The sequence below is a fragment of the Streptomyces sp. NPDC033270 genome, assembly GCF_055576575.1.
The window spans coordinates 2,141-57,542 of record NZ_JBVIRA010000016.1 but is presented as its reverse complement, the minus strand read 5'-3'; the positions used below and the strand labels follow the sequence as shown (position 1 = coordinate 57,542).

At 71.2% G+C, this 55,402-nt stretch carries 52 protein-coding genes (1 of these 52 only partly in view); 25 read left to right on the top strand and 27 right to left on the bottom strand.

Going from position 1 to position 55,402, the window contains the following annotated elements:
• The 3 genes from ppdK to ACZ5XZ_RS22330 form a co-directional block, all read right to left on the bottom strand.
• Positions 1–1,780, bottom strand: partial view of a pyruvate, phosphate dikinase gene (gene ppdK / locus ACZ5XZ_RS22340; RefSeq protein ID WP_468980900.1) — the 5' portion only. 1,001 nt of this gene lie to the left of the window's left edge; the window shows 1,780 of its 2,781 coding nt (coding positions 1–1,780); the start codon lies at positions 1,778–1,780; its stop codon lies beyond the left edge, outside the window.
• Positions 1,781–2,060: 280 nt separating this feature from the next.
• On the bottom strand, positions 2,061–2,795 hold the full coding sequence (locus ACZ5XZ_RS22335; protein WP_468980633.1) for a type 1 glutamine amidotransferase: 735 nt from the start codon (positions 2,793–2,795) through the stop codon (positions 2,061–2,063).
• A gap of 79 nt (positions 2,796–2,874) precedes the next feature.
• On the bottom strand, positions 2,875–4,416 hold the full coding sequence (locus ACZ5XZ_RS22330; RefSeq protein ID WP_468980631.1) for an MFS transporter: 1,542 nt from the start codon (positions 4,414–4,416) through the stop codon (positions 2,875–2,877).
• 102 nt (positions 4,417–4,518) lie between these two features.
• Here ACZ5XZ_RS22330 and ACZ5XZ_RS22325 point away from each other — a divergent pair, with 102 nt between their 5' ends.
• Entirely contained in the window at positions 4,519–5,442 is a 924-nt protein-coding gene (locus ACZ5XZ_RS22325; protein WP_468980629.1) for a helix-turn-helix transcriptional regulator, read from the top strand.
• A 94-nt stretch (positions 5,443–5,536) separates the two neighbouring features.
• On the opposite strand, the gene ACZ5XZ_RS22320 is transcribed toward ACZ5XZ_RS22325, so the two are convergent.
• Entirely contained in the window at positions 5,537–6,190 is a 654-nt protein-coding gene (locus ACZ5XZ_RS22320) for a MarR family winged helix-turn-helix transcriptional regulator (protein WP_468980626.1), read from the bottom strand.
• 357 nt (positions 6,191–6,547) lie between these two features.
• Positions 6,548–7,675, bottom strand: a complete 1,128-nt coding sequence (gene dusB / locus ACZ5XZ_RS22315; RefSeq protein ID WP_468980624.1) for a tRNA dihydrouridine synthase DusB — start codon at positions 7,673–7,675, stop codon at positions 6,548–6,550.
• A 153-nt stretch (positions 7,676–7,828) separates the two neighbouring features.
• Between dusB and ACZ5XZ_RS22310 the strand changes: the two genes are divergently transcribed.
• Positions 7,829–9,283 (top strand): MFS transporter, encoded by a 1,455-nt coding sequence (locus ACZ5XZ_RS22310; protein WP_468980621.1) that lies wholly within the window; start codon positions 7,829–7,831, stop codon positions 9,281–9,283.
• Positions 9,284–9,530: 247 nt separating this feature from the next.
• Here ACZ5XZ_RS22310 and ACZ5XZ_RS22305 read toward each other — a convergent pair whose 3' ends face one another.
• Positions 9,531–10,451 carry a helix-turn-helix transcriptional regulator gene (locus tag ACZ5XZ_RS22305; RefSeq protein ID WP_468980620.1) on the bottom strand — a complete coding sequence of 307 codons (921 nt, stop codon included), beginning with the start codon at positions 10,449–10,451 and terminating at the stop codon, positions 9,531–9,533.
• A gap of 101 nt (positions 10,452–10,552) precedes the next feature.
• Between ACZ5XZ_RS22305 and ACZ5XZ_RS22300 the strand changes: the two genes are divergently transcribed.
• The 3 genes from ACZ5XZ_RS22300 to ACZ5XZ_RS22290 all read left to right on the top strand — a co-directional run bounded on the left by ACZ5XZ_RS22300 (position 10,553) and on the right by ACZ5XZ_RS22290 (position 13,836).
• Entirely contained in the window at positions 10,553–12,004 is a 1,452-nt protein-coding gene (locus tag ACZ5XZ_RS22300; protein ID WP_468980618.1) for an MFS transporter, read from the top strand.
• A gap of 153 nt (positions 12,005–12,157) precedes the next feature.
• Positions 12,158–13,162, top strand: a complete 1,005-nt coding sequence (locus tag ACZ5XZ_RS22295; RefSeq protein ID WP_468980616.1) for an aldo/keto reductase — start codon at positions 12,158–12,160, stop codon at positions 13,160–13,162.
• 92 nt (positions 13,163–13,254) lie between these two features.
• The gene (locus ACZ5XZ_RS22290; RefSeq protein ID WP_384426948.1) at positions 13,255–13,836 is read left to right on the top strand and encodes a TetR/AcrR family transcriptional regulator; all 582 of its coding nucleotides are present in this window, start codon (positions 13,255–13,257) and stop codon (positions 13,834–13,836) included.
• A 166-nt stretch (positions 13,837–14,002) separates the two neighbouring features.
• Here ACZ5XZ_RS22290 and ACZ5XZ_RS22285 read toward each other — a convergent pair whose 3' ends face one another.
• From ACZ5XZ_RS22285 to ACZ5XZ_RS22275, 3 genes are all read right to left on the bottom strand, one after another.
• Positions 14,003–14,896, bottom strand: a complete 894-nt coding sequence (locus ACZ5XZ_RS22285) for a D-alanyl-D-alanine carboxypeptidase family protein (RefSeq protein ID WP_468980615.1) — start codon at positions 14,894–14,896, stop codon at positions 14,003–14,005.
• Positions 14,897–15,087: 191 nt separating this feature from the next.
• Positions 15,088–15,726 carry a response regulator gene (locus tag ACZ5XZ_RS22280; RefSeq protein WP_468980897.1) on the bottom strand — a complete coding sequence of 213 codons (639 nt, stop codon included), beginning with the start codon at positions 15,724–15,726 and terminating at the stop codon, positions 15,088–15,090.
• Between the two features lie 8 nt (positions 15,727–15,734).
• A complete protein-coding gene (locus ACZ5XZ_RS22275; protein ID WP_468980613.1) occupies positions 15,735–16,961 on the bottom strand; it encodes a sensor histidine kinase in 1,227 nt (408 codons plus the stop codon).
• A gap of 176 nt (positions 16,962–17,137) precedes the next feature.
• Here ACZ5XZ_RS22275 and ACZ5XZ_RS22270 point away from each other — a divergent pair, with 176 nt between their 5' ends.
• Positions 17,138–17,578, top strand: a complete 441-nt coding sequence (locus tag ACZ5XZ_RS22270; RefSeq protein WP_468980611.1) for a hypothetical protein — start codon at positions 17,138–17,140, stop codon at positions 17,576–17,578.
• A gap of 314 nt (positions 17,579–17,892) precedes the next feature.
• Here the strand turns inward: ACZ5XZ_RS22270 and ACZ5XZ_RS22265 are convergent, their stop codons facing one another.
• Positions 17,893–19,275, bottom strand: coding sequence for a glycine--tRNA ligase (locus ACZ5XZ_RS22265; RefSeq protein WP_384426939.1), 1,383 nt, complete (start codon positions 19,273–19,275; stop codon positions 17,893–17,895).
• 212 nt (positions 19,276–19,487) lie between these two features.
• Here ACZ5XZ_RS22265 and ACZ5XZ_RS22260 point away from each other — a divergent pair, with 212 nt between their 5' ends.
• The 4 genes from ACZ5XZ_RS22260 to ACZ5XZ_RS22245 all read left to right on the top strand — a co-directional run bounded on the left by ACZ5XZ_RS22260 (position 19,488) and on the right by ACZ5XZ_RS22245 (position 22,798).
• Positions 19,488–20,450, top strand: coding sequence for a metal ABC transporter substrate-binding protein (locus tag ACZ5XZ_RS22260; protein ID WP_468980610.1), 963 nt, complete (start codon positions 19,488–19,490; stop codon positions 20,448–20,450).
• Positions 20,451–20,491: 41 nt separating this feature from the next.
• Positions 20,492–21,271, top strand: a complete 780-nt coding sequence (locus tag ACZ5XZ_RS22255) for a metal ABC transporter ATP-binding protein (protein ID WP_468980607.1) — start codon at positions 20,492–20,494, stop codon at positions 21,269–21,271.
• Positions 21,272–21,284: 13 nt separating this feature from the next.
• Positions 21,285–22,184: a metal ABC transporter permease gene (locus ACZ5XZ_RS22250; protein ID WP_468980605.1), complete on the top strand. Its 900-nt coding sequence runs from the start codon at positions 21,285–21,287 to the stop codon at positions 22,182–22,184.
• Positions 22,185–22,369: 185 nt separating this feature from the next.
• Positions 22,370–22,798: a Fur family transcriptional regulator gene (locus ACZ5XZ_RS22245; protein WP_384426931.1), complete on the top strand. Its 429-nt coding sequence runs from the start codon at positions 22,370–22,372 to the stop codon at positions 22,796–22,798.
• 98 nt (positions 22,799–22,896) lie between these two features.
• Here the strand turns inward: ACZ5XZ_RS22245 and ACZ5XZ_RS22240 are convergent, their stop codons facing one another.
• The 4 genes from ACZ5XZ_RS22240 to ACZ5XZ_RS22225 form a co-directional block, all read right to left on the bottom strand.
• The gene (locus ACZ5XZ_RS22240) at positions 22,897–23,715 is read right to left on the bottom strand and encodes an isoprenyl transferase (RefSeq protein WP_468980603.1); all 819 of its coding nucleotides are present in this window, start codon (positions 23,713–23,715) and stop codon (positions 22,897–22,899) included.
• 100 nt (positions 23,716–23,815) lie between these two features.
• A complete protein-coding gene (recO, locus tag ACZ5XZ_RS22235; RefSeq protein WP_468980601.1) occupies positions 23,816–24,562 on the bottom strand; it encodes a DNA repair protein RecO in 747 nt (248 codons plus the stop codon).
• Positions 24,563–24,799: 237 nt separating this feature from the next.
• Positions 24,800–25,285: a cupin domain-containing protein gene (locus ACZ5XZ_RS22230; RefSeq protein ID WP_468980599.1), complete on the bottom strand. Its 486-nt coding sequence runs from the start codon at positions 25,283–25,285 to the stop codon at positions 24,800–24,802.
• A gap of 81 nt (positions 25,286–25,366) precedes the next feature.
• Positions 25,367–25,579 carry a hypothetical protein gene (locus tag ACZ5XZ_RS22225; protein WP_468980597.1) on the bottom strand — a complete coding sequence of 71 codons (213 nt, stop codon included), beginning with the start codon at positions 25,577–25,579 and terminating at the stop codon, positions 25,367–25,369.
• Positions 25,580–25,717: 138 nt separating this feature from the next.
• On the opposite strand from ACZ5XZ_RS22225, the gene ACZ5XZ_RS22220 reads away from it, so the two are divergent.
• The 8 genes from ACZ5XZ_RS22220 (at position 25,718) to ACZ5XZ_RS22185 (ending at position 32,381) form a co-directional block, all read left to right on the top strand.
• Positions 25,718–26,551, top strand: coding sequence for a helix-turn-helix domain-containing protein (locus ACZ5XZ_RS22220; protein ID WP_468980595.1), 834 nt, complete (start codon positions 25,718–25,720; stop codon positions 26,549–26,551).
• The gene (locus ACZ5XZ_RS22215; protein WP_468980594.1) at positions 26,533–26,748 is read left to right on the top strand and encodes a DUF397 domain-containing protein; all 216 of its coding nucleotides are present in this window, start codon (positions 26,533–26,535) and stop codon (positions 26,746–26,748) included. Before ACZ5XZ_RS22220 ends, ACZ5XZ_RS22215 begins: the two co-directional genes overlap by 19 nt.
• Positions 26,749–26,990: 242 nt before the next feature.
• The gene (locus tag ACZ5XZ_RS22210) at positions 26,991–28,427 is read left to right on the top strand and encodes a sensor histidine kinase (RefSeq protein WP_468980592.1); all 1,437 of its coding nucleotides are present in this window, start codon (positions 26,991–26,993) and stop codon (positions 28,425–28,427) included.
• Complete coding sequence (locus ACZ5XZ_RS22205) at positions 28,424–28,852, top strand: roadblock/LC7 domain-containing protein (RefSeq protein ID WP_384426917.1); 429 nt, start codon at positions 28,424–28,426, stop codon at positions 28,850–28,852. The genes ACZ5XZ_RS22210 and ACZ5XZ_RS22205 overlap by 4 nt, the downstream gene beginning before the upstream one ends.
• Positions 28,849–29,211 (top strand): DUF742 domain-containing protein, encoded by a 363-nt coding sequence (locus ACZ5XZ_RS22200; protein ID WP_384426915.1) that lies wholly within the window; start codon positions 28,849–28,851, stop codon positions 29,209–29,211. Before ACZ5XZ_RS22205 ends, ACZ5XZ_RS22200 begins: the two co-directional genes overlap by 4 nt.
• On the top strand, positions 29,186–29,812 hold the full coding sequence (locus ACZ5XZ_RS22195; RefSeq protein ID WP_468980590.1) for a GTP-binding protein: 627 nt from the start codon (positions 29,186–29,188) through the stop codon (positions 29,810–29,812). The genes ACZ5XZ_RS22200 and ACZ5XZ_RS22195 overlap by 26 nt, the downstream gene beginning before the upstream one ends.
• Entirely contained in the window at positions 29,809–31,227 is a 1,419-nt protein-coding gene (locus ACZ5XZ_RS22190) for a cytochrome P450 family protein (protein WP_468980588.1), read from the top strand. The genes ACZ5XZ_RS22195 and ACZ5XZ_RS22190 overlap by 4 nt, the downstream gene beginning before the upstream one ends.
• Positions 31,152–32,381 carry a cytochrome P450 family protein gene (locus ACZ5XZ_RS22185; RefSeq protein ID WP_468980585.1) on the top strand — a complete coding sequence of 410 codons (1,230 nt, stop codon included), beginning with the start codon at positions 31,152–31,154 and terminating at the stop codon, positions 32,379–32,381. The genes ACZ5XZ_RS22190 and ACZ5XZ_RS22185 overlap by 76 nt, the downstream gene beginning before the upstream one ends.
• Positions 32,382–32,577: 196 nt before the next feature.
• On the opposite strand, the gene ACZ5XZ_RS22180 is transcribed toward ACZ5XZ_RS22185, so the two are convergent.
• The 3 genes from ACZ5XZ_RS22180 to leuA all read right to left on the bottom strand — a co-directional run bounded on the left by ACZ5XZ_RS22180 (position 32,578) and on the right by leuA (position 36,463).
• Positions 32,578–33,285, bottom strand: coding sequence for a TerB family tellurite resistance protein (locus ACZ5XZ_RS22180; protein WP_468980894.1), 708 nt, complete (start codon positions 33,283–33,285; stop codon positions 32,578–32,580).
• A 172-nt stretch (positions 33,286–33,457) separates the two neighbouring features.
• Positions 33,458–34,498, bottom strand: coding sequence for an SGNH/GDSL hydrolase family protein (locus tag ACZ5XZ_RS22175; RefSeq protein WP_468980583.1), 1,041 nt, complete (start codon positions 34,496–34,498; stop codon positions 33,458–33,460).
• A 186-nt stretch (positions 34,499–34,684) separates the two neighbouring features.
• Positions 34,685–36,463, bottom strand: a complete 1,779-nt coding sequence (gene leuA, locus ACZ5XZ_RS22170) for a 2-isopropylmalate synthase (protein WP_468980582.1) — start codon at positions 36,461–36,463, stop codon at positions 34,685–34,687.
• Positions 36,464–36,761: 298 nt separating this feature from the next.
• On the opposite strand from leuA, the gene ACZ5XZ_RS22165 reads away from it, so the two are divergent.
• The 4 genes from ACZ5XZ_RS22165 to ACZ5XZ_RS22150 all read left to right on the top strand — a co-directional run bounded on the left by ACZ5XZ_RS22165 (position 36,762) and on the right by ACZ5XZ_RS22150 (position 41,005).
• A complete protein-coding gene (locus ACZ5XZ_RS22165; RefSeq protein WP_468980580.1) occupies positions 36,762–37,847 on the top strand; it encodes a M4 family metallopeptidase in 1,086 nt (361 codons plus the stop codon).
• Between the two features lie 121 nt (positions 37,848–37,968).
• Complete coding sequence (locus ACZ5XZ_RS22160; RefSeq protein WP_468980579.1) at positions 37,969–38,235, top strand: protealysin inhibitor emfourin; 267 nt, start codon at positions 37,969–37,971, stop codon at positions 38,233–38,235.
• Positions 38,236–38,363: 128 nt separating this feature from the next.
• A complete protein-coding gene (locus ACZ5XZ_RS22155) occupies positions 38,364–39,758 on the top strand; it encodes a GH1 family beta-glucosidase (RefSeq protein ID WP_468980578.1) in 1,395 nt (464 codons plus the stop codon).
• Positions 39,755–41,005: an MFS transporter gene (locus ACZ5XZ_RS22150; RefSeq protein WP_468980575.1), complete on the top strand. Its 1,251-nt coding sequence runs from the start codon at positions 39,755–39,757 to the stop codon at positions 41,003–41,005. Before ACZ5XZ_RS22155 ends, ACZ5XZ_RS22150 begins: the two co-directional genes overlap by 4 nt.
• Positions 41,006–41,024: 19 nt before the next feature.
• On the opposite strand, the gene era is transcribed toward ACZ5XZ_RS22150, so the two are convergent.
• The 3 genes from era to ACZ5XZ_RS22135 form a co-directional block, all read right to left on the bottom strand.
• The gene (era, locus tag ACZ5XZ_RS22145; protein WP_468980574.1) at positions 41,025–41,963 is read right to left on the bottom strand and encodes a GTPase Era; all 939 of its coding nucleotides are present in this window, start codon (positions 41,961–41,963) and stop codon (positions 41,025–41,027) included.
• Positions 41,964–42,104: 141 nt separating this feature from the next.
• Positions 42,105–42,470 carry a cytidine deaminase gene (locus tag ACZ5XZ_RS22140; protein ID WP_468980571.1) on the bottom strand — a complete coding sequence of 122 codons (366 nt, stop codon included), beginning with the start codon at positions 42,468–42,470 and terminating at the stop codon, positions 42,105–42,107.
• A 43-nt stretch (positions 42,471–42,513) separates the two neighbouring features.
• Positions 42,514–43,341, bottom strand: coding sequence for a helix-turn-helix transcriptional regulator (locus ACZ5XZ_RS22135; RefSeq protein ID WP_468980892.1), 828 nt, complete (start codon positions 43,339–43,341; stop codon positions 42,514–42,516).
• 153 nt (positions 43,342–43,494) lie between these two features.
• On the opposite strand from ACZ5XZ_RS22135, the gene ACZ5XZ_RS22130 reads away from it, so the two are divergent.
• Positions 43,495–44,997 carry an MFS transporter gene (locus ACZ5XZ_RS22130; RefSeq protein ID WP_468980570.1) on the top strand — a complete coding sequence of 501 codons (1,503 nt, stop codon included), beginning with the start codon at positions 43,495–43,497 and terminating at the stop codon, positions 44,995–44,997.
• A gap of 277 nt (positions 44,998–45,274) precedes the next feature.
• On the opposite strand, the gene ACZ5XZ_RS22125 is transcribed toward ACZ5XZ_RS22130, so the two are convergent.
• The 4 genes from ACZ5XZ_RS22125 to ACZ5XZ_RS22110 form a co-directional block, all read right to left on the bottom strand.
• Entirely contained in the window at positions 45,275–46,600 is a 1,326-nt protein-coding gene (locus ACZ5XZ_RS22125) for a hemolysin family protein (RefSeq protein WP_468980569.1), read from the bottom strand.
• An 11-nt stretch (positions 46,601–46,611) separates the two neighbouring features.
• Positions 46,612–47,109, bottom strand: coding sequence for an rRNA maturation RNase YbeY (ybeY, locus tag ACZ5XZ_RS22120; protein ID WP_128506079.1), 498 nt, complete (start codon positions 47,107–47,109; stop codon positions 46,612–46,614).
• Between the two features lie 43 nt (positions 47,110–47,152).
• The gene (locus ACZ5XZ_RS22115) at positions 47,153–48,157 is read right to left on the bottom strand and encodes a PhoH family protein (protein ID WP_468980567.1); all 1,005 of its coding nucleotides are present in this window, start codon (positions 48,155–48,157) and stop codon (positions 47,153–47,155) included.
• Between the two features lie 173 nt (positions 48,158–48,330).
• On the bottom strand, positions 48,331–49,476 hold the full coding sequence (locus ACZ5XZ_RS22110) for a carbohydrate kinase family protein (RefSeq protein WP_468980566.1): 1,146 nt from the start codon (positions 49,474–49,476) through the stop codon (positions 48,331–48,333).
• 66 nt (positions 49,477–49,542) lie between these two features.
• Here ACZ5XZ_RS22110 and ACZ5XZ_RS22105 point away from each other — a divergent pair, with 66 nt between their 5' ends.
• The gene (locus ACZ5XZ_RS22105; RefSeq protein ID WP_468980565.1) at positions 49,543–50,880 is read left to right on the top strand and encodes a 6-phospho-beta-glucosidase; all 1,338 of its coding nucleotides are present in this window, start codon (positions 49,543–49,545) and stop codon (positions 50,878–50,880) included.
• An 83-nt stretch (positions 50,881–50,963) separates the two neighbouring features.
• On the opposite strand, the gene ACZ5XZ_RS22100 is transcribed toward ACZ5XZ_RS22105, so the two are convergent.
• From ACZ5XZ_RS22100 to ACZ5XZ_RS22090, 3 genes are all read right to left on the bottom strand, one after another.
• Entirely contained in the window at positions 50,964–51,593 is a 630-nt protein-coding gene (locus ACZ5XZ_RS22100) for an MBL fold metallo-hydrolase (RefSeq protein WP_468980562.1), read from the bottom strand.
• Entirely contained in the window at positions 51,593–52,678 is a 1,086-nt protein-coding gene (locus tag ACZ5XZ_RS22095) for an S-(hydroxymethyl)mycothiol dehydrogenase (protein WP_468980560.1), read from the bottom strand. Before ACZ5XZ_RS22095 ends, ACZ5XZ_RS22100 begins: the two co-directional genes overlap by 1 nt.
• Positions 52,679–52,824: 146 nt before the next feature.
• On the bottom strand, positions 52,825–54,222 hold the full coding sequence (locus ACZ5XZ_RS22090; RefSeq protein ID WP_468980559.1) for a glucarate dehydratase family protein: 1,398 nt from the start codon (positions 54,220–54,222) through the stop codon (positions 52,825–52,827).
• 252 nt (positions 54,223–54,474) lie between these two features.
• Between ACZ5XZ_RS22090 and ACZ5XZ_RS22085 the strand changes: the two genes are divergently transcribed.
• Positions 54,475–55,290: an HAD family acid phosphatase gene (locus ACZ5XZ_RS22085; protein WP_468980557.1), complete on the top strand. Its 816-nt coding sequence runs from the start codon at positions 54,475–54,477 to the stop codon at positions 55,288–55,290.
• Positions 55,291–55,402: the final 112 nt, after the last annotated feature.

Sequence of the window (55,402 nt, the reverse complement as noted above, 5' to 3'; positions counted from 1 at the left end):
GGCGGGCGCGGGCGGCGTCCTCGGCGTTGTCGGCGTTGGCCCGTACGCGCAGCCGGCGGACCCGGTCCGCGTACGCCATGATCCGGTGGACGGCCTTGACCAGCTCGTCCGCGTCGTCGGCGCCGGCGTGCATCCGGCCCTCGAAGTACTCCACGACCGGGGAGGGCACGACCGGCACCTCACCGGCGTAGACCTTGCCGGTGGAGCCGTCGATGGAGACGACGTCGCCCTCTTCGATGACGGTGCCGTCGCCGGTCGTCATCCGGCGGGACTTGGTGTCGACCTCCAGCTCCTCGGCGCCGCAGACACAGGTCTTGCCCATGCCGCGGGCGACGACGGCGGCGTGCGAGGTCTTGCCGCCGCGGGAGGTGAGGATGCCCTCGGCGGCGATCATGCCGTTGAGGTCGTCGGGGTTGGTCTCCCGGCGGATCAGGATGACCTTCTCGCCGGAGCGCGACCACTTGACGGCGGTGTACGAGTCGAAGACGGCCTTGCCGACCGCCGCGCCCGGGGAGGCGGCGATGCCGCGGCCGATCATCTCGGACTTCGCGCCCAGGTCGAAGCGGGGGAACATCAGCTGGGCGAGCTGCGCGCCGTTGACCCGCTGGAGGGCCTCGGCCTCGTCGATCAGGCCCTGGTCGACGAGCTGGGTGGCGATCCGGAAGGCGGCACCGGCGGTGCGCTTGCCGACCCGGGTCTGCAGCATCCACAGCTTGCCGCGCTCGATGGTGAACTCGATGTCGCACAGGTCCTTGTAGTGCGTCTCGAGCGTCTCCATGATCTGCATCAGCTGGTCGTAGGACGCCTTGTCGATCTGCTCCAGGTCCGCGAGCGGGACCGTGTTGCGGATACCGGCGACGACGTCCTCGCCCTGCGCGTTCTGCAGGTAGTCGCCGTAGACGCCCTGGTGGCCGCTGGCGGGGTCGCGGGTGAAGGCGACGCCGGTGCCGGAGTCGGGGCCGAGGTTGCCGAAGACCATGGAGCAGACGTTGACGGCCGTGCCGAGGTCGCCGGGGATGCGCTCCTGGCGGCGGTAGAGCTTGGCGCGGTCGGTGTTCCAGGAGTCGAAGACCGCGCGGACGGCGAGGTCCATCTGCTCGCGCGGGTCCTGCGGGAAGTCCCGGCCGGTCTCCTTGGCGACGATGTCCTTGAAGTCCGCGACCAGGCCCTTGAGGTCCTTGGCGTCCAGGTCGACGTCGACGCGGACGCCCTTGGCCTGCTTGGCCTCCTCCAGCGCGTCCTCGAAGAGCTCGCCGTCGACGCCCAGCACGGTCTTGCCGAACATCTGGATGAGGCGGCGGTAGGAGTCCCACGCGAACCGCTCGTCGCCGGCCTGCGCGGCGAGGCCGGAAACCGACGCGTCGGAGAGGCCGATGTTGAGGACGGTGTCCATCATGCCGGGCATGGAGAACTTCGCCCCGGAACGCACCGATACGAGCAGCGGGTCGTCGGCCTGGCCGAGCTTCTTGCCCATCTTCCGCTCAAGGGCGTCGAGGTGCTCGGAGACCTCGGCACGCAGTGCCGCGGGCTCGGTGCCGCTCTCCAGGTAGACCTTGCAGGCCTCGGTGGTGATCGTGAAGCCCGGAGGGACGGGAAGCCCCAGGTTGGTCATCTCGGCAAGGTTCGCACCCTTGCCGCCTAGGAGGTCCTTGAGCTCCTTGTTGCCCTCGGTGAAGTCGTAGACGAACTTCGCGGACGAAGGCTGGGTTACGTGGGGATCTTGTGTTTCCGGCACGGCACTGACTCCTCGCCGACGGGCTGCCCTGACGGCGAGGAACATACCCAGATCGAAGGCGTATGGGTACGTCCACTTGGTCGACATACGCGTGTAACCAGGCGTGCGCCAGCAGATCGAAAGTGATCATGCGTTCTCGGCTGTGTTTACTGCCTGAATGCATCACTCCGCTACGCAATCAGAGCAGGGGAGTCTCGTCACGCAGAGCAATCCATGACTTGATCAGTCGAACACATGACGCGTGGCACCGGGTGCCACCATTGGAGAGGTGGAGCCCGGCGCACTTCGCTCATCTGAGCGCGCCGCCTATCAGGGGTGGCGAGAATCACGCGCTCATGTGTGCTGGGGTCCCATCATTTGGACCCCCTACGGCGACTATCCGATCCAGGAACGCGTCGACGAGGGTGCGTGCCCGCTCCCGTACGGCCGGCAGATCTGCACGCAATTCGGCCACCAGCCGATCCGGGTCGGCCCCCAGTCCGGCCGCGACCTCCTCCCCGCCGTTGTCGAACCAGGCCCGCAGCACCTCCGGCGTCAGTTCCGGATGGAACTGCAGGCCCAACGAGCGGCCGCACACGAAGGCCTGCGAGGCGTAGGCGTTGCGCGCCACCTCCCGGGCGCCCGACGGCAGCGTCCAGCGCTCGCCGTGGAACTGGAACCAGGGGCCGGGCCCGACCAGTTCGGGGGCGTCGGTGGTGATGCGGCTCCAGCCGAGCTCGAAGCGCGGCGCCACCGCCACCTCCCCGCCCAGCGCCGCGGCCAGCATCTGCCCGCCGAAGCAGATCCCGAGCACGGGTATCCCGGCGTCGTGCGCCGAGCGCAGCAGGGCCAGCTCCGCCTCGATCCAGGCGTTCCGTCGTGCCACCGACCACGGGGCACCGAGCGTCAGGATCAGGCCATAGTTCCCGGCCGGCGGGAAGGCCACGTCCACGTCCGGGTTCGTATACCGCTCGGCCGGCACCACGTGCAGTTCGTCGAGCTCATAGCCCCGCTCGGCCAGCCGCTCGCCGACATGGCCCGCGGTGGACAGATGGTCGTGCACGATGACCAAGGCGCGCATGGGTGGTGCTCCCCTCCTCGTGTCCGGGCCCTGCGGGTCCGGTGGACGCCTGCCGAAGCAACTCTTTTGAATGCAAACTTCAATTGTCCCCGGCCCGGGTCACCGTCGCGAGGCCTTTCCCGGTACGCCCGCGGAGCAGCGGGACGAGCGCCAGCGCCCCGAGCAGGGCGCCGACGGCGACCGGCAGGGCGGTGGCGTGCAGGGCTTCGGCGGATGCGGCCGCGGCGGCGGACACGGATGCGGAGGCGGCCTGGGGCCCGGCCGCCGGCGGCCCGTCGGCCAGGGACAGAAAGATGCTGCCGTACGTGGCGACGCCGACCACCTGGGCGAGCTGCGGGACGGTGGTGAGCACCCCGCTGGCATCGGCGGCATCGGCGGGGGCGATGCCGGACAGGGCGAGGGTCAGCAGCGGGCTGGTGGTGTAGCCGAGGCCGAGCCCCCACAGCAGCTGGAGCACCAGCAGTACGAGACCGCCCCGGCCGCCCGCGCGCAGGGTGAGGCCGATGCCGAGATAGCCGACCGCGGCCAGGACGCAGGCGGCGGCGATCATCCGCAACTGCCAGTGGGCGGGCAGCTTCTGCCAGGTGAGGCTGCCGGTGGCGACGCCGACGGCCAGCGGTGCGAAGGTCAGCCCGGCCCGGATCGCGGACTCGCCGAGCCCCGACTGCAGATGCTGGGAGAAGGAGAAGAGGAAACCGGCGTAACCAGCCATGCTGAAAAAGAGGGCGGCCGCACCGCACACCAGGTCCCGCGACCTCAGCACCCGGCCGGGGACGAGCGGCGCGCCGCCGCGGCGGGCAACCCTCCGCTCGACCAGCACGAACAGCGCGAACGCCGGGGCCGCGGCGAGCAGAGCGCCGGTGGCCCACCGCGGCCAGTGCTGCTCATGGCCCAGCACCAGAGGCACGACCAGCAGTAGCAGCGCGGTGGTCAGCGTGAGGAGGCCGGGCAGGTCCAGCCCCTTGGGCGACGGTGCTGTCCGGCGGGGCAGCAGCCGCAGCGCGGCGACCAGCAGCGCCGACCCCACCGGCACATTGATCAGGAAGACCGGGCGCCAGCCGGTGCCGAACAGGTCCGCGCTGACCAGCAGTCCGCCGGCGACCTGGCCGACCACCACGGCGAGTGCGATCACCGTCGCGTACAGGCTCAACGCCCGGGCCCTGGCCCGTCCTTCGAACGTCAGCTGAATCAGGCTGTAGATCTGGGGAACCATCAGCCCCGCGCCGATGCCCTGCACCACACGGGCGCCGATCAGCACCCCTGCCCCGGGGGCCAGTCCGCAGCCGAACGAGGCCAGGGTGAAGGTGGCCAGGCCGAGCAGGAAGACGGTGCGGAATCCGTGCCGGGCGCCGAGCCGGGCACCGGTTATCAGCAGCGCGGCATAGGAAATCGTATAGCCGGCGACAATCAACTGGAGTGCGGAACCGGTGGCATGGAGATCGGTGCGTATGGTCGGGGTGGCGACATTGACGACGGTCGCGTCCAGCAGCGCCATGAATACCGCACCGAGAACGACGAGGAGAATCCCGTTGGGGTGCGGTCGGTTTCTCTTCCGGTGGGGCGGGGCGGTCGGCGTCGGCCGCGTTGCGGGGATATCCGGTTCGTAGGTCAGCTCGCTCATGACAGCGATGATCACGGCCGTCGTATTCGGGTACCAGAGATCCAGTGATCCTGGTACCGGCGGTATCTGGCACGGCGTGACGGCATCCCGCATGATGGTGCGGTGTCAGCGATCACCACCCGTTCCGCAACCGCCGCGGCCTCCCGGCGCGGTGAACTCGCCGCGTTTCTGCGCCTGCGCCGGGAGCGCATCACGCCCGAGGACGTGGGCCTGCCCGGCGGGCCGCGGCGGCGCACCCCGGGGCTGCGCCGCGAGGAGGTCGCCCAGCGCGCCGGTGTCGGGGTGGCCTGGTACACGTGGCTTGAGCAGGGCCGGGCGATCAACCCGAGCGTGCAGGTGCTGGACGCCATCGCCCGGGCGCTGCTGCTCGGCCCGGAGGAGCGCGCCCATCTGCACCGGCTCGCCGGTGTGCCCGGCGCCGTCGGCTGCCCCCCGGCCCGGCATCCGCTGCCGCCCGAGGCGCAGGCCATGCAGACCATTCTGGATTCGTTGAGCCCCTTGCCGGCGAGCATGGTGTCCGCCGGTTATGACGTACTGGCCTTCAATGACGCATACGCCGCGCTCGACCCGCGGATGGAGCTGCTTTCGCCGCCCGACCGCAATGTGCTGTGGCGGCTTTTCACGGCGGACGAGGTGAGTCAGCCGCTGGTCGACTGGGAACGGGAAGTCTCCTTCATGGTCGGGCAGTTGCGGGCCGAATTCGGCCGGCGACTGACCGATCCGCACTGGCGCGCGTACATCCGGAAACTCTCCGAGGCCAGCCCGCTTTTCGTGGAATTGTGGGCCCGGCACGAAGTCTCGGCCCCGGTCACCCACCGCAAGCAATTCCGTACCGCCGACGGCCGCACGGTCGCGATCACCGCCACGGGTTTCACGACGACCGCCGTCGCCGACGCCAAGATGTGGGTCTATACGCCCGCCGACCAGGATGCGGTCCGGGTGATCGGTGAACTGCTCGACCGCTACCGGGAGATCGGCGCGGCGGGGCTGGTCGCCGCGGGGGCGGGCCGGCGGACGGAGGGCTGAAGACTGAGGACTGAGGCGGAGCGCTGCAGGCTGAGGGCTGAGGCGGAGCGCTGCAGGCTGAGGGCTGAGGCGGAGCGCTGAGAGGCGCCCGGCCCTACAGCTTCGCCCGCCGTCCGCTGCGCCGCGGCGGCGGGGCCTGGCCGTCCAGCAGCTCCAGTCGCCGCTGGGCGCCCCGGGTCTCGACCTGCACCACGACCCGGCGCAGCAGATCCGCCAGGTCCAGCGCCTCGTCGTCGCTCAACCCCTCGGTGACGAAGGCCTCTTCGGCGTTGAACTCCGGGACGACCCGGGTCATCAGCCGCTCGCCCTCGGGCGTCGGCGAGAGCAGGGCGAGCCGCCCGTCGTCCGGGTGCGCCCTGCGCTCCAGCAGGCCACGGCCCTGGAGGGTACGGGCGACGCCGGTGAGGGTGCCCTTGGAGATGCCCGCCTCCTCGGCGACCCTGCGGGTCTCCGTCTCGCCCCGGATCCACACCACCCACAGCACGACGAAGGACGTCCAGGTCAGATCGACGCCGCGCAGCACGGAGTTCTCGAAGTGCTGACGCACCGCCGCCGCCGCGCGGTAGATGTTGGCCACCGCGGCCATCTGCTCGTAACGGACGGGAGTGTCACCGAGCTTGGCCTGGACCGCCCGCTCGGTGTCCGCGGCGTTCCCGGGCTTCTCGGTATCGCCGGGCTTCTCGGTATCCCCGGCCTCCTTGGTGTCCGCGGCCCGCTCGGTGCACCCGATGACACGCTCTTCGTCCACCGCAGCTTCTCCCTCGGCGTCCACCGCAGCTTCTCCCTCGGCGTCTTCCCCGGTGCCTGCCCGTGGCCTGCCGGGTGCGGTGCCGCGCGGCCGTGGGATCAGCCGCGCCCGCACCCCCGTACGGACTCAAACGGTATCGCGGTGCTCCCCGCCCGACCCTCATCCGAGGCGCCGACACGCCCGCTCCGCCGCGAACCCCCGTACCGCGGCGCAGCGGGGCGTGTCGGTGTGACACCGGTAATGCTGCTGCGCCGAGGCGTGGGGCGCCTCACCATCAGGGGGGATATGCCGGCGTCCGGCTCCCCCGCTGGGGGGAGCCGTGCCGTGCGACGAGGCGCCCGCCGGGTGCGGCCGGTCTCAGCCGCCCGACGTGTCCAGCTCCGCGTCCGCGTCGACGCCCCTGCAGTCGTAGGGGTCGTCCAGCCAGCCGTCCGGCAGGACCACGCGGTTGCGGCCCGACGTACGGCCGCGCGGGCCGTCCGCGCCCACCGGCCAGGGCTGGTCGAGGTCCAGCTCCGACAGCAGCGCGTCCAGTTCGTCGAGCGAGGAGGTGACCGCGAGGCTGCGGCGCATCTCGGAGCCGATCGAGAAACCCTTGGTGTACCAGGCGACGTGCTTACGGAAGTCGATCACGCCGCGCGCCTCGTCGCCGATCCACTCGCCGAGCAGCGTGGCGTGCCGCAGCATCACCGCCGCGACCTCCTTGAGCGTCGGCTGCGCGTACGTGCCCGTGCCTTCGAAGGCGGCCACCAGGTCGCCGAACAGCCAGGGCCGCCCCAAGCAGCCGCGGCCCACGACCACCCCGTCGCAGCCGGTCTCCCGCATCATCCGCTGGGCGTCGTCCGCCGACCAGATGTCGCCGTTGCCGAGCACCGGGATCTCGGGGACATGCTCCTTGAGGCGGGCGATGGCGTCCCAGTCGGCGGTGCCGCCGTAGTGCTGGGAGGCGGTCCGGCCGTGCAGGGCGATCGCCGTGACGCCCTCCTCGGCCGCGATCCGACCCGCGTCCAGGTAGGTGATGTGGTCGTCGTCGATGCCCTTGCGCATCTTCATCGTCACCGGCAGGGCGCCCGCGTTCGCCACCGCCTCGCGCAGGATGGAGCGCAGCAGGTTGCGCTTGTACGGCAGCGCGGAGCCGCCGCCCTTGCGGGTCACCTTCGGGACCGGGCAGCCGAAGTTGAGATCGATGTGGTCGGCGAGGTCCTCCTCCGCGATCATGCGGGCGGCCTTGCCGACGGTGTCCGGGTCGACGCCGTACAGCTGGATCGAGCGCGGCTTCTCGGTCTCGTCGAAGTGGATCAGCTGCATGGTCTTCTCGTTGCGCTCGACCAGCGCCCGCGTCGTGATCATCTCGCTGACGAAGAGGCCCTTGCCGCCGGAGAACTCCCGGCACAGCGTCCGGAACGGGGCGTTGGTGATCCCCGCCATCGGCGCGAGGACCACGGGCGGCTGCACCGCGTGCGGACCGATCTGCAGCAGAGTCATGGCGGCGATACCTTCGGCTTTCTTCGGCTTCCGTTGGCGGGGCGGCGGGCCTCGGCCGTACGGGGTGTCCGGCCGCTGCGACCTCCCATTGTCCCGCACCGCGGGAGTGGCCCTGCCAGAGCCGACCGGCCCAGATGGTTGTAGCGTTCAACCATGCCTGACCTCAGCCGCCGGCGTCGACTCCTGGTACTGGCGATCTGCTGCCTGAGCCTGCTGATCGTCAGCCTCGACAACACCGTCCTCAACGTCGCCCTGCCCGCCATGCAGCGCGAGCTGAACGCCTCGGTCGCCGGTATGCAGTGGACGATCGACGCCTACACGCTGGTGCTGGCGTCGCTGCTGATGCTGGCCGGGTCGACCGCCGACCGGCTCGGGCGGCGGCGGGTCTTCCTGGTCGGGCTGGTGGTCTTCGCGATCGGCTCGCTGCTGTGCAGCCTGGCGCCGGACCTGGGGTGGCTGGTGGTCTTCCGGATGGTGCAGGCGGTCGGCGGCTCGATGCTCAACCCCGTCGCGATGTCGATCATCACCAACACCTTCACCGAGCCCCGGGAGCGGGCCCGTGCGATCGGGGTGTGGGGCGGCGTCGTCGGCATCAGCATGGCGGCCGGGCCGGTGATCGGCGGGCTGCTGGTGCAGAGCGTCGGCTGGCGCTCGATCTTCTGGATCAACGTCCCGATCGGCGCCCTCGCGCTCCTGCTCACCCTGCGCTACGTGCCCGAATCGCGCGCCCCCCGGCCGCGCCGGGTCGACCCGGTCGGCCAGCTGCTGGTGATCACGCTGCTGGGGTCGCTGACGTACGCGATCATCGAGGCGCCGGAGGCCGGCTGGGCGTCCACCGAGATCCTGGTGTGCGTGCTGGTGGCGGTGGTCTCGCTGGCGGCGCTGATCGGTTACGAGCGGCGCCGCGCCGAGCCCCTGCTCGATCTGCGGTTCTTCCACAGCGCCCCGTTCAGCGGCGCCACCGTCGTGGCGGTCTGCGCCTTCGCCGCGCTCGGCGGCTTCCTCTTCATCAACACCCTGTACCTGCAGAACATCCGCGGGCTGTCCGCGCTGTCCGCCGGGCTCTACATGCTGCCGATGGCCGGGATGACGCTGATCTGGGCGCCGGTGTCGGGGCGGCTGGTGGGCGGCCGCGGGCCCCGGCTGCCGCTGCTGCTCGCCGGTACCGCGATGGGCGCCAGCGGAGTGCTCTTCGCCGCCTTCGACGCGCCGTCGTCCGCTGCCCTGATGTTCACCGGCTACGTCCTCTTCGGTATCGGCTTCGGCCTGGTCAACGCGCCGATCACCAACACCGCGGTGTCCGGCATGCCGCGCGCCCAGGCCGGGGTGGCCGCCGCCGTGGCCTCCACCAGCCGGCAGGTGGGGCAGTCCCTCGGCGTCGCGGTGATCGGCGCCGTACTGGCGAGCGGGGCGCACGCCGCCGCCACCGCGGACCAGTTCCTCGCGGCCGGCCGCCCCGCCTGGTGGATCATCACCGGCTGCGGCGCCGCCGTCCTGCTGCTCGGCGCCCTGACGACGGGCCGGTGGGCGAGGGCGACGGCGGCCCGCACGGCGGCACTGTTCGAGGAGGAGCGGCGGGGGGAGCGGGCGGAGGGGGCGCGGTCGTGAGGAGGGGGCGAGGGACTCGGCCGGATGTGCGGCCGGGGGGCTCGGCCGGGGCGGCGCGCGGTCGTGAGGACCGGCCGGGGGGGGCGCGCGGTCGTCCTCGGCCGCGAATACCTCTCCGCCCGGGAATGCCTCTCGCGCCCGCCACGTTGTGGCCCCGCAGGGGGCGCTCGCATCCCCTACGGGATCTGTTCCCCCACCCCTTACGGCCCGCCCCCACACCGGCCCGCGCCACACCGGCCCGCCCCGTCTACGCCGCGGCCCGCCCCGCCAGCTCCTCCAGCTGCTGCAGCCGCTCGCGGGACGCCTCGTCCACGGGGGTGTACGACAGCAGCTTGGGCCCGGGGTTGGGCCCCGTCCACAGGCTCGTCGCCGTCAGCTGCAGTACGCCCACCCGCGGATGCCGGAAGAGCTTGACGGAGCTCATCGGGCGGACGACCTCGTGCTGCGCCCAGATCTCCCGGAATTCGGGCGAGGCCTCCGTCAGCCGCGCGACCAGCGCCTTCCAGGCCGGCTCCGCGACATGCTCGGCCATCGAGGCCCGGAACTTGGCGGCCATCACCCGCATCGTGGCGTCCAGATCGACCACACTCGCCCGCCACTGGGGGTGGGTGAACGCCAGCCACATGCAGTTGCGGTCCTCCTCGGGCAGCGCGTCGAGATCGCACATCAGCTGCCCGTAGGTGCTGTTGTAGGCGAGGATGTCGAACCGGCTGTTCTGTACGACCGCCGGGAACGGGGCGAGCTGCCCCAGGATCTGCCGCAACTCGCGCGGTACGCCCGTGCACTCCCTGCCCGGCAGCGGGTCGACCGCCCCGGCCAGCGCGAAGAGGTGACTGCGCTCGGCGCGGTCGAGCAGCAGTGCGCGGGCCACCGCGTCCAGGACCTGCGGTGAGACGTGGATGTCCCGGGCCTGTTCGAGCCAGGTGTACCAGGTGACGCCGACCGCCCCCAGGTGCGCGACCTCCTCGCGGCGCAGTCCCGGGGTGCGCCGACGTCTGCCGCGCGGCAGGCCGACCTGCTCGGGAGTGATCCGCTCGCGGCGGCTGCGCAGGAAGGCGGCCAGCTCGGCCCGGCGGGCGGCGTCGTCGCGCGGGGCGGCGACGGCCGGCGGGACGGCGGCGGCAACGGGACGTGTGGCAGCCTGCGTCAGGGGCGCGTCGACGGTCATGCCTCCAGCGTGCCGCAGGCCCCAGCCGGTTGCCAGGTAGCACGGGTACCAGGATAAGGACACTCTGGTACCCCTCTGGGCGGTCGACGATCGTCGACCCCGTGAGCGATACCGGAACACAGACCACCGTCCTCAAAGCCCCGGCGGACGCCCCGCGGCAGCACCCCGCCACGGCCGCGCTGACCCCACTCGGCCTGCTGACCGTCCTGCTGGGCGCGGCCCTGCCCCTGATCGACTTCTTCATCGTCAATGTCGCCCTGCCGACCATCGACCACGATCTGCACGCGGGCCCCGCGATGCTGGAGATGGTGGTGGCCGGTTACGGGGTCGCGTACGCGACGCTGCTGGTCCTCGGTGGCCGGCTCGGCGACACCATCGGCCGCCGTCGGTTGTTCCTGTGGGGCCTGGCCGCCTTCGGGCTGACCTCGCTGGCCTGCGGTCTCGCTCCGGACGCGGGAACTCTGGTGGGCGCCCGGGTGGCCCAGGGCGCGGCGGCCGCGCTGCTGCTGCCGCAGGTCCTGGCCACCATCCAGGCCACCACCGCCGGCAGGCGGCGCGCCAAGGCCGTCAGCCTGTACGGCGGCACGGCCGGTGTCTCCAGCGCCGTCGGCCAGGTGCTCGGCGGTCTGCTGGTCTCCGCCGACCTGGCGGGCACCGGCTGGCGTGCGGTCTTCCTGGTGAACGTCCCGATCGCCGCGGCGGCCTGGCTGCTGGCGGCCCGTACGGTCCCCGAGACCCGCTCCCCGCGCCCGGCCCGGGCCGACGTTCCCGGCACCGTACTGCTCGCCACCACCCTGATCACCCTGCTGCTGCCGCTGACCGAGGGCCGGGCGGCCGGCTGGCCGCTGTGGTCCTGGGTCCTGCTGGCCGTCTTCCCGTTCGCCGGCGCCGCGTTCCTGCACGTCGAGCGCCGCGCGGAACGCGCCGGCCGTACGCCCCTGGTACCGCCGTCCCTGCTGCGCATCCCCTCCGTGAACAGCGGCCTGGCCATGATCGTCCCGTTCTCGCTGGGCTTCGGGGGATTCATGTTCGTGGTGGCCGTGGCCCTGCAGAACGGTCTGCACTACGGCCCGTTCGCGGCCGGGCTGTCGCTGGCACCGCTCTGCGTCACCTTCTTCCTCGCCTCGCTCGCCGGGCCGCGGCTGGTACGGCGGTTCGGGCGGCGGGTGGTGATCGCCGGTTCGCTGATCCAGGGGGCCGGGCTGATCGCCCTGGCGCTGACCGTGCACGCGAGCTGGCCCGGCACCTCGGTGGCCGGTCTCGCGCCGAGCATGGCGGTGCTCGGCTTCGGCCAGGGCATGGTGCTGCCGGTGCTGCTGCGCATCGTGCTGAGCGAACTGCCGGTGGCGCAGGCGGGCGTGGGCGGCGGCGTCATGGTCACCACCCAGCAGTCCGGCCTCGCCCTGGGGGTGGCGACCCTGGGCACCCTCTTCCTCGCGTTGCTGCCCACCATCGGCATCCGCGATGCGCTGCTCGCGACCCTGCTGACCCAGCTGGCGATCGTCGCGGGCACGACGGCGCTGGCCCTGCGCCTGCCCCGCACGCTGCGCTGACCTGCGAGAAGGCGCGGGGGCACGGCAACCGGGAGAGAGGGCCACGCGCAGCTTCCACCCTCGCCACATATGACGGCTGACAGATATTGAAATCTGTCAGCCGTCATGTCATAGTGAATGCACCGCACCCCCGACCTCTCTCAGGAGTACGCAGTGCAGACCCGCACCCTGGGCACCAGCGGCCCGCAGACCTCCGCCCTCGGCCTCGGCTGCATGGGCATGTCCGCCCTCTACGGCGACAGCGACCGCAGCGAGTCCATCGCCACCATCCACGCCGCCCTCGACGCCGGCATCACGCTGCTCGACACCGGCGACTTCTACGGCATGGGCCACAACGAACTACTGATCAACGAAGCCCTGCGCACCGCCCCCGCGGCGGCCCGCGAGAAGGCGCAGACCAGCGTCAAATTCGGCGCCCTGCGCACGATCGAGGGCGGCTTCACCGGCTATGACGGCCGGCCGAACGCGGTGAAGAACTTCGCCGCGTACTCCCTCCAGCGCCTGGGCACCGACCACATCGACATCTATCGGATCGCCCGTATCGACCCGGACGTGCCGATCGAGGAGACCGTCGGCGCCATCGCCGAGCTGGTCGAGGCCGGCCATGTGCGGCACATCGGCCTCTCCGAGGTGGGCGCGGAGTCCCTGCGCCGGGCCGCCGCCGTCGCCCCGATCTCCGACCTCCAGATCGAGTACTCCCTCATCTCCCGAGGCATCGAGGACGCGATCCTGCCCACCGCCCGCGAGCTGGGCATCGGCATCACCGCGTACGGTGTGCTCTCCCGCGGCCTGATCAGCGGCCACTTCAGCCGTGACCGCAAGCTCGCCGCGAACGACTTCCGCGGGATGAGCCCGCGCTTCCAGGGCGAGAACCTCGCGCGGAACCTCGATCTGGTCGACGCGCTGCGCAAGGTCTCCGAGCAGAAGGGCGTCTCGGTCGCCCAGACCGCCATCGCCTGGGTGCTCTCCCGCGGCGAGGACATCGTCCCGCTGGTCGGTGCCCGCCGGCGCGACCGTCTGACCGAGGCGCTCGGCGCCCTCGACGTCGGCCTGGACGCCGGGGAGCTGGCCGCGATCGAGCAGGCGGTCCCGGCCGACGCCGCCGCCGGCGACCGTTACCCGACCGATCAGATGGCTCATCTGGACAGCGAGCGCTGACCGGCGGGCGCACGGGGGCACGGGCCAGGTACCGTCCGTAGGTACCTGGCGCCCGCCGCCCCGCCCGCCTGCTCCGAAAGGCCTCCCGCCCCATGCCCCCCGAGACGTTGACCCCCGAGCGCATCCTCGAAGCCACCGAGGAGGTACTGCGCCGCTACGGCCCGGCCAAGGCCACGGTCGTGGACGTGGCACGCGCCCTGGGCGTCAGCCACGGCAGCGTCTACCGCCACTTCCGCACGAAGGCGGCGCTGCGGGAGGCGGTCACCGCGCGCTGGCTGGACCGTACGAGCCAGGAGCTGTCGGTCATCGTCGCGGAGGAGGGCCCGGCCCCCGAGCGCCTGGACCGCTGGCTGACCGCCCTCTTCGAGGCCAAGCGGCACAAGGCCGGCGACGACCCCGAACTGTTCGCCACGTACATGACGTTGATCGGCGAGAGCGGCGGTGTGGTCGACCGGCACGTCACCGACCTGGAGTCCCAGCTCGCCGTCATCATCGAGGCCGGCGTCAGCCAGGGCGCCTTCCAGACCCCCTCCCCCGCCATCGCCGCCCGCGCCGTCTTCGACGCCACCGGCCGCTTCCACGACCCGTGTTACGCCCCCGAGTGGTCCCGACCGGAGATCACCGCCGACTTCGAGGCCGTCCGCGAACTGGTCCTCCGGGGCCTGCGCAGCTGAGGCACCCAGGGACCCCGACGAGGCCCGGCCCCGCGACCGCTACCGAAACCGCCCGCCCGAACCGCTGCCCAAACCGCCGCCGGAACGGCGAAGGGGCCCGCCCGCGACCGTACGGTCGCGAACAGGCCCCACGCCCGGCCCGGTTCGGGCCGAAGGCTCGCCCGGGTTACTTCTTGAAGGCGTAGTCCATCAGCTTCTTGGCGTCCGCCGTGCGGTTGGCGACCGAGGTGGAGGCCAGGACCGTGCCGATGACGGTCTTACCGTTCCGGGTGGCGGCGAAGACCAGGCAGTACTTGGCCTCCGGACCCGAGCCGGTCTTGACGCCGATGGTGCCGGAGTAGCTGCCGAGCAGGCCGTTGGTGTTGGTCCACTCCATGTAGCGGTAACCACCGCTCTTGGTGGTGACCTTCTGCTTCGTCGACTTCGTCTTCACGACGCTGCGGAACGTGGAGTACTTCATCGCGCTGCTGGCCAGCTTGGTCAGATCGCGCGGCGTCGAGTAGTTCGCACCGTGCCCGATGCCGTCGAACGAGTCGAAGTGGGTGTTCGTCAGCCCGAGGCTCCTGGCGGTGGAGTTCATCTTGCCGATGAACGACTTCACGCGCGCTTCCCGCGTGGACCCGCTGCCGAACTTGTCCGCCAGCGCGTACGCCGCGTCGCAGCCCGAGGGCAGCATCAGCCCGTACAGCAGCTGACGGACCGTGACCTTGTCGCCGACGATCAGCCGGGCCGACGAGGCCCAGTCGTTGTTGACGATGTAGTCGCTGTACGCCTTCTGGACCGTGACCTTGGAGTCCAGGTTGAGGTTCGGCTGCGCGAGCACCACCCGGGCCGTCATGATCTTGGTGGTGGAGCCGGTGGAGCGACGGGTGTCCGCGGCCTTGGTGTACAGCGTCTTACCCGTGCCGTTGTTCATCACGAAACCGCCCTTGGCGGCGACCGTGGGCGTCGGGAGCGTGGCGGCCTGCGCCGGGGCGGCGAACACCCCTGCCGTCAGGACGGCTCCCGCGGTGAGGGCAACCGCGGAGACGCGACGAATGCCCTTGATGCCAGTTTTCAAATTGAATACTCCAAATACCCCTGATACGCCTGCAGTGCGGCCCATATGAGAAAGCCGCTCGGTCGTGAGACGCCTGAGACAGACCAATGGATGCGCGCCGACGGCTTTTATTTCCGCCATTTCACACGGCGGAACCACGGCGGGCGGGCAGCAGCTCACACCACGTCAACGACGACACGTCACGCGACGGATCAGGCGCCCACCCCGAGGAAGCGCAGCACCGCCAGCACCCGCCGGTGATCGCCGTCGGCCTTCGGCAGGTCGAGCTTGGCGAGGATGTTGTTGATGTGCTTGGCGACCGCGCTCTCGCTCACCACCAGCTGGGCGGCGATCCCCGCGTTGGAGCGGCCCTCGGCCATCAGGGCGAGCACGTCCCGTTCGCGGGCCGTCAGCCGCTCCAGCGGATCGCTCGCCCGCCGCACCAGCAGCTGGGCGACGACCTGAGGGTCGAGCGCGGTGCCGCCGTCGGCCACCCGCCGCAGCGCCTCGATGAACTCCTCGACATCCGCCACCCGCTGCTTGAGCAGATAGCCCACCCCGCTGGTGTTCGTGGCCAGCAGATCGGCCGCGTAGCGCTCCTCGACGTACTGGGAGAGCATCAGCACCGCCGTGCCGGGCCACTGCCGGCGGATCGACAGCGCCGCCCGCACCCCCTCGTCCGTGAAGCCGGGCGGCATCCGTACGTCCACCACCGCCAGGTCCGGCCGGTGCTCCTCGACCGCCGCCAGCAGCCCCTGCGCGTCCCCGGACTCGGCCACCACCTCGAACCCGGCCATCTCCACCACCTTGACCAGCCCGATCCGCAGCAGGACGGAGTCCTCGGCGATCACGGCACGCCTCACATCGGGCACGGCAGCTCCACGCTCATCATGGTCGGGCCCCCCACGGGGCTGCTCATCCGGAATGTTCCGTCCACGGACCGCACGCGCTGGGCGAGGCCCGTCAGACCGCTCCCCTTGGACGGATCGGCCCCGCCCATACCGTCATCGGCGATCACCACCCGCAGTATCCCGCCGAGCCGGGTGACCGTCACATCCGCCCTGGTCGCCTGCGGCGCGTGCTTGGCGATGTTCGTCAGCGCCTCGGAGACGACGAAGTACGCGACCGCCTCGACGGCCGGCGTCACCCGCTGCGGCAGCTCCGGCGGCAGGTCCACCCGCAGCCGTACGGGCAGCGGCGCACGGGCCGCGAGTCCGGAGAGCGCCGCGTCCAGCCCCAGCTCGTCCAGTACGGCGGGGTGCAGGCCCCGCACCAGGCTGCTCAGCTCCTCGATCGCCTCCTTCGCCTCGCGGTGCGCGGTGTCGATGACCTCCCGCACCTCCGGCGGCAGATCCGTCAGCGTGGCCTTGGCCAGCCCCAGATTCAGCGCCAGCGACACCAGTCGCTGCTGCGCCCCGTCGTGCAGATCGCGTTCGATGCGCCGCCGTTCGGCATCCGCGGCGTCCACCGCCCCGGCGCGGCTCTCGGTGAGGTCGGCCACCCGCCGCACCAGGTCCGCGCTCGGGTCGGGCCCCAGCAGATCGGGCCCGAGGCGCGTTTCGAGACGCACCAGGGCCGCGGCGAGGGCGGGGACCGCGGCGAGCGCGGCCAGGCCGGCGAGCGTGACGTAGAACGCCTGGGTGGTGTAGCCGGGGTGGTCGGCCCGCCAGGTCCAGGGCACCCCCCATATCCATGCGTACACCGTGGCGGCGGCCAGGCCCGAGAGCAGCAGGGACAGCAGCAGCACTTCGAGCCCGCCGAGCAGCGTGCCGACCAGGCAGTGGTAACCGAACTGCCGCTGCGGCCGCCGCCATCCGGGGCGGGGGATGTCGATCCCGAGCAGCTGCCGGAAGCGCCAGCGCTGGGCGGCGGTCAGCGCCGGCACGGAGAGCACCGTCAGCGCCACCGTGAAGCCCAGGACCACCGGGACGCTGGCGTCGTGCCCCTCGACGATCTCCCATACGAGACCGAAGAGCATGAACAGCAGGAACCCGATGAACAGGTGCAGCGGCGCCCCCAGGGCGAGGAAGGACGTATCGCGGGTCAGCCGGGTGAGCACGCGCCGCAGCCGGGGCGGGAATTTCATGATCCAACCGTAGATGCCGGGCGCCGCGGGCCGCCATGAAGCCCGTTGCCGTACGAGGGGTGTAGCTGGTGCCACCCCAGGTCGGACAGCGGCGTTACTGACTGCGGCCGGCGAAAACCGGAGTCTTGATCACGAGCCCGACGGCCGGGTTCCAGACACCGGAAGAGACCCCTGCCATGGCTTTCACCGCCCTCAACTCCCCTGCGCACGACGGACGTTACGCGACGCCTCCGGTGGCCTGCCACGGGCCCGCACGGGTCGCCACCGCCCGCCGGTGGCAGGGCCGCGTCCTGGCGGGCGCCGGTCTCGCCCTGCTCCCCTGGCTCGGCTACCTCGCCGGCACACTGCCGCCCGCCGAGGCGGCCGCCTGGGTCGCCCTCGACGCGCTGGAGGCCGCCGCCCTCCTGGCCGCCGGCACCCGCCTGCTGCGCGGCGGCCTCCGCCACCGCGCGCCCGCGGCCGCCGCGGCCGTCCTCCTCCTCGCCGACGCCTGCATCGACCTCGCCACCGCCGCCCCCGGCCCGGAACTGGCCACCGCCATAGCCATGGCCGTCGCGGCCGAACTCCCCCTGGCGGCCCTGTGCACCTGGCTCGCGGCGCGGCCGTCGCGGGGGTAGTCGGGGTGGGTGCGGGGGGCGGGGGGCACTTAGGGGGTGGGCGAACACATCCCGTAGGGGTCGCGAGGCCCCCCTGCGGGGCCACAACGTGGGGGCAGGGAACGGTATTCCTCGCGGGGGCAGAGGGAGCGGCCCTCCTCATGGAGGCAGCGAGCGGCACTCCTCCCGACCCCACTCCCCACACCCCACACAAAAGCGCCGATCGGACCCGGATGACTCCGAGCCCGACCGGCGCTCAGCGGTGATGCGTCGAGGCTACGTCGCCGCCGCCCCCACCAGGGACTGATCGCGGCTACGCCGACGCCCCCAAGGGACTAGCAGCCCAGCAGTCGCCCGCCCAGGTACGACTGGATCTGGTCCAGGGACACCCGCTCCTGCTTCATCGTGTCGCGCTCGCGCACGGTGACGGCGTTGTCGTCGAGGGTGTCGAAGTCGACCGTGACGCAGAACGGCGTGCCGATCTCGTCCTGGCGGCGGTAGCGGCGGCCGATGGCGCCCGCGTCGTCGAACTCGATGTTCCAGTTCTTGCGCAGGTCCGCGGCGAGGCCCTTGGCCTTCGGCGACAGCTGCGGGTTGCGGGACAGCGGCAGGACCGCGACCTTGACCGGCGCCAGGCGCGGGTCGAGCCGCATGACCGTGCGCTTCTCCATCTTGCCCTTGGCGTTGGGCGCCTCGTCCTCGACGTACGCGTCGAGCATGAAGGCCAGCATCGCGCGGTTCACACCGGCCGCCGGCTCGATGACGTACGGAGTCCAGCGCTCGCCGGCCTCCTGGTCGAAGTAGGAGAGGTCCTGGCCGGACGCCTTGGAGTGCGCGCCCAGGTCGTAGTCGGTACGGTTGGCCACACCCTCCAGCTCGGAGAACTCGGTGCCGCCGAAGTTGAAGCGGTACTCGATGTCAGCCGTGCGCTTGGAGTAGTGCGAGAGCTTCTCGGCCGGGTGCTCGAACCAGCGGATGTTCTCCTCGCGGATACCGAGGTCGACGTACCAGTTCCAGCGCTGCTCCATCCAGTACTCCTGCCACTTCTCGTCCTCGCCCGGCTTGACGAAGAACTCCATCTCCATCTGCTCGAACTCGCGGGTGCGGAAGATGAAGTTGCCCGGAGTGATCTCGTTCCGGAAGGACTTGCCCATCTGCGCGATGCCGAACGGCGGCTTCTTGCGGGAGGTCTGCTGGACCTGGGCGAAGTTGGTGAAGATGCCCTGGGCGGTCTCGGGGCGCAGGTAGGCGACCGAGGCGGTGTCCTGCGACGGGCCGAGGTGGGTGGAGAGCAGGCCGGAGAACTGCTTGGGCTCGGTGAAGCCGCCCTTGTTGCCGCAGTGCGGGCAGTTGATGTCGGCGAGGCCGTTCTCGGGGAGCTTGCCGTGCTTGGCCTCGTACGCCTCCTCCAGGTGGTCCGCGCGGAAGCGCTTGTGGCAGGAGGTGCACTCGGTGAGCGGGTCGGTGAAGGTGGCGACGTGGCCGGACGCCTGCCACACCTCGGGGGCCAGGATCACCGACGAGTCGAGACCGACGACGTCGTCGCGCGAGGTGACCATGGAGCGCCACCACTGACGCTTGATGTTCTCCTTGAGCTCGACGCCCAGCGGACCGTAGTCCCAGGCAGCCCGAGAGCCGCCGTAGATCTCACTGCAGGGGTATACGAAGCCACGGCGCTTGCTCAGGCTGACGATGGTATCGATCTTGTCGGCGGCCACGGTGCTCTCTTCATTACGACGACGAACGATGAATTGGGCAGACGCCCTGACGTCTCGCGCTGGGGGGTGGTCGGGAGACGGATGGACGAATAGTTCAGGGTACCGGCGGGCGCACCCCCCAGACCAAATCGGTTTCCGTACCGCTGTCGCCCCGCTCACACCCGCCCCCGGTTTGTTGACAACCGTTTCCAAGTTTGTTGAAAATGACTGTCATGAACATACGCCGTCACATATCCACCGCCGCCGTCGCCGGAGCCTCGGTACTCGGCCTCCTGGCCCTTACCTCCTGCTCCACGGCCGACGCGACGCACACGGATGACGGCAAGCTGAAGGTGTCGGCGTCCTTCTACCCCATGGAATTCCTCGCCGAGCAGATCGGCGGCGACCACGTCGAGGTGACCGGCCTCACCAAGCCCGGTGTCGAGCCGCACGACCTGACCCTCACCGCGCAGCAGACCGCCGAGCTCAGCGCGGCCGGCGCGGTGGTCTACCTCAAGGGCCTGCAGCCCGCCGTGGACAGCGCGATCGCCCAGTCCGGCGTCGAGAACGTCGCCGACGCGGCGGCCCTGACCTCCCTCGAAGCCCACGGCACCGAGGTCGACGGCCACGACCACGCCGACGGCGACCACCACGCGCACGCCGAGTCCGAGGGCGGAAAAGACCCGCACATCTGGCTGGATCCGGTGAAGTACGCCGAGGTCGCCAAGGGCGTCAACAAGACCCTCGCCAAGGCCGACCCGGGCCACAAGGCCGACTACCAGAAGAACACCGACGCGCTGGTGAAGAAGCTCCAGGCGCTGGACGCCGACTTCAAGAACGGGCTGAAGAACCGGGCGTCCGACACCTTCATCACCACCCACGCCGCCTTCGGCTACCTCGCCGAGCGCTACGGCCTCACCGAGGAGGCCATCAGCGGCCTCGACCCCGAGTCCGAGCCCAGCGCCCACCGCGTCCGGAGCCTGCACTCCCTCGCCGAGGAGCACCACGTCTCCACGGTCTTCTTCGAGACGATCGCCAACCCGGCCACCGCCCGGACCCTGGCCGGCGATCTGCACCTGAAGACCGATGTGCTCGACCCGCTGGAGGGGATCACCGCCAAGTCCCGCGGCAAGGACTACTTCGGCGTGCAGCGCGCCAACCTCGCCGCGCTGCAGAAGGCCCTCGGCAGCAAGTGAGCAGCTCCGCCCCACCACCCCAGCCCGTTACGGAGGACACCGTGAACCAGCCGCAACCCCAGCCGGTCATCGACCTGCGCGGCGCCACCGCCTCCCTGGGCGCCCGCCCCGTGCTGCGCGGCGTCGATCTCACCGTCCGCTCCGGCGAGGTCGTCGCGCTGCTGGGCGCCAACGGGTCGGGCAAGTCCACCGCCGTGCGCTCGGTGATCGGCCAGGTCCCGCTCACCGGCGGCGCGCTGTCCCTCTTCGGTACGGAGTTCCGCCGCTTTAAGGACTGGGCCCGGATCGGGTACGTCCCGCAGCGCACCACCGCGGCCGGCGGGGTCCCCGCCACCGTCCGCGAGGTCGTCACCGCCGGCCGCCTGGCCCGTACGAAGCTGGGCATCCTGCGCAAGGCCGACCGGGTCGCCGTACATCGCGCCCTGGAGCTGGTGGGGATGGCCGACCGCGCCAAGGACGCCGTCGACGCGCTCTCCGGCGGACAGCACCAGCGGGTGCTGATAGCCAGGGCCCTGGCCGGCGAACCGGAACTGCTGATCATGGACGAGCCGATGGCCGGCGTCGACCTGGCCAGCCAGGAGGTGCTCGCCGCCGCCCTGCGCGAGCAGGTCGCCGCCGGCGCCACGGTCCTGCTCGTCCTGCACGAGCTGGGCCCGCTGGAGCCGCTGATCGACCGCGCGGTGGTGCTGCGCGACGGCTGCGTCGTCCACGACGGCCGGCCGCCCAAGGCCGTGGGCCAGCACGCCCTGCCCGGCCACGACCACGTCCACCCACACGCCGACGCCGCCGCGGAACCGCTCCGCACCGGCCTGCTGACCTAGGGGCTGTATCGCCATGGAAATCCTCAGCTACCCCTTCATGCAGCGGGCCCTGATCGCCGCCCTGATCGTCGGCGTCACCGCCCCCGCCATCGGCATCTACCTCGTCCAGCGCCGCCAGGCCCTGATGGGCGACGGCATCGGCCATGTCGCGCTCACCGGCGTCGGCCTCGGCTTCCTGCTCAACCAGAGCCCCGTCTGGGTCGCCACCGCCGTCGCCGTCACCGGCTCCGTCGTCATGGAGCTGATCCGCTGGTACGGCAAGACCCGCGGCGACCTCGCGCTGGCCATGCTGTTCTACGGCGGCATGGCGGGCGGCGTGATGCTGATGAGCCTGTCCGACGCCGGTTCCAACGCCAACTTCGGCACCTACCTCTTCGGCTCGATCACCACCGTCTCGCCGCAGGACATGACGACGATCTGCGTGCTCGCCGCGCTGGTACTGGCGGTCACCGTCGGCCTGCGCCGCCAGCTGTTCGCCGTCTGCCAGGACGAGGAGTTCGCCCGGGTGACCGGCCTGCCGGTGCGGCTGCTGAACCTCCTGATCGCCGTGACCGCCGCGGTCACCGTCACCGTCGCCATGCGCGTCGTCGGCCTGCTGCTGGTCAGCGCCCTGATGGTGATCCCGGTCGCGGCCGCGCAGCAGATCAGTCGCAGCTTCGCGGTCACCTTCACGGTGGCCGTGGCCATCGGTGTGGCGGTCACTCTTACGGGCACCACCACCTCGTACTACGTGGACGTGCCGTCCGGCGCGACGATCGTGCTGCTCGCCATCGGCCTGTTCGGCGTCTTCACCGCGCTCGCCGGGCCGCTGGCGAAAAGGCGCGCCAGGGCTGCCGCCCAGCCCGGTACGGGGTGCACCCTGGAGGTACCCGGCGGCCGCACCGCCGCGGACGACGTGAAGGTGGCCGGATAGCGCCGCCTAAGCCCGCACGGATCGGCGCATAGATATACGTAAAGGGGCACGTGCAGATGTGCCCACGGGGGTACGGGGAGATGTCCGCGCAGGTGTAAGCGTCCCACCGGGGATCCGGGCATCACCTGGCACAATGGCGGGACGCATGTGCAGGGAGAGGTCCCTGCCGTCCTAGGGAGGCAACGGTGGCGACGAGCGCGGGATCTCCGGTACGCGGCCGGTCGACGCGGCAGCGGACCGCGGTGTCCGCCGCACTCGACGAGGTGGACGAGTTCCGCAGTGCCCAGGAACTGCACGACATGCTCAAGCACCGCGGTGACTCGGTCGGGCTGACCACCGTCTACCGCACTCTGCAGTCCCTCGCCGACGCCGGCGAGGTCGATGTACTGCGCACCAGCGACGGCGAGGCCGTCTACCGCCGGTGCAGCACCGACGATCACCACCACCACCTGGTGTGCCGATCCTGCGGCAAGGCCGTCGAGGTCGAGGGCCCCGCGGTGGAGAAGTGGGCCGACCAGATCGCCGCGGAGCACGGCTTCCGGGACGTGGCCCACACCATCGAGATCTTCGGGACGTGCGGGGAGTGCGCCGAGCGGGCCGCCGAGGAGAAGTAGCAGCAGGGAAGTAGCCGCAGGACCCAAGCAACAGCAGGACCAACGCACACGGGCCGCCTCCCGCGAAGGGGGGCGGCCCGTGTCGTGGTCGCGCTGCCTTACGTGGCCGGGTGGCCGTCCGGTGCCGGCGCCGCCCCGAAACGGCGGTCCCGCTTGGCGTACTCCAGGCACGCGTCCCACAGGTTCCGGCGGTCGAAGTCCGGCCACAGAATGTCCTGGAACACCATCTCGGCGTACGCGCTCTGCCAGATCAGGTAGTTCGAGGTCCGCTGCTCGCCGGACGGCCGCACGAAGAGGTCCACATCCGGCATGTCCGGGTAGTACATGTACTTCGCGACGGTCTTCTCGTTGACCTTCGACGGGTCCAGCTTCCCGGCCCGTACGTCCGCGGCGATGGCCGCCGCCGCATCCGCGATCTCCGCGCGACCGCCGTAATTCACGCAGAAGTACAGCGTCATCGCGTCATTGTTCTTGGTCTGCTCCTGCGCGATCTGGAGCTCCTGCACCACGGACTTCCACAGCTTCGGCATCCGCCCGACCCAGCGGATGCGGATGCCCAGCGCGTCCATCTCGTCGCGCCGCCGCCGGATCACGTCCCGGTTGAAGTTCATCAGGAACTTGACCTCGTCGGGCGACCGCTTCCAGTTCTCCGTCGAGAAGGCGTAGAGCGAGAGGTTCTTCACGCCCATCTCGATGCAGCCCTTGAGCACGTCCAGGACGACGCCCTCGCCGACCTTGTGGCCCTCGGTGCGCGGCAGCCCGCGCTCCTTGGCCCACCGGCCGTTGCCGTCCATGACGACGGCCACATGGTTCGGGACCAGATCACCGGGGATCTTCGGCGGCCGCGCACCGGAAGGGTGCGGCTCGGGCGTCTCGTACTCGCGCCGATTACGGCCCAGAATCCCGCGTCGTGCCATGCGGCCCACGTCTCCTATGTGTCGCTTCGGGGTTCGTTATGTGATGCGTTATGTGGTGCGTTATGTAATTGCGTTATGTGGTGCGTTGTGTGCTTGTGCGCTATTGCTCTACGTACCGGAGGGAGCGCAGGCCCCGCTCCAGATGCCAGTGCAGATACGCCGTGACCAGCCCGCTGCCCTCCCGGGCGTGACGGGCCTCGCAGGCGTCCGCGGTCCCCCAGTCGCCGGTCAGCAGCGCGCTGAGGAGCCCGATGGCCTCTGAGGAGGGTACGACGCTTCCGGGGACCCGGCAGTCGCCGCATATCACTCCGCCCGACGCCACGGAGAAGAACCGGTTGGGGCCGGGCAGCCCGCACCGCGCACAGCTGTCGAAACTCGGCGCGTAGCCGTTGACGGCGAGCGAGCGCAGCAGGAAGGCGTCCAGGACGAGGTGCGGGGCGTGCTCGCCGCGCGCGAGCGTCCGCAGGCCGCCGACCAGCAGCAGATACTGCTGTACGGCCGGCTCGCCCTCGTGGTCGGTGAACCGCTCGGCGGTCTCCAGCATGGCCGTGCCGGCGGTGTAGCGGGCGTAGTCGGTGACGATCCCGCCGCCGTACGCGGCGATCGTCTCGCTCTGTGTGCACAGCGGCAGGCCGCGCCCGATCAGTTCGCTGCCGCGGGCGTAGAACTGCACGTCCACATGCGAGAACGGCTCCAGCCGCGCCCCGAACTTCGACTTCGTACGCCGTACGCCCCGGGCCACCGCCCGGACCCGGCCGTGGCCGCGGGTGAGCAGCGTGATGATCCGGTCCGCCTCACCCAGCTTCTGGGTGCGCAGCACGATGCCGTCGTCGCGGAACAGACTCATGGCGCCATTGTTCCGCATGGCGCGGGTGCCCACGTTGTCGGCTGTCCCGCCATGGGGGTTTGTCGCCGTTACGCCTGCGGCGGGCGTTTGTGTGTCGGCTGCGGTGCCGCTCCTCCGGACTTCGTCCTGCGGCGCGGCCCCTCCCGTGGGCGGGTGGGAAGGGGCCGGTGGGGGTCGGCGTCCGCGTGAACGGCATCACCGTCGAATGGACGGCATCACCGTCGAATTCCGCCGGTACTAGGCCAGGTGCAGGGGCCTCATGTCGATGCCGTGCCGTCGGCCGACCTCCACCATGCGCTCGACGTCCACGGACGTAGCCGACGGCGGTGGCAGCTCGCGTCGCTGGGCCGGTTCACCGGCTTCGGCGAAGAACTTGTCGATGCCCCCCGGCGTGTAGGTGATCACCATACGGACCGTGCTCGTAGGTTCGTATCGCTCCAGCGTCCCCGCGGGGATGTGGAAGAACGATCCGGGTCCGCCTTCGAATGTCTCGTTGCCGATGTGGTAGCGCAGCGTTCCCTCGACGACGTAGACACTCTCGGTTCCGGGGTGGATGTGCGGCGGTGGGCCTCCTCCCTCCGGAATGGTCATCTCCATGACGGTCATCTCGCCATTGGTCTCGTCACCGGACGCCTTGACCTCGTAGAGACCGTTCATCAGCCAGAATGCGTCGCCGTCGCCCTTTCGGCGTACGACGGAGTTCTTCGCGGAGTTCTTCGCCATGCAGTCGCTCCTTCCTGACCCTCGTAGCTTCCACATGTGTTCCCGCTGGTCAGCCGATGGAAGGCCGCCGTCCGGGTGGGCCTAGGGCCGCTCGCCCCGCGACTGCCGCGACAGCGCCGCGGTCAGCTGGCGGGCGACCTCCATCGAGCAGCGGCCCAGCTCGACGAGCGGTGGGTTGTAGCGGTGCGCGATCGAGACGGGGTCGGGGCGCAGCGACGGCAGGACGACCCCCGCGCCGGCGAGGGCCTCGCGCAGTTCCGTCGTCACGGCATCGACTTCCTTGAGGTGGTTCATGAGCGTCCGCCTTTTCGCAGGGTTGTTCACGGTTTGCATGCAGAGCGTGACGCTGCGGAACTACGCTGTGCAAGGGGATCGGCACGGGATCGGCACTACAACTGCCGTGCACACGGTGGGAGTTAGAGGGAATCAGTCATGGCCAATGGCTCACGCATGGCGGCATGGGAGCACTGGGGCGCGGAACTCAAGTACCGCCGGGAGCTCGCCGGACTGACGCAGGGCGAGCTGGGGCGGCGGGTGTTCGTCTCCGGCGGCTACATCGGCCAGTTCGAGCAGGCGATCCGCAAGCCGCAGCTGGACGTGGCGATCCGGATCGACGAGGTACTGCAAACCGACGGCTTTTTCGAGCGGGCCTGGCGGAAGCTGATCGACGACAAGCGGTACGCCGATTACTTCGCACAGGTCGCGGAGCTGGAGCGGCTGGCGACGAAGATCTGCGAGTTCGAGCCGATGATTGTGCCGGGGCTGCTGCAGACAGCGGCGTACACGCGCGCACTCAAATGCGCGGGCGATCCCTTCGCCACCGACGAGTCGATCGAAGCGGGAGTCCAGTCCCGTCAGGACCGCGCGGTCATCCTCAAGGATGCGACGCGGCCCATGTATTGGGCAGTGCTGCACGAGGCCGCACTGCGGGTGCCAGTAGGCGGACCGGCCGTAATGGCCGAGCAGCTGGAACACGTCGTGAAGCTCACACGCGAACGGAAGATCCTGCTGCAGGTCCTCCCCTTCGCCGCAGGGGCGTATCCAGTCATGGGTAAGTCGCTGCGACTCATGGAGTTCGAGGACGCCCCGCCGACCGCCTATACAGAAGGCGTGTATTCGGGGAATTTGCTGGACGATCCTGCCGTAGTGAAGCGCGCACAGGAAGCCTACGATCTGTTCAGGGCCGCCGCGCTGTCGCCGGAGGCGGCCCTAGCCCTGATCGAATCGGCGGCGGAGGACTACAGACGATGCGTGAGTTCGACCTGAGCACTGCCCAGTGGCGCAAAAGCAGCTACAGCGACGACAACAACGGCAACTGCATCGAGGTCGCTCACGACTTCCCAGGCCTGGTCCCCGTCCGCGACAGCAAGACCGTCCCCCACGGTCCGGCCGTGACGTTCTCCGCGTCCGCCTGGTCCGCTTTCGTCGACGCCGTCAAGAAAGCGCGGTTCACGGCTGCCTGACCGGCCTTCACCGAGCCGTCACAACAAGCGCACAAGGGCCCTGCCATCTCTCCTGGATGACAGGGCCACATCACGTTATGGTCCAGTGCATCGTGGGCGGAACGTGACCTTCCGCACTTCTCGGTCACCCCCCTCGATCGGCCCTTACGGCTCGTCAACTCCCCGGTAGCATCCCGTGATGATCGGCACCACGAAGCCGTGATGGCCGGCCGCCCCCCTCAGTCCCCATATAGAGGATCTCGATGACATCCATACCGGAGGCGCTGTTGTGGTGCCTCAGCGCAGGTACGGCCGCCGCCTTGGTCCTGGCGGCGCTCACGATCCGGGCCAACGGACAACGCAAGGCCCTGACGGCCCGTCTCGCTGCCGCTGAGGAACAGAACAGCGCCACGCTCCACAGCAATACGGAGCTCTCGGCCCGGCTGCGCGCCACCGAGGCCGAGATCCGGCACCTGGCCGGGACCAGGCTGCCCGACCTCACGATGGCGCTGGCCCACCCGCACGTGCCCGTACGCGGGCTGCTGGACGCCCGGTTCGCCGGGTCCGAGACCGACCAGGCGCTCAGCGCCGTACTGGAGCAGGTCGGCGGGGCCATCACCAAGGAGCGGTCCCGGGTCGACGCGGCGGCGCAGTCCACGCTGCGCGGCGCGACCACGACCATTCAGGCGCTGCTCTACCGTCTCCAGACGGCGCTGCAGGACATGCAGCACCGCTACGACGACCCCAACGTCGCCCAGGACCTGCTGGCCGCCGACTTCCTCAACGAGCAGGCGCTGCGGCGCATCCAGGCCACCGGTGTGGTGTGCGGCGCCTGGCCGGGCCTGACCCGGGAGGACTCCTACCTCTCCGAGCTGGTGGTCGGCGCCGCCTCGCGGCTGCGCGGCTACGAGCGCGTACAGGTCAGCAACCAGCTGCGCGACCCCGTCGCGGTGGTCGCCCGGGCCGTCGAGCCGATCGCGATCACCGTCACCGAGCTGCTCGCCAACGCGCTGCACCACTCCCACCGGGAGCTGCCCGTCACCGTCACGCTGCAGCAGGGCAACCGCGGTGCGTCGGTGATCATCGACGACTACGGCGTCGGGATGCACGAGGACGAGGTCAAGGCCGCCATGGAGCTGCTGGCGAGCGATGCGGACCTGCTGCTGACGCAGCTCGGTGATCCGCCGCGGTCCGGGTTCGCGGCGGCCGGCCAGCTGGTGCGCCAGTACGGCTTCGGCGTGCACATCGAGTCGTCGCCGTACGGCGGCGTGCGGGCCGTTGTCTACATCCCGGGTGACCCCCTCCTCACCGTCCTCGACGAGAGCGCCCAGCCCATGTCCGTGATGGCTCCGATGCCGCGCCGTTCCGGCGCGTCCGAGCGGCCCGCCGTACTCCCGACCGGAGCCGCCGCCCACACTCCCCCCACACCGCACACCCCCGCTCCGGCCGCTCCGGCACACGGCGTGCCCGCGCAGCCCGACGCCGCGGCGGCCTCCGCCGAGGGCGGACTGCCGCGCAGGCGCCGCCGGCAGCCGACGGCCGAGCAGGAACAGAGTCTGCCGCGCACCGAGCCCGTCCACGAACGTTCCCCGGAGGAGGCCGCCTCTCGCTGGGCCGCACTCCAGCAGGGCACCGAGTCCGGCCGCGCGGCAGCCCAGTCAGAAGCCCCTCGCAGTCCCGAAGGGAACGTCCAGCCATGAACAGCCCGACCCGCCGCCGCGTCACCGAGGACAAGTCCTGGGTGCTGGCCCCCCTCTTGGAGCTGCCGCATGTTATCCACGCAGCCGTGATCTCCGGCGACGGCTTCATCGAGGGCGCCTCACCGGGCCTGACCCGGGACTCCGCCGAGGGTGTCGCCGCGATGATGTCCGCGCTGCAGGGCGCCGGCCGCGCCGTCACCGCGGCGTTCGCCGGCAAGGACGACGCCAGGCTGCGGCAGACCGTCATCGAGTCCGACGAGGGCTTCGTCTTCGCGATACCGGCCGGCGAGAACACCTGCCTGGCCGTCTTCTGCGGCCCGGAGGTGAACATGGGCGTCGTCGCGCACCACATGCAGATCCAGGTCACGACCCTGGGCAGCAAGGTCATGAACAGCCCGGCTCGGGACCTCGGTACGCCGGCATGACGCCGCGCCAGAGCAGCGGAAGGCGCCTCGTACCGGCCTATCTGGCGACCGGCGGACGCGCCCAGCCCAGCCGTAACACGTTGGACCGGCTCACCCTGCTGCACAGCGCGGGGATGCCGATCACCAGTGAGGTACGCCCGGAAGAGCACCGCATCCTGGAGCTGCTGCAGCCCGGGGCGCTGTCTCTGGCGGAGGTCGCCGCCCACCTTCAGCTGCCCGTCAGCGTGGTGAAGGTCCTGGTCGCCGACCTCGTCGATGCCGGGCGGCTGCACGCCCGTGTCCCCATCCCCGAAGCCGAGCAATTCGACCGGCAGATCCTGGAGAGGGTTCTCGATGGACTCCGCTCTCTCAAGTCCTAGCAACGCAGCCGCCACCGACGGCATGTACCTCTCGGGAGCCGACCAGACCCTGGTCAAGCTCCTGGTCGCGGGGCCGTTCGGGGTCGGGAAGACCACGCTCATCCGCGCGCTCTCGGAGACCCCGCCGCTGCACACCGAGGAGGTGATGACGCAGTCCGGTGCGTTCGTCGACAACCTCGCCGGTGTGCGGGAGAAGACCACGACCACCGTCGCCATCGACTTCGGGCGGCTCACCCTGCCCGGTGATCTGGTGCTGTACCTGTTCGGCACCCCTGGACAGAAACGATTCCGCCCGCTGTGGCAGGACATCGCCCGCGGCGCGCTGGGCGCGCTCGTCCTCGCCGACACCCGGCGCCTCGCGGACTCCTTCGAGGTGATGGACATCATCGAGGAGGCGGGCCTGCGCTACGCGGTCGCGGTCAACACCTTCCCCGACGCGCCGCACTACGACGTGCCGCAGCTCCGTGAAGCCCTCGACCTGCACCACGAGACGCCGCTGGTGATGTGCGACGCCCGCGACCGGGACCAGTCCGTCGATGCGCTGATCGCGCTCGTCGGGCACGTTCTCGCCCACACGCCCCAGGAGAACCAGACCTCGTGACTTCCCCGTACGAGCCGGGTGCCACCCCACCACCCGGCTGCCCCGCCCACGCCCAGGGCACAGCGGCCGCCGGGGCGGCGGACGCCCTCGCCCAGGGCGCCCCCGCGCCGGGCGGCCATCCGCTGGACCAGGCCGAAGGCCACTCGCTCGTCAGGCTGTACGACCCGGAGTTCGCCGCCGACCCGCACCGTTACTACGCCTATCTGCGGCAGTACGGCGCCCTGGCCCCGGTGGAGATCGCCACCGGCGTGACCGCGATGCTGGTCATCGACTACCGGGCCGCGCTCGACCTGCTGAACGACGAGACCACCTGGTCCAAGGACTCCCGGGCCTGGATGGAGACGGTGCCGCCCGACACGGCGGTCATGCCGATGCTGGGCTGGCGGCCGAACGCCCTGTTCAACGACGGGGAGGTGCACCGCCGCTACCGCCAGGTGATCACCGACAGTTTCCGGCTCGTCGAGCCGCAGGAGCTGCGGGCGCGGGTCCGCAACGCCGCGGACTCCCTCATCCAGAAGTTCGGCGCGACAGGCGAGGTGGACCTGATGTCCGCCTACGCCCAGCAGCTTCCGCTGCTGATGTTCAACAACCTCTTCGGTATGCCGGACGAGTACGGCGAGGCGCTGATCGCGGCCATCGGCGGGCTGATGGACGGTGCCACGCCGGAGGAGGCGGCGGCCGCCGACGCGGCGTTCTCGGCGTACATCATGGAGCTGGTGGGCCGGAAGAAGGCGCAGCGCGGCGCGGACCTGACGTCCTGGTTCCTGGACCACCCCAACGGTCTGAGCGACGAGGAGGTCATCGCGCAGATCGTGGTGACGATGGCCGCGGGCAACGAGCCGCTGGCCAACCTCATCGCCAACGCGCTGTCGCGGATGCTCTCCGACGACCGCTACTACAGCACCCTGTCCGGCGGCGCGCTGACCGTGCAGGACGCCATCAACCAGGTGCTGTGGAACGACCCGCCGATGGGCCAGTACTCCGCGCACTACGCCCGCCGCGATGTGTTCTTCCACGGCACCTGGGTGCGCAAGGGGCAGCTGGTGCTGGTCTCCTACGCGGCGGCCAACACCCAGTTCGGGGAGGTCTCCCTGGACAGCGGCTCGGGCAGCGGCGCGCATCTGACCTGGGCGTCAGGCCCCCATGCCTGCCCGGTGCCGCGGCATGCGCTGGTGATCGCCACCACCGCGATCGAACGTCTCACCGCCTGGCTCTCCGACATTGAACTCGCCGTACCCGTAGAGGAGTTGAGCTGGCGCCCCGGCGCCTTCCAACGGGCCCTGACCGCTCTCCCGGCCCGCTTCACTCCCATCACCCCCGATCAGGCAGGAGCCACCCCATGGGACAACAGCTCGTCGCCCTCGACCCCACCGGATCCGACGTCTACGCCGAGGCCGAGCGCCTCCGTCGGCTAGGGCCGGTCACCCGCGTCCGGATCCCCCAGGGCCCCGAGGCCTGGTCGATCACCAGCCACGCCCTCATCAAGCAGCTGCTGACCGACCCGCGCGTCTCGAAGGACCCCCGCAAACACTGGCCCGCCTGGCAGCGCGGCGAGTACCAGGACGGCTGGCTGGCGACCTGGGTCGGCGTCACCAACATGTTCACCGCGTACGGCGAGGACCACCGGCGGCTGCGCAAGCTCATCGCGCCGGCCTTCACCGCCCGCCGTACCGAGGCCATGCAGCCGTCGGTCGAGCGGATCACCGCGGCCCTGATCGAGGACCTCGCGGCGGCCCCGGCCGGTTCGGTCACCGACCTGCGCGCGGGCTTCGCGCACCCGCTGCCCATGCAGGTCATCTGCGAGCTGTTCGGCATTCCGAGCGACGACACCCGCACGGAGTTGGCCCGGCTCGCCGAGATCATCATGACCAGCGTCGACCCGGAAGAGGCCGGGAAGACGCTGATGGCCACCCATGAGCTGCTGCGCGGTCTGGTCGCGCTCAAGCGCCGGCAGCCCGCCGAGGACCTGACCAGCCTGCTGGTGACCTCGCGGGACGAGGACGGCCAGAAGATGAGCGAGCAGGAGCTGCTGGACACGCTGCTCCTGGTCCTGGTCGCCGGACACGAGACCACCGTCAACCTCATCGGCAACGCGGTGCACAATCTGCTGACGCACCCCGAGCAGCTCAAGCAGGTGCGCGCCGGGCAGGCCTCCTGGAACGACGTCATCGAGGAGACCCTCCGCTGGTCCCCCAGCGTCGCCAACCTGCCGCTGCGCTTCGCCGTCGAGGACATCGAGATCCCGGACGGTCCCACCATCCGCAAGGGCGACGCGATCCTGCCGTCGTTCGTGGCGGCCGGCCGCGACCCCGAGCAGCACGGGCCCACCGGGGGCGAGTTCTCCGTCCGGCGCCCGAACGTGGAGCACCTCAGCTTCGGCCACGGTGTCCACCACTGCCTGGGCGCCCCGCTGGCCCGGATGGAGACGCGGCTCGCCCTTCCGGCGCTCTTCGACCGGTTCCCGGACCTCGAACTGGCGGTGTCCGAGGAGGAGTTGGAGCCGTCGGCCGGGTTCATCACGACCGGGCTGCGCAGCCTGCCGATCCGTCTGACGCCGGCCACGTCTTGATATCGGGCGCTGTCTGACACCGGCCGCGTCCTGACGCCGTTCCGTGCCGCGCACGGCCGACGCCCCGCCACCTTCCGGGTGGCGGGGCGTCGGTCTGCGTGGGCCTCGGGCCGCCGCGGGGGCGTCGGCTGCACCGGGGCGTCGCGCATGCCGGGAGGGCGTACGGAGGGCCCTCAGGAGGGCGTACGAAGGGCCCTCAGGAGGGCGTACGGGCGGCCGCCAGCAAGCGGTGGGTGTCGCCCGGGCGGAGCATCAGCGCGCTGCCGACCGTGGTGAGCGCCTCGCGTTCGGCGGGGGTGTAGGAGCCGTCGGCGAGGGCGATCCGGGCGCCTTGCAGCAGCAGCGACTCACGGCCGGCGCGGGCGAGGTGCGGGGCGAGCGGCTCCAGGGACTCATGGAGCTCTATGGCCAGCGCGGTGCCGCAGGGGTCGAGGCCGTGGTGGCCGCAGTGGCCTCCGGGGAGCGCGGCCGACGACCTCGGGGGCAGGCCGGTGTCGGCGGCGAGGGCGGCGAGGAGGGTGAGCAGCTGGTCCTCGGAGCAGTCCGCGAAGCCGGCCGCGCGGACCGTGTCGACGGCGGTGGCCCGCACGGCGCGGGAGGAGGTACCGCCGGCGGCCAGCAGGGCGAGGGTGATGGTGTGGACGGCGTCGCGGAGCATCGCGGAGAACCGGACGGTGGTGGGGTGGTCGAGGGCGTCCAGGCCGAAGTGGCCGTGGCAGGCGGAGCACTCCAGGACGGGGCCGGTGGCGCCGCGGGAGAGCACCGGCACACCCAGGACGGTCAGGCGGCGCTGACCGGTCCGGCGCAGGTAGTTGCGGTCGCCGCCGCAGTCCGGGCAGAAGAACTCGCCGTCGGCGACGGTACGCCAGGACGTGCGCACGCCCATCACACACATCTTGTGCATCACGCCAGCCTCCATGCCGCTGCGGCCCCGTCGCCTATTGGACGTGATGTTAGCCACATCATTGATGCGGCGTCAGCACCTCGTATCGGACAACTGGCGGGAGGGGGGCGGGCTCCGCCCTTCCGGGGGAGAAGGGCGGAGCCCCTTGACGCGGCGCGGAGCGGGGGCCGCGTCAGCTTCTGGAGGACGGGCTCCTGAGCGCCTCGGTCACCTCGCGCGCCTGGTTGTCCAGGCCACGGGCGTTGGGGTGGACGAAGGTGCAGCTCTCACCGGTGCCGGGGATCTGGCGGCACAGGCCCGCGGGCGGGTCGGTCTGGTCACCGTCACCCGTGAGGTTGTCCTTGATCCCGTACATCCACTTCGCGTCGCCGCTCTCGCACACACCATGGCCCGTACTGGGGCCGTAGGTGTCGACGTAGGCCGTGCCGTGGTTGTCCGCCTGCTTCTTCAGCAGGCCGTTGAGGTCGCGTTCGAGCTCGTCCACCCAGGGCATGTCGCCCTTTCTGAGGCTGCCGAGCTGGTTCCAGTGCCCGTACCTGCAGCCGGCGGGATCCGCGACGACGGCCGGATAGCCGACGACGGCGATCTTCGCATGCGGCGCGGCCGCACGGATCTTCGTCATCATCCGGTCGAAGTCGACGTCGAGCTGGGCGAACCGCTTGTCCAGCCAGGCCGCTCCGGCTCCACCGGCGGTGTAGTGGTGCGTACAGGGCTTGCGCTGCCACACCGGCGCGAAGGCGCCCAGTTCAAGGCACTTGGTCAGGATGGGCCCGAAGCCGAGGGAGTTGCCGCCGATGCTGACGGTGACGTAGTCGGTGTCGTCGGACAGCGCGTCGATCTGCGGGGCGAGGGCGTCCCAGCCGTCCGGTGGCGGGGTCGTCGGCGGGCCGAGGACCTTCTCCGACGGCTGGGGCTCCAGGACCCCCTGGACCACCTCGGCCGCTCCGCAGGTGACGTCCGTCAGCTCGTAGTGGAGCCGCTCGGCGACCTGATGGGGGTAGTTGCGGTAGGAGCGGCCGCAGCCGTCGCTGTCGTCCCAGGGGCGGACGAACGAACCCGCGCTGTAGGAGTCGCCGAGCGCGACGTAGGTGGGACGGTCGGCCGCGGCGGCCGGTGCCCCGGAGGCCGGGGTGAGGGAGGAGCCCACCACCGCGAGGGCGGCGGCCCCGGCCAGGGCCAGCCGGGCGACGACGGGCATGCGTGGTCTGCTCATGTGCACGTCCTTGGTGTCCGCGCCGCGGCCGGTCCGACGGGCGCGCAGCACCGAACGTACTGGGAATACTACGCAGAGTGACTGGGGCGGATTTTCAAACCCCACCTTCAGGTGGCCCGGGCGCACGACGGCGCCCCCGCGGCTCGGTGTGAGCCACGGGGGCGCCGGGGAGGACCTGCGTCCGGGTCAGCGACCCGCGCGGTTGACGGCGGAGACGACCGCCTTCAGCGAGGCGCGCGTGGTGTTCGGGTCGATGCCGATGCCCCACAGCACCTTGTCGCCGATCGCGCACTCGATGTACGAGGCGGCCTGTGCGGAGGCGCCCTCGCTCATGGTGTGCTCCTGGTAGTCCAGCAGGCGTACGTCGACACCGATGCCCTGCAGGGCGTCGAAGAACGCGGAGATCGGACCGTTGCCGGAGCCCGTCAGGACGGTGTCCCGGCCGTCGACGACCGCCTCGACGGTGAGCGCGTCGACGCCGTCGCGGTCGGTGGTGCTCTGGCCGTTCTTGACCTGGATGCGCCCCCACGGGTTGTCGGGGTTGGGCAGGTACTCGTCCTGGAAGACGGACCAGATGGCGGCCGGGGTGACCTCGCCGCCCTCGGCGTCGGTCTTCTCCTGGATGATCCGGGAGAACTCGATCTGCATCCGGCGCGGCAGGTCCAGCTTGTGGTCGTTCTTCAGGACGTAGGCGATACCGCCCTTGCCGGACTGGGAGTTGACGCGGATGACGGCCTCGTAGGAGCGGCCGACGTCCTTGGGGTCGATGGGCAGGTACGGCACCGCCCACTCGATGTCGTCCACGGCCTTGCCGGCGGCGGCCGCCTCGGCCTCCATGGCGTCGAAGCCCTTCTTGATGGCGTCCTGGTGGGAGCCGGAGAAGGCGGTGTAGACCAGGTCGCCCGCGTAGGGGTGGCGCGGGTGGATCTCCATCTGGTTGCAGTACTCGCTCGTCCGGCGGATCTCGTCGATCTGCGAGAAGTCGATCTGCGGGTCGACGCCCTGGGAGAACAGGTTCATGCCCAGCGTCACCAGGTCGACGTTGCCGGTGCGCTCGCCCTGGCCGAACAGGCAGCCCTCGATACGGTCGGCGCCCGCCATGATCGCCAGCTCGGCGGCGGCCACGGCCGTACCGCGGTCGTTGTGCGGGTGCACGGACAGGCAGATGTGCTCGCGGCGGGAGAGGTTGCGCGACATCCACTCGAAGCGGTCGGCGTGCGTCGACGGCGTGGAACGCTCCACGGTGGCGGGCAGGTTGAGGATGATCTCGCGCCCCTCCTCCGGCTGCCAGACGTCCATGACGCCCTCGCAGACCTCCAGCGCGAAGTCCAGCTCGGTGTCGGTGAAGATCTCCGGCGAGTACTGGTAGCCGAAGATCGTCTCGTCGCCCAGCAGCTTGTCGGCGTACTCCACCACCAGCCGCGTGCCGTCCACCGCGATCTGCTTGACCTGCTCCTTCGAGCCGCGGAAGACGACCCGGCGGAAGGTCGGGGCGGTCGCGTTGTACAGGTGGACGGTGGCGCGGTGGGCGCCGCGCAGCGACTCCACGGTCCGCTCGATCAGCTCCTCGCGGGCCTGCGTCAGCACGGAGATGGTGACGTCCTCCGGGATGGCGCCCTCTTCGATGATGGAGCGCACGAACGCGAAGTCGGTCTCGCCGGAGGACGGGAACCCGACCTCGATCTCCTTGTAGCCCATGCGCACCAGCAGGTCGAACATCTCGCGCTTGCGGGCCGGCGACATCGGGTCGATCAGGGCCTGGTTGCCGTCGCGCAGGTCGGTCGACAGCCAGCGGGGCGCGGCGGTGATGCGGTTGTCCGGCCATGTGCGGTCGGGGATGTCGACGGCTTCGTAGGGGCCGTATTTGTGGATCGGCATCCCGGAGGGGCGCTGCAGTCGCGTGGCGTTGGTGACCGGGGTGCGGCGGCCGACGGCGTGGGCTGCGGGGCTCGACGGATTCGTCATGGTGCGTAGGGCTCCTCTTATGTCCGCTGGGAGGCCGACGGGGCGAAAGATCGCAACACCGAACTCCGCGGGGAGGGGGTCGGCCTACGACTACAGGCCCTCGCCGCGGCAGCTAAGGAGAAGCAGCCCGAAACGCATGATGCACAGCACCCTAGCTGAGGTACGCCCTGAGTGGCGGGTGCGTATCAGTATGCGGGACCGGGTCGGACGTTACGGCCTAAATGCGATGAACCACACATATTCAGGAATCTCGACCGCGGCCAGTGACACGGGGACTACACAGTGCCACCTTTTGTTCATGGACCTCAACGAGACGAGCAAGAAGGCCGCCACCTCCACCCCCGTCTTCTGCACGATCATCCCGCCGCACATCCTCGACAACCTGGCCCAGCACGACGACCCGGCCCGGAGCGACACCGCCCGCCGCACCCTGGAGCACGACCACCTGCGCCGCACCCAGCGTCGCGAGCTGGCCGCCCGCGGTCTGACCCCCGGCGAGCCCGGCGAGGCCGCGGACAAGCCGAGCCGCACCATCTACGACGCGGAGCACCGCGAGGACCTGCCCGGCACCAAGGTGCACGCGGAGTCCGACGGCCCCTCCCAGGACGCCTCGGTCAACCGCGCCCAGGCCGGCCTCGGCGCCACCTTCGACCTCTACCTCAAGATCTACGGCCGCAAGTCCATCGACGGCGCCGGCCTGCCGCTCGACGCGACCGTCCACTACGGCGAGAAGTACAACAACGCCTTCTGGGACGGCGAGCGGATGGTCTTCGGCGACGGCGACAACGACCTCTTCGTGGACTTCACCATCCCCGTCGACGTGATCGGCCACGAGCTGACCCACGGCGTCACCCAGTACACCGCCAACCTCGACTACCAGGGCCAGTCCGGCGCCCTCAACGAGTCCGTCTCCGATGTCTTCGGCGCCCTGATCAAGCAGTACGCCCTCGGCCAGACCACCGAGCAGGCCGACTGGCTGATCGGCGCCGACCTGCTCGGCCCGGGTATCGACAAAGGCACGGCCCTGCGCTCCATGAAGGCCCCCGGAACGGCCTACGACGACGACGTCCTGGGCAAGGACCCCCAGCCCGCCACCATGGACGGCTATGTCGACACCGCCGACGACAACGGCGGCGTACACATCAACTCCGGCATCCCCAACCACGCCTTCTACCTGGTCGCCACCGCCCTCGGCGGCAAGGCCTGGGAGCGTGCGGGCCAGGTCTGGTACGACGTGCTGACCGGCGGCGAGCTCGCCAGGAGCGCCCGGTTCGCCGACTTCGCCGCGCTCACCGTCGCCGCCGCCCGGGCCCGCTTCGGCGAGGGCAAGGAGCTCAAGGCCGTACAGGAGGCCTGGAACAAGGTCGGCGTCCCCATCGCGTAGGACGCGGGAGGCGGGCGGGGCGGGGGCGTCCGACGGGCGCTCCCGCCCCGTCCGCGATTACCGTGGCGACAGGGGGTAGGAGCCCCTCGCAAGGCGTCCGACGACGTCGGAGGATTCCGTTATGCGCATTCATATCCACCGCACCGGCGGCTTCGCGGGCGTCGACCGCCGCGCCGAGATCGACACCGCGGACCGCCCCGACGCGGCCGACTGGCACACCCTCGCCGAACAGGCCGTGGCCACCGCCCACGCCGAACCCCCCGTCGGGGTCCCCGACGGCTTCAGCTACCAGATCACCGTCGACGGCAACACCGTGTACTGCTCCGACCCCCGCCTCACGGCCGAGCAGCGGACGTTGATCACGCGGGTGATGAAGGAAGGGTCTTAGGGGGCGGCGCGGGCACCGCCGTCGTAAGGCAGCTGCGACGCAGGCACCGCCTCGCGGGCACCGTCGCCCCAACTCCCCTTGCCCGCCCACCTCTTGACACTGTTACCGGCGGTTAAGAAGATCCGGCCATGACTACGGTGCCGGTCTCGTCCGCCTCGCTGCCGCGCTTTCCCCGGGACTTCGTGTGGGGGGTGTCGACCTCCGCCGCGCAGATCGAGGGCGCGGTGGCGGAAGAGGGGCGGGGGCGCTCGTCCTGGGACGTGTTCGCGGCGCAGGCCGGGCGGATCAAGGACGGGTCCCACGCGCGGGTGGCCACCGACCACTACCACCGCTACCGCGAGGACGTGGCGCTGCTCCGCGGGCTCGGGGTCGGCGCGTACCGGTTCTCGGTGGCGTGGCCGCGGGTGGTGCCGGACGGCGGCGGCGCGGTCAACGCGGCCGGGCTGGACTTCTACGACCGGCTGGTGGACGAGCTGCTGGCGGCGGGCGTCGCGCCGGTGCCGACGCTGTTCCACTGGGACACCCCGCAGACCCTGGAGGAGCGCGGCGGGTGGCTCGTACGGGAGACGGCCGAGCACTTCGCGGCGTACGCGGACGTGGTGGCGGCGCGGCTCGGGGACCGGGTGGAGCGGTGGATCACGCTCAACGAGCCCGCCGAACTGACGCTGCTGGGCTACGGGCTGGGACAGCACGCGCCGGGGCGGCGGCTGCTGTTCGAGGCGCTGCCGGCGGCGCACCACCAGCTGCTGGGGCACGGCCTGGCCGTACAGGCGCTGCGGGCCCGGGGAGCGGGCGGCATCGGCATCGCCAACTCGCACGGTCCGACCTGGGCGGCCTCCCGGGACGAGGCGGACACCTCGGCCGCCGGACTCTACGACCTGCTGCTCAACCGGCTCTTCGCCGAGCCCCTTGTGCTGGGGCGGTATCCGGGTGAGGAGTGGGACCTGGCGGGGATGCTGCCGGGCCCCGTCACCGAGGACCTGAAGATCATCGCGCAGCCGCTGGACTGGTACGGGATCAACTACTACCAGCCGACGTCGGTGGGCGCCCCACGGGAGGCGGACGGCAGCGAGCCGGCCGACTTCGCCGGGATCGAGATACCGGCCGAACTCCCCTTCGCGCCCAGGGAGATCGAGGGCTACCCGCGGACCGACTTCGGCTGGCCGGTGGTCCCGGAGGCGCTGACCGAGCTGCTGGTGTCCTTCCGGGAGCGGTACGGCGACCGGCTGCCGCCCGTCGTCATCACCGAGAACGGCTGCTCCTACGACGGGATCGAGGACGGCGAGCGGATCGCCTTCCTGGACGGGCATCTGCGGGCGCTGCACGCGGCCATGGCGGCCGGGGTGGACGTCCGGGGGTACTTCGTGTGGTCGCTGCTGGACAACTTCGAGTGGGCGGAGGGGTACGCGCGGCGGTTCGGGCTGGTGCACGTGGACTACGAGACGCTGACGCGCACGCCCAAGGCGTCGTACCACTGGTTGCGGGAGGTGCTGCGGGAGCAGGCCCGGCAGGACCGGGGATGAGCACGCCGGCGGCTTCGGGGGCGCTCGCGGAGCCGTCGCGGCGGGTGGGGCGCGGCTGGACCGCGTCGCTGTCGCTGGCCAACGGGGCCATCTGGGTCGGGTGGTACGGGCCGCTGCAGATCCTGCTCGCGTGGCAGGCGGCCGAGCTGGCGCCGGCGGGCACGGCCAAGGAGTCGGTGCTGGCGTGGGTGACGGGGGCCGGGGCCGCCGTCTCGATGGTCGCCAACCCGCTGTTCGGGGCGCTGTCGGACCGTACGACGTCGCGGTTCGGGCGGCGGACGCCGTGGATCGCCGCCGGGGTCGCGGGCGGGGCCGGGTCCCTGGTGCTGCTGGCGGGGGCCCGGAGCGTGCCGATGATGGCGGTGGGGTGGTGCCTGGTGCAGCTCACCTTGAACGCGGCGTTCGCGGCGATCACCGCCGCGGTGCCCGACCGGGTGCCGCACCGGCAGCGGGGGTCGGTGGGCGGCTGGCTGGGGGCCGCGCAGATTCTGGGCGTGGTGGCCGGGACGGGACTGGCGACGGCCGGCGGCGGGGTGGTCGGCGGCTATCTGGCCTGCGCCGGGTTCGCGGTGCTGGGGACGGTGCCGTATGTGCTGCTGCACCGGGATCCGGTGCTGCCGGCGGCGCGGCGGCCGGCGCTGACCTGGCGGGCGTTCCTCGGCGGGTTCTGGATCAGCCCGCGTCGCCATCCCGACCTGGGCTGGGCCTGGCTGACCCGGTTCCTGGTCAACCTCGGGAACTCGCTGGCGCTGCTGTATCTGCTGTACTACCTGCGGGATGTGCTGCGGCGGCCGGACCCGGGCGGCGGGGTGCTGGTGCTGACCGCCGTCAACGGCGTCACCTTGCTGGCCACGGTCGTGGTGGGCGGGATCTGGTCGGACCGGGCGGGGCGACGCCAGCCGTTCGTGCTGTGGGCCGGGGTGATCATGACGGTGGCCACCGGGCTGCTGGCCGTATGGCAGACCTGGCCGGGGGCGGTGTGCGCCGCGGCGCTGCTGGGCCTGGGATTCGGCGTCTTCACCTCCGTCGACCTCGCGCTGATGACCGAGGTGCTGCCGGCCGCCGCGCACCGCGGCAAGGACCTCGGCATCATCAACATCGCCAACTCGCTGCCGCAGGTGGCCGCCCCGGCACTGGCCGCGCCGATCGTCGGCCACCTCGGCGGCTACCGGGCGCTGTACGGCGTCGCGGCGGCGATCGGGCTGGTGGGGGCGCTGCTGGTGCGGCGGATCCGGGGCGTGGCGTAGAGCCTGGCCCCGGGGCCTTTCAGAAGCCCAGTTTGCGCAGCTGCTTGGGGTCGCGCTGCCAGTCCTTGGCCACCTTGACGTGCAGATCGAGGAAGACCGGCGTGCCCAGCAGCGCCTCGATGTGCTTGCGGGACTTGGTGCCGACCTCCTTCAGGCGCTTGCCCTTGGGGCCGATGATGATGCCCTTCTGGCTGGGGCGCTCGATGTAGACGTTGGCGTGGATGTCGAGCAGGGGCTTGTCGGCGGGGCGGTCCTCGCGCGGCAGCATCTCCTCGACGACCACCGCGATCGAGTGCGGCAGCTCGTCGCGCACGCCCTCCAGGGCGGCCTCGCGGATCAGTTCGGCGACCATGACCTGCTCGGGCTCGTCGGTGAGGTCGCCCTCCGGGTAGAGCGCGGGGCCCTCCGGGAGCAGCGGGACGAGGAGGTCGGCCAGGAGGGAGACCTGGGTGTCGCCCACCGCCGAGACCGGAATGATCTCGGCCCACTCGAAGCCCAGCTCCTTGCCGAGCTGGTCGATCGCGATCAGCTGGGCGGCCAGCGCCTTGGAGTCGACCAGGTCGGTCTTGGTGACGATGGCGACCTTGGGGGTCTTCTTGATGTCGGCCAGCTCACCGGCGATATAGCGGTCGCCGGGGCCGATCTTCTGGTCGGCGGGCAGACAGAAGCCGATCACGTCGACCTCGGACCAGGTGGTGCGCACGACGTCGTTGAGGCGCTCGCCGAGCAGCGTGCGCGGCTTGTGCAGCCCCGGTGTGTCGACGAGGACCAGCTGGGCGTCGGGGCGGTGCACGATGCCGCGCACCGTGTGGCGCGTGGTCTGCGGGCGATTGGAGGTGATCGCCACCTTCGTCCCGACGAGAGCGTTCGTGAGGGTGGACTTGCCGGCGTTGGGGCGGCCGACGAAGCAGGCGAAGCCGGCGCGGTGCGGGGCGGAGGAGTCTGTACGAACGCTCATGGCGCCCATTCTCCCCGATCCACGGCGCCGCTCCGACCACGCCGGGCGATGATCAGTGCGGCGTACGGCCGCGGCACGCGGCGGATGCGGGCGGGTTTCGCCGTGCGGCCCCGCCCCGCGCGCCCCGCGGCCGGGTGCGTGCTACTCGCCCTGCTCGCCCGCCGGGACCGCGGCGCGCAGGGTGCCGTCGAGGCCGGCGACCAGGACGGGCGTCGCGGGGCCGCCGAGGTCGCGTACGGCCGCACGGTCCGCGTCGGCGGCGCCCTCGGCGTCGGTGACCACGGCCGCGGCCTCCAGGGACGTCGCCCCGCTGGCGACGGCCATCGCGACGGCCGTCTGCAGCGCGCTGAGCTTGAGCGACTCCAGGGCGACGGTGCCGGCGACGTACGTGCGGCCGGTCTCGTCACGTACGGCGGCGCCCTCGGGCACGCCGTTGCGTGCCCGTGCCGAACGCGCGAGCGTGATGATCTTGCGGTCTTCGGGGTCCAGCGGTGCGGCTTCGGTCATACCGGCGAGCATATGCGCCGCCGCCCCGGCGGCCGTACGGGGATCACCCCGCCACCGAGTACATCCCGCCCCGGCGGCCCTCCGGAGAGGTGATCCACTCCAGCTTCGTCGCGGTGTCGGTCTCCGGGCACGCGTTGTGCAGCACGATGTTCAGGTCCGGCCGGACCGGGATCCGCAGCTGGGTGGTCTCGAACTGCAGGGCGCCGACCAGCGGATGGTCCATCTCCTTGTGGATCTGACCACCGTCCTGCACATCGCCGCGCGCCCAGAGCTCGCGGAACTCCGCACTGAGCGCGGAGGCCTCGCGGACGATCTCCTCGAAGCCCTCGTCGCCGGGGCGCGCCGAGCACGCGGCGCGGTACTGCGCGACGACCGTCGGCGCGTTCGCCTCCCAACTGGCGGCCCGCGCGCGGTACACGGGGTCGGTGAAGAACGCGATCAGGCAGTTGGGGGAGACGCCGGGGCGGCCGTGCCCCATGACCAGGTGCGCCGCCTCGTTGTAGGCGATGGTGTTCCAGTACGGGTCCAGGATGTGCGCCGGGAACGGCATCCAGGCGTCGATCAGCCGCTGCAGGCCCGCGCAGACGTCCGTCATGCCCAGCTCCTCGGCGTCCTGCCGCAGCGGCGGGTTCAGCCCGGCCAGTACGTACAGATGCCGCCGTTCGGCGCCGGTGAGCCGCAGCACCCGGGCGACCGCGTCCAGCACCTGCGGCGAGACGGTGATGTCGCGGCCCTGCTCCAGCCACTGGTACCAGGACGCGCCGACCCCGGCGAGGACGGCGACCTCCTCGCGGCGCAGTCCGGGCGTGCGGCGGCGGCCGCCGTCGGGCAGGCCCGCCTCGGCCGGGGTGACCCGGGCGCGGCGGCTCATCAGGAAGTCGCGCAGCTCCTGGCGTCGGCGCGAGGTGTCGTGGGCAGCGGTGTTCGGGGCCACGTTTCTCCCCCTGTCGGCGTGGCTGGTGGTGCGGACACCACGATAAGTTCCCGCTCCCCACCGCGTATTCCGGGCCCGCAGGCTCGCCGTATGCCGACAACCGACACCCCCCTCGCCCCCGATACCCGGCCCGAGGGCGCGCCGACCGGACCCGCCCGGGCCGCCGACTGCGCCCCCGCCGCTGCCGCTGCCGCCGGCGCGCGGCTGGCACCACGCGACAGGCTGGTCCTGCTCCTGCTGTGTGCCGCGCAGTTCATCATCGCGCTGGACTTCTCCATCCTGAACGTGGCGCTGCCCGTGCTCGGCAGGGACCTGGGCATGGGCCAGGCCGATCTGCAGTGGGCGGTGACCGCGTTCGCGCTGCCCTCGGGCGGCTTTCTGCTGCTGTTCGGCCGGATCGCCGATCTCTTCGGGCGGCGCAGGCTGTTCCTGACCGGGCTCGCGCTGTTCACCGTGGCCTCGGTGCTGGCCGCGCTGGCGTGGTCCCCGGCGGCCTTCCTGGGCGGGCGGGCGCTCCAGGGCCTGGGTGCGGCGATCATCGTGCCCACCGGGATGTCGCTGCTGACCACCACCTTCGCCGAGGGGCCGCAGCGCGAACGCGCGCTGGGCATCAGCGGGACGCTGATGTCGATGGGCTTCACCATCGGCATGGTGCTGGGCGGGATGATGACGGACGTGCTCGGCTGGCGCTCCACGATGGGCCTGCTGTCGCTGGCCGGGGTGGCGGTACTGGCCGCGGCGCCGGCGCTGCTGACCGAGTCCCGGCACCCTTCGCGGCCGCGGATCGACGTGCCCGGGGCGGTCACCGTCACCGGCGGACTGCTGTCGCTGATCTACGCCCTGTCCACCGCCGCCCAGCGGGGCTTCGGCCACCCGGACGTGATCGTGACGCTGGTGGCGGGGGTGGCGCTGCTGGCCGGCTTCGTGCTCGTGGAGTCGCGGGCCGAACAGCCGCTGGTGTCGCTGCCGATGCTGCGCCGCCGTACGGTCGCCTGGGGCAATCTGGCGGGCCTGACGACCTTTGCGATGATGAGCGCCGTCATCTTCCTGCTCACCCTCTACCTGCAGGAGGTGCTGCGGCTGTCCGCCTTCCAGACCGGCCTGGTCTTCGGTGTGCAGGGCGCGGTCTCGGCGGTCGCCGGCGTCCTCGCGCCCCGGGTCATCGGCCGGCTCGGCGCCCGCCGCACGCTGCTGACCGGGCTGCTGCTGCAGGCCGGCTTCACCGCCGCGCTGCTGGGCCTGGGCACCGGCAGCGGCCTGTGGCTGGCCCTTGTCGGGGTGACCTTCGCCAGCCTGGGCCACCTGTGGGCGATCATCTCCTACGGCGTGACCGCCACCTCCGGCGTCCCGGACACCGAGCAGGGCCTGGCGACCGGCCTGGTCACCAGTTCCCAGCAGCTGGGCCTGACCGTCGGCATTCCGCTGCTGAGCGCGGTGGCCTCGGCCCGTGTCGCCGCACTGCGGGACGGGGGCGGCGGCCTCGCGGACGCCACCCTCGGCGGTATCGAGCTGGGGCTGGGCCTGGACGCGGCGGCGGTGGCCGTGGTCGCCCTGCTGGTGGCGGCCGGACTGCGGACGGCGCGCCGCGGCTGAGGAGGAAGAAGGTGGTTGCCCCGGTACCCCCGTAGCCGGGGCAACCTGCGCTGCAAGATTTCTCAGGCGATTTCTCGCACGCATGGCGGCCGCATTCCCACGGCCGCTGGAAGATCCTTCCATGGCATGCGGGGAAGAATCCAGCCCCCTCGGCAATGACTTGCAGAACATTTCTGGTGCACTGCAGATAAGTGCCCATGTGCAATTTTCTGCAGATAAGCGCCGTGTGCAAGTTTCTGCACATCGGGGCGGAGAATACTCCCGTATTCGCCGGGGATTACCCGGAGAGCTCCCCCGCCTCGCCGGCGACCTTGGCGCGGACCGGCTCGCAGAGCACCGTGATGATCTTGTTGCGGCGGCCGGCCGGCGACTCGGCGGTCAGCCGGAGCGCGGTCAGCTCCGGGTCGGCGTCGGTACCGGAGAGGTCCACCTCAGCGGTGGCGCCGGCGATCGGGACCCGGCCGAGGAGCTTGGCGAGCAGTCCGCCGACGGTCTCCACGTCCTCGTCGTCCAGCTCGGGCAGGCCGTAGAGCTCACCGAGGTCGCCGATGTCCAGGCGGGCGGTGACGCGATAGCGGCCGTCACCGAGATCCTCGACCGGCGGCAATTCGCGGTCGTATTCATCGGTGATCTCGCCGACGATCTCCTCGAGGATGTCCTCGATGGTCACGATGCCGGCGGTGCCGCCGTATTCGTCGATGACCACCGCGACATGATTGCGGTCCTGCTGCATTTCGCGCAGCAGATCACCGGCGTTCTTGGTGTCGGGGACGAAGACGGCGGGCCGCATGGCCGTGGAGACCAGCTCGGTCTCGGCGTCGCGGCTGATGTGGACCTTCCGGGCGAGGTCCTTGAGGTAGACCACGCCGACGATGTCGTCCTCGTTCTCGCCGGTCACCGGGATCCGGGAGAAGCCCGAGCGCAGGGCGAGGGTCAGCGCCTGGCGGATGGTCTTGAAGCGCTCGACGGCGACCAGGTCCGTACGCGGCACCATCACCTCGCGGACGAGGGTGTCGCCGAGCTGGAAGACCGAGTGCACCATCCGGCGCTCCTCGTCCTCGATCAGCGACTCCTTCTCGGCGAGGTCGACCAGGGAGCGCAGCTCCGCCTCGGAGGCGAACGGGCCCTTGCGGAAGCCCTTGCCGGGGGTCAGGGCGTTGCCGATGAGGATCAGCAGCTGCGGGATGGGGCCCATGACGCGGGCCAGCGGCAACAGGACGTACGCGGCGGCCGTGGCGGTGTTCAGCGGATGCTGGCGGCCGATCGTCCGCGGCGAGACACCGACGGCGACGTAGGAGACCAGCACCATCACGCCGATGGCGACGGTCAGCGCCTCCCAGGTCTCGTCGAAGGAGCGCAGGCAGGCGTAGGTGACCAGGACGCCGGCGGCCATCTCGCAGCCGACCCGCACCAGCAGCGCGACATTGAGGTAGCGGGTGGGGTCGGCGGCCACCGCGGCGAGCTTGGCGCTGCCGCGGCGCCCGGAGCGGACCGCCTCCTCGGCGCGGAAGCTGGTGGTACGGGCCAGGCCCGCCTCCGCGCAGGCGGCGAGCCAGGCGATCACGACGAGCAGGACCGCGACCGCGATCAGCTGGGTGGTCATCGCGGGCACCGTCAGGTGACGGTGGGGGCGGGAGAGGGGCCGGTCAGGCCCCGCTCGGCGCGCCAGCCATCGATGATCGCCGCCTGCAGACCGAACATCTCGGCCTTCTCGTCCGGCTCCTCGTGGTCGTAGCCGAGGAGGTGGAGCACGCCGTGGACGGTCAGCAGCTGGAGCTCCTCGTCCATGCTGTGCCCGGTCGGCGCCTCCTCGCCCTGCTTCTTGGCGACCTCCGGGCACAGCACGATGTCACCGAGGAGCCCCTGCGGGGGCTCCTCGTCGTCCTTGGCCGGCGGACGCAGCTCGTCCATCGGGAAGGACATGACATCGGTCGGGCCCGGCAGATCCATCCACTGGATGTGGAGCTGCTCCATGGCCTCGGCGTCCACCACGATGACGGACAGCTCGGAGAGCGGGTGGATGCGCATCCGGGCGACGGCGTAGCGGGCGACGTCCAGGATGGCCTGCTCGTCGATGTCCGTACCGGACTCGTTGTTGACGTCGATGGACATGGGGGCGTTGCTTCTCACTTCTCGTTCGCTCGGTGCGTCCGGCTCACTGGCCGTTGCGGCTGTCGTACTTCTCGTAGGCGTCGACGATACGGCCGACCAGCTTGTGGCGGACCACATCCTGGCTGGTGAGCAGGGAGAAGTGCACGTCGTCGACGCCGTCCAGGATCTCCCGGACCTGGCGCAGACCGCTCTTCGTGCCGCCCGGAAGGTCGACCTGGGTGACATCGCCGGTGATGACGATCTTGGAGTCGAACCCGAGGCGGGTGAGGAACATCTTCATCTGCTCGGGGTTCGTGTTCTGCGCCTCGTCGAGGATGATGAACGCGTCGTTGAGCGTCCGGCCGCGCATGTACGCCAGCGGCGCGACCTCGATCGTGCCCGCGGCCATCAGGCGCGGGATGGAGTCGGGGTCGAGCATGTCGTGCAGCGCGTCGTAGAGCGGCCGCAGATACGGGTCGATCTTCTCGTAGAGGGTGCCGGGCAGGAAGCCCAGCCGCTCGCCGGCCTCGACCGCGGGGCGGGTCAGGATGATGCGGTTGACCTGCTTGGCCTGCAGCGCCTGGACGGCCTTGGCCATGGCCAGATACGTCTTGCCGGTGCCGGCCGGGCCGATGCCGAAGACGACGGTGTGCTTGTCGATGGCGTCGACGTAGCGCTTCTGGTTGAGGGTCTTGGGCCGGATCGTGCGCCCGCGGTTGGAGAGGATGTTCTGGGTGAGCACCTCGGCGGGCGTCTCGCTCACCGCGCCCCCGCCGTCCTCCGCCGCGCGCAGCATGGCGATCGAGCGTTCCACCGCGTCCTCCGTCATCGGTTGTCCGGTGCGGAGCACCAGCATCATCTCGTCGAAAAGGCGCTGGATGAGGGCGACTTCCCGGGCGTCGCCGACAGCGCTGACTTCGTTGCCCCTGACATGGATGTCGGTCGCCGGGAAGGCCTTCTCGATCACGCGCAGTAGCGAGTCTCCGGACCCCAGGACCGTGACCATCGGGTGCTTGGCCGGGACGGTGAACTGGGCGGACGCCTGCGGTTGCGTGGGTGTCTGGGTCATAGGGCGGCTCGAGGCCTGCTCAACCCCCATCCTTTGCTCATCGGAGGAGCCCTCAGAGGTGCCTGCCTGCACTGACTCCTTGCGCTACAAGAGTACGACGGGGCACTGACAAGCCCGAGGGCTTTTCCCGGCCGCCCGACCGGCGAAGGCGGCGCGCCCGCCGTCGACGCAGCTCAGGCCGGGCGGCGGAAGCCGATCGTGGGGACGGCCCGGGCCAGCGGAGCGGGCCGGTAGGCCGCGGGCAGCACCTCGTCGAGGAAGGCGTACTGACGGCGCAGCGCGCCCGCCGTGCCGGTCTCATAGGCCCGCACCTGCCGCCACCAGGCCGCGATCTCCGCCCAGCCCGGCGCGGAGAGCGAACCGCCGAACTCCTGCACCGACAGCGCGGCGCTCAGCCCCGCGAAGGCCAGCCGGTCGGCGAGCGGCCAGTCGGCCAGCGTGCCGGTGACGAAGCCCGCGACGAAGACGTCGCCGGCGCCGGTGGGGTCCAGCGCCTCCACGGCGATCGCGGGCACCTCGGCGCTCTCGCCGGTCCGCCCGTCCACCGCGCAGGCCCCCTCCGACCCCAGCGTGACGACCGCGAGCGGCACCAGGTCGGCGAGCTTGCGGGCGGCCGCGCGCGGGCAGTCCGTACGGGTGTAGCGCATCGCCTCCTCCGCGTTGGGCAGGAACGCCTCGCAGTGTTCGAGGTCGGCGAGGTCGGCCGGGTCCCAGCGGCCGCTGTCGTCCCAGCCCACGTCCGCGAAGATGCGGCTGCCGCGGCCCGCCGCGCAGCCCAGCCAGCCCTCCCGGCGGCCCGGTACGAGCGAGGCGACGCAGGCCCGGGACGGCGGCGGGCAGCCCGGCGCGTGCTTGCCGTCGAAGGCGAAGTCGGGCGGCGGGGCCTCATGGCCGTGCGAGACCATCGTGCGCTCGCCCTCGTACGCCATGGAGACGGTCACCGGGGAGTGCCAGCCGGGGACCGTGCGCGACAGCGCCAGGTCGATGCCCTCGCCCTGTTCGAGCGCCTCCCAGCAGTACTCGCCGTACTTGTCGTCGCCGAAGGCCGCGGCGAGGGACGTGCGCAGCCCCAGCCGGGCCAGCGCGGTGGCCATGTTGGCGACGCCGCCGGGGCTGGAGCCCATCCCGCGGGCCCAGGACTCGGTGCCGCGCACCGGCGCGGAGTCCAGGCCGGTGAAGACGATGTCCAAGAAGACCGTGCCGGTGAGGTAGACGTCGGTGTGCGGATCGCCCTCGGCGCGCACCTCGGCCAGCGGATCGAGGGCCGGTGGCACTTCGGCCGGGCCCGCGGGCGGATGGACATCGCGTCGGCTGCTCACCGTGCACGCCCCTCTCATATCAGCACGTGCCGCCAGTGTGCCTGATGCTGCGGTACGTTCCGCCTCATGAGGCTCACGATTCTCGGCGGCGGCGGTTTCCGGGTGCCGCTGGTCTACCGCGCGCTGCTGGCCGACGCGACGGGCTCCGTCTCCGAAGTGGTGCTGCACGACACCGACACCCGCCGGGTGGCGGTGATCGCCGAGGTGTTGACGCGGCTGGCACACGGCCACCGGGCGCCGGTGCCCGTACGGGTCGCGACGGGGCTGGACGACGCGCTGACCGGCGCCGACTTCGTCTTCTCCGCGATACGGGTGGGCGGTACCGCCGGCCGGATCCGCGACGAGCGGATCCCGCTGTCCGAGGGGGTGCTCGGCCAGGAGACGGTCGGCGCGGGCGGCGTCCTGTACGGCCTGCGGACGATCCCGGTGGCGCTGCACATCGCCGAACGGGTCGCCGCGCTCGCCCCGGACGCCTGGGTCATCAACTTCACCAACCCCGCGGGCATGGTCACCGAGGCGATGTCCCAGGTGCTCGGCGACCGCGTCATCGGGATCTGCGATTCACCCGTGGGGCTGGTGCGCCGGGCGGCACGGGCGGCCGGCGCGGACCCGGCGGCCTTCGAGCACGGCGACGTCGGCTACGACTACGTGGGGCTCAACCACCTCGGCTGGCTGCGGTCGTTGACGCTTGAGGGCAAGGAGCTGCTGCCGGGCCTGCTCGCCGACGACAGGGCGCTGGGCTCCTTCGAGGAGGGCCGGCTCTTCGGCCCGGACTGGCTGCGCACCCTGGGCGCGCTCCCCAACGAGTACCTGCACTACTACTACTTCCGCCGCGAGACCCTCGCCTCGGTACGGGACACCACCGAGACCCGCGGCGAGTTCCTCGACCAGCAGCAGGGCGGCTTCTTCGAGCGGGCCGCCGCGGCCGGCGGCCCGGAGGCGGTGTACGCGCTGTGGGAGCGGACGCGGCTGGAGCGCGAGGAGACGTACATGGCGCACAGCCGCGAGGCCAGCGGCGGCTGGCAGCGCGACAGCCACGACCTGGAGGGCGGTGGCTACGACCGGGTGGCACTGGCCCTGATGCACGCCATCGTGGACGACAGCGGGACCCGGCTGATCCTCAACGTCCGCAACGGCACGACGGTGCCGCAGCTGGCGCCGGACGCGATCGTGGAGACGGTGTGCGAGGTGACCGCCCGCGGCGCCCGCCCGCTGCCCTGCGCGCCGCTGCGGGAGGACCAGTTGGGGCTGATGCTGCAGGTCAAGGCGGTGGAGCGGGCGACGGTCCAGGCCGCGGTGGGCAAGGACCGGGGCGCGGCACTGCGGGCGCTGGCGCTGCATCCGCTGGTGGACTCCCCCGCGGTCGCCGCCCGCATTCTGCGGCGGGCGGCCACCGAAGCGTGACCACCGGGAACACCCCCCGGCCCCGCCACGTTCAGGCCCGCAGGGGGCCCTCGCACCCCCTACGGGATGTGTTCGCCCGCCCCCTACTGGCCCCGTTTGATCCACTCGTCCAGGTGGGGCGCCTCCTCCCCGACCGTCGTCGACTCCCCGTGCCCGGTCAGCACCCGCGTCTCCGGTGGCAGGGTCAGCAGCCGGTCCCGGATCGAGTCGACGATCGTCGGGAAGTCCGAGAAGGACCGGCCGGTGGCGCCGGGGCCGCCCTGGAAGAGGGTGTCGCCGGTGAAGACCGTCCGCAGGTCTGGCGCGTAGAGGCAGACCGCGCCGGGGGCGTGGCCCGGGGTGTGCAGCACGTGCAGGTCCGTGCCGGCGATGGTCAGGACCTGTCCGTCCGCCAGTTCCGTGTCCGGCGCGGTGTCCGGGTGGGTCTGCTGCCACAGCGGCAGGTCGGCGGGGTGCAGATGGATCCGGGCGCCGGTGCGGTTCGCCAACGTGGGGGCGGCGTCGATGTGGTCGTTGTGCGCGTGGGTGCAGATGATCGCGCGCAGTGTCCGGCCGCCGAGCGCCGCCAAGATGGCCTCGGCGTCATGGGCGGCGTCGATGACGATCGCCTCGTCGTCGTTGCCGACGATCCAGACGTTGTTGTCGACGTCCCAGGTGCCGCCGTCGAGCGAGAAGGTTCCGGAGGTGACCAGGTGGTCGACGCGGGCCGCCATCAGAGCGTCACCACCGAACGCAGCACGTCGCCGGCGTGCATCCGCTCGAAGGCCCGCTCGACCTCGTCGATGCCGATGATCTCGGTGACGAAGGCGCCGAGGTCGATCCGGCCCTGCTGGTGCAGGTCGATCAGCATCGGGAAGTCGCGGGAGGGCAGACAGTCGCCGTACCAGGAGGACTTGAGGGCGCCGCCGCGGCCGAAGACGTCCAGCAGCGGCAGCTCCAGGGTCATCTCCGGGGTGGGGACGCCCACCAGGACGACGGTCCCGGCCAGGTCGCGGGCGTAGAACGCCTGCCGGTAGGTCTCCGGCCGGCCGACCGCGTCGATGACGACGTCCGCGCCGAAGCCACCGGTCAGCTCGCGGATCGCCTCGACGGGGTCGGTGGTGCGGGAGTTGACGGTGTGGGTGGCGCCCATGGTGCGCGCGGTCGCCAGCTTGCGGTCGTCGATGTCCACCGCGACGATCCTGGCCGCTCCGGCCAGCCGCGCGCCCACCACGGCCGCGTCGCCCACTCCGCCGCAGCCGATGACCGCGACCGAGTCGCCGCGCCCGACCCCGCCGGTGTTGAGGGCGGCGCCGATGCCCGCCATCACCCCGCAGCCCAGCAGGCCGGCCACCGCGGGCGACACCTCCGGGTCGACCTTGGTGCACTGTCCGGCGGCGACCAGCGTCTTGTCGGCGAAGGCCCCGATGCCGAGGGCGGGGCTCAGCTCGGTCCCGTCCTTGAGCGTCATCTTCTGCCGGGCGTTGTGGGTGTCGAAGCAGTACTGGGGGCGGCCGCGCAGACAGGCCCGGCACGCTCCGCACACCGCGCGCCAGTTGAGGACGACGAAGTCGCCCGGCGCGACGTCGGTGACACCGGGGCCGACCGACTCCACCACTCCGGACGCCTCGTGCCCGAGCAGGAACGGGAACTCGTCGTTGATGGCGCCCTGCTTGTAGTGCAGATCGGTGTGGCACACCCCGCACGCCTGGACCTTCACCACGGCCTCGCCGGGCCCCGGGTCCGGTACCAGGATCGTCTCCAGCCGGACCGGTTCGTTCTTCCCCGGCGCGATCACGCCGCGCACTTCCTGTGCCATCGGAACAGCCCCTTTCAAAGATCACATACGGGACCACTGTGGCGCACACTGCCACTGAGCCGTGCCTCACCGTACGCGTGCGGGGCTGCCGTGCGCAGGACCACGGCCGGGTCCGTGATCTCCGGCCGGGAGCGCGCGCACCGAGGTCACCAGCGCGGGACGGCGGGGGTGGTCCAGTCGGGATCGGCGCGCCGCATGGCGGCGGCGTCGTCGCGGTCGCGCAGGCCGCCGTCGTCGGCGAGCCAGCGGCGGTGCAGCGCGGCGAGCCGGTCGCGGTCGAGGGCGACACCGAGGCCGGGGGCGTCGCCGACGGCCACCCGGCCGTCGCGGAAGGTGAGCCGCTCGGTCAGGACGTCCTCGGTCTGCCAGGGGTAGTGGGTGTCGCAGGCGTGGGCGAGGTCCGGCACGGTCGCCGCGACCTGGGTCATCGCGGCGAGGCTGATGCCCAGGTGGGTGTTGGAGTGCATGGCCAGCCCGACGCCGAAGGCGCGGCAGACGGCGGCGAGTTCGCGGGTGCTGCGCAGCCCGCCCCAGTAGTGGTGGTCGCAGAGCACGATCTGGACGGCGTCGCGGGTGACGGCCTCGGCGATCTCGTCGAAGGTCGTCACGCACATGTTCGTGGCCAGCGGGAGTCCCGCCCGCCGTCCGCTCCCGTCCGGTCCGCCGGCGGACCGCCCCGCTCCGCGCAGTCCGGCCGCCACCCGCGCCATACGGTCCGTGCCGCTCGCGGGGTCCTCCAGGTACTCCAGGACGTCGTGCAGTTCGTCCGCGACCCGCAGCGATGTCGCCACGCTCCAGGCGCCGTTGGGGTCGAGCCGCAGCGGCCGCCCGGGGAACGCGGTCGCCAGTGCCCTGATCGCCGCCACCTCCTGTGCGGGCGGGAAGACCCCGCCCTTGAGTTTGAAGGACGTGAAGCCGTAGGTGTCGGCGAACCGGCGGGCCTGCGCGACGACGCCGGCCGGGTCGAGCGCCGCGCCCCAGTCGTCGCGCTCCCCGCGGCCGCCCGGGTGCTGTGCCCACCGGTAGAAGAGGTAGGCGCTGTACTCCACGCGGTCGCGGACCTTGCCGCCGAGCAGGGCGTGGACGGGCAGGCCGGCGGCCCTGCCCCGGGCGTCGAGGCAGGCGACCTCGAAGCCGGAGAGGACCGAGAGCCGCAGCTTGCCGGCGGTCTGGACGCCGCGGAGCCCGCCGGCGTCGACCGCGTCGGCGCCGGTCGCGGCGTTGGGGTCTCCCCTGCTCGAACGTAGTTGAGAGCTTGGGGAAGAGTCCCCGCAGACCTCGGCGGCGAGTGCGGGCAGAGTGTTCAGGTCCGTGACCGAGCGGCCGATCAGCGCGGTCGCCAACGGCTGTGCCAGGTCGAGGTACTTGGTGTCCCCGTAGGTCTCGCCGAGGCCGGTCGTGCCGTCCTCCGTGGTCAGCTCGATGATCAGCCGGGGGGTGTAGGGCTGGTGCACGCCCTGGGTGTTCAGCAGCGGTGGGTCGGCCACCAGGACCGGGGTGAGGCGGACCTCGGCGATGGTGAGGGCGTCCTTGGCGTCGGTCATCCGGGGCTCCTACGGGCCGGGACGTCGCGACCGACGCCCCTACCGTTCCTGTATATAGATGGCATCCATGGATGGAGTCGGAGGCTAGGGAGCGGGCGTCCCGCCCGTCAATACCCGCGGCCGCGCGTCAGGTTGGGTGCATCCGCCCACCCGGCAGAGCCTTTACCAATCATTGAATCTTCGCGCGTAGATAGGCATTTAAGGCTCTGTTAGACCTACCGGTGACCACTCACCCCCCTGAAGGAGCCGCGCATGCGCCGTTTCGATCGCTTCCGTCCCGCCCTCTCCCGTCGCGCCCGCCTCGGCGCCGCGACGGTCGCCGCCCTCGCCACCGGCACCGCGGTCTTCGGCATCGGCCAGGCCACCGCCGAACACTCCGTGCCGCGCACCGACAAGGAGATCCCGAACCTCACGCAGGTCCAGGACAAGATCAAGGCGTACTACGGCGACACGGTGACGGCCGACGGCGAGCACTACGCCTCCCCGAAGAGCAACTACGCCCGCCAGGTCCGCGGCATCGAGGCCAAGGCCCGCGCCTACCTGACCAAGGCCCTGGCCAAGCACTCCAAGGGCGACGGGCACGCCAAGCCCGCCATCGTCCTCGACATGGACGACACCACCCTGCTCACGTACAACTACGAGCTCCAGGTCGGCTTCAACTACACCCCGGCCAGCCAGGACAAGTACCTGGAGACCACCGACATGGACCCGGTCTTCGGAATGGACCGCCTGGTGAACTGGGCGCACGACAAGGGCGCCGAGGTCTTCTTCATCACCGGCCGTAAGGAGTCGCAGCGCGACTGGAGCGTGCGCAACCTCAAGAACGTCGGCTACGACGTGGCGCTGGACCGCGGCCACGTCTACCTGAAGAACAAGGAGAACCCGCCGGCCTACCTGCCCTGCGGCGCCACCTGCACCACCATCGAGTACAAGTCGGGCACCCGCAAGCACATCGAGTCCCTCGGCTACCACGTCGTCGCCAACTTCGGGGACCAGTACAGCGACCTGAGCGGCGGCGCCGGCGACCGGACGTTCAAGATGCCGAACCCGATGTACTACCTGCCGTAAGGCGATGCGCCGCCTGCCGTGAGGCGGGGCGGGGGGGGGGGGGGGGGGGGGGGGGGGGGGGGGGGGAGGGGGGGGGGGGGGGGGGGGGGGGGGAGAAGGGGGGGAGATGCTG

Excerpts from the sequence above, each read along its gene's own strand:
- ACZ5XZ_RS22160 (WP_468980579.1), top strand. The coding sequence starts at position 37,969 with ATGCGCATTCATATCCACCGCACCGGCGGCTTCGCGGGCGTCGACCGC.
- ACZ5XZ_RS22275 (WP_468980613.1), bottom strand. The coding sequence starts at position 16,961 with ATGAAATTCCCGCCCCGGCTGCGGCGCGTGCTCACCCGGCTGACCCGC.
- ACZ5XZ_RS22225 (WP_468980597.1), bottom strand. The coding sequence starts at position 25,579 with ATGAACCACCTCAAGGAAGTCGATGCCGTGACGACGGAACTGCGCGAG.
- ACZ5XZ_RS22165 (WP_468980580.1), top strand. The coding sequence starts at position 36,762 with ATGGACCTCAACGAGACGAGCAAGAAGGCCGCCACCTCCACCCCCGTC.
- ACZ5XZ_RS22310 (WP_468980621.1), top strand. The coding sequence starts at position 7,829 with ATGCCTGACCTCAGCCGCCGGCGTCGACTCCTGGTACTGGCGATCTGC.
- ACZ5XZ_RS22115 (WP_468980567.1), bottom strand. The coding sequence starts at position 48,157 with ATGACCCAGACACCCACGCAACCGCAGGCGTCCGCCCAGTTCACCGTC.
- ACZ5XZ_RS22100 (WP_468980562.1), bottom strand. The coding sequence starts at position 51,593 with ATGGCGGCCCGCGTCGACCACCTGGTCACCTCCGGAACCTTCTCGCTC.
- ACZ5XZ_RS22105 (WP_468980565.1), top strand. The coding sequence starts at position 49,543 with ATGAGGCTCACGATTCTCGGCGGCGGCGGTTTCCGGGTGCCGCTGGTC.
- recO (WP_468980601.1), bottom strand. The coding sequence starts at position 24,562 with ATGAGTCTGTTCCGCGACGACGGCATCGTGCTGCGCACCCAGAAGCTG.
- leuA (WP_468980582.1), bottom strand. The coding sequence starts at position 36,463 with ATGACGAATCCGTCGAGCCCCGCAGCCCACGCCGTCGGCCGCCGCACC.
- ACZ5XZ_RS22330 (WP_468980631.1), bottom strand. The coding sequence starts at position 4,416 with ATGAGCGAGCTGACCTACGAACCGGATATCCCCGCAACGCGGCCGACG.
- ACZ5XZ_RS22205 (WP_384426917.1), top strand. The coding sequence starts at position 28,424 with ATGAACAGCCCGACCCGCCGCCGCGTCACCGAGGACAAGTCCTGGGTG.
- ACZ5XZ_RS22250 (WP_468980605.1), top strand. The coding sequence starts at position 21,285 with ATGGAAATCCTCAGCTACCCCTTCATGCAGCGGGCCCTGATCGCCGCC.
- ACZ5XZ_RS22270 (WP_468980611.1), top strand. The coding sequence starts at position 17,138 with ATGGCTTTCACCGCCCTCAACTCCCCTGCGCACGACGGACGTTACGCG.
- ACZ5XZ_RS22135 (WP_468980892.1), bottom strand. The coding sequence starts at position 43,341 with ATGAGCCGCCGCGCCCGGGTCACCCCGGCCGAGGCGGGCCTGCCCGAC.
- ACZ5XZ_RS22200 (WP_384426915.1), top strand. The coding sequence starts at position 28,849 with ATGACGCCGCGCCAGAGCAGCGGAAGGCGCCTCGTACCGGCCTATCTG.
- ACZ5XZ_RS22140 (WP_468980571.1), bottom strand. The coding sequence starts at position 42,470 with ATGACCGAAGCCGCACCGCTGGACCCCGAAGACCGCAAGATCATCACG.
- ACZ5XZ_RS22175 (WP_468980583.1), bottom strand. The coding sequence starts at position 34,498 with ATGAGCAGACCACGCATGCCCGTCGTCGCCCGGCTGGCCCTGGCCGGG.
- ACZ5XZ_RS22185 (WP_468980585.1), top strand. The coding sequence starts at position 31,152 with ATGGGACAACAGCTCGTCGCCCTCGACCCCACCGGATCCGACGTCTAC.
- ACZ5XZ_RS22290 (WP_384426948.1), top strand. The coding sequence starts at position 13,255 with ATGCCCCCCGAGACGTTGACCCCCGAGCGCATCCTCGAAGCCACCGAG.
- ACZ5XZ_RS22195 (WP_468980590.1), top strand. The coding sequence starts at position 29,186 with ATGGACTCCGCTCTCTCAAGTCCTAGCAACGCAGCCGCCACCGACGGC.
- ACZ5XZ_RS22150 (WP_468980575.1), top strand. The coding sequence starts at position 39,755 with ATGAGCACGCCGGCGGCTTCGGGGGCGCTCGCGGAGCCGTCGCGGCGG.
- ACZ5XZ_RS22240 (WP_468980603.1), bottom strand. The coding sequence starts at position 23,715 with ATGGCACGACGCGGGATTCTGGGCCGTAATCGGCGCGAGTACGAGACG.
- ACZ5XZ_RS22230 (WP_468980599.1), bottom strand. The coding sequence starts at position 25,285 with ATGGCGAAGAACTCCGCGAAGAACTCCGTCGTACGCCGAAAGGGCGAC.
- ACZ5XZ_RS22095 (WP_468980560.1), bottom strand. The coding sequence starts at position 52,678 with ATGGCACAGGAAGTGCGCGGCGTGATCGCGCCGGGGAAGAACGAACCG.
- ACZ5XZ_RS22090 (WP_468980559.1), bottom strand. The coding sequence starts at position 54,222 with ATGACCGACGCCAAGGACGCCCTCACCATCGCCGAGGTCCGCCTCACC.
- ACZ5XZ_RS22260 (WP_468980610.1), top strand. The coding sequence starts at position 19,488 with ATGAACATACGCCGTCACATATCCACCGCCGCCGTCGCCGGAGCCTCG.
- ACZ5XZ_RS22180 (WP_468980894.1), bottom strand. The coding sequence starts at position 33,285 with ATGCACAAGATGTGTGTGATGGGCGTGCGCACGTCCTGGCGTACCGTC.
- ACZ5XZ_RS22220 (WP_468980595.1), top strand. The coding sequence starts at position 25,718 with ATGGCCAATGGCTCACGCATGGCGGCATGGGAGCACTGGGGCGCGGAA.
- dusB (WP_468980624.1), bottom strand. The coding sequence starts at position 7,675 with ATGACTCTGCTGCAGATCGGTCCGCACGCGGTGCAGCCGCCCGTGGTC.
- era (WP_468980574.1), bottom strand. The coding sequence starts at position 41,963 with ATGAGCGTTCGTACAGACTCCTCCGCCCCGCACCGCGCCGGCTTCGCC.
- ACZ5XZ_RS22335 (WP_468980633.1), bottom strand. The coding sequence starts at position 2,795 with ATGCGCGCCTTGGTCATCGTGCACGACCATCTGTCCACCGCGGGCCAT.
- ybeY (WP_128506079.1), bottom strand. The coding sequence starts at position 47,109 with ATGTCCATCGACGTCAACAACGAGTCCGGTACGGACATCGACGAGCAG.
- ACZ5XZ_RS22155 (WP_468980578.1), top strand. The coding sequence starts at position 38,364 with ATGACTACGGTGCCGGTCTCGTCCGCCTCGCTGCCGCGCTTTCCCCGG.
- ACZ5XZ_RS22125 (WP_468980569.1), bottom strand. The coding sequence starts at position 46,600 with ATGACCACCCAGCTGATCGCGGTCGCGGTCCTGCTCGTCGTGATCGCC.
- ACZ5XZ_RS22130 (WP_468980570.1), top strand. The coding sequence starts at position 43,495 with ATGCCGACAACCGACACCCCCCTCGCCCCCGATACCCGGCCCGAGGGC.
- ACZ5XZ_RS22215 (WP_468980594.1), top strand. The coding sequence starts at position 26,533 with ATGCGTGAGTTCGACCTGAGCACTGCCCAGTGGCGCAAAAGCAGCTAC.
- ACZ5XZ_RS22210 (WP_468980592.1), top strand. The coding sequence starts at position 26,991 with ATGACATCCATACCGGAGGCGCTGTTGTGGTGCCTCAGCGCAGGTACG.
- ACZ5XZ_RS22305 (WP_468980620.1), bottom strand. The coding sequence starts at position 10,451 with ATGACCGTCGACGCGCCCCTGACGCAGGCTGCCACACGTCCCGTTGCC.
- ACZ5XZ_RS22085 (WP_468980557.1), top strand. The coding sequence starts at position 54,475 with ATGCGCCGTTTCGATCGCTTCCGTCCCGCCCTCTCCCGTCGCGCCCGC.